The organism is Endozoicomonas sp. G2_2, from assembly GCF_017744135.1.
In the GTDB taxonomy this organism is placed as follows: Bacteria; Pseudomonadota; Gammaproteobacteria; order Nevskiales; family Salinisphaeraceae; genus Salinisphaera.
Genome location: NZ_JAGHQU010000017.1, coordinates 1 through 57671, shown reverse-complemented (window position 1 = coordinate 57671; position 57671 = coordinate 1). Strand labels below are relative to the sequence as shown.

Below are 57671 nucleotides of genomic sequence, written 5' to 3'. Positions count from 1 at the left end.
CTTGGTTGCCGCTTGCCATGCACAGTCCGGCCCTCTGGCGGTCTGTTGGCCCCATGCGGCGCTCGCCGACTTTGACGGCATCCTGCCGGCGATTTCCACCGAAACCGAGGTAGCGGTCGCGCCGGTGGCGCGACCCGAGGAAGGCGATGACCGGATAACGCCGATGGACCTGTTTCTGGAGGCTCATCGAGAACACATTCGCCAGCTCCTGTTCGAGCGGCCGATTCGGCTGTCCGAGGCGCGCACACAGGGGTGGCTGTCCGCACACGGTCAATCGATGGTGGACCAGCTCGTGGGCGTTTTCACCGCACCGCGGCGGCTGGTCGAGGACGAGGCCATTGAAATGCGCCTGGTGGCTGATGCGATGCGAATCCCGATCGATGGCCACCGTGCGCTAACCGGGGATGACTTGGAGTTACGGCTACGCGGTGAGGATCACGCCGCCGCTGGCCCACCGCCTGACGGAGACAACTATGCAGTGGTCTGAGGTTGGAGAGGTGCACGCTTATTTGCTGCGCCACCGCTATGTGGAGACCAAGCCCCGTCGGCGCCGCCACACCGGTGAGGATCACATCGCTAGCCTGCTGGCCGCAGCCGAGGACACCGATGTGATGCAGCAGTTTCGGGAGCTGCTTGCCGGTCAGGGGTTGGAGTTGCTGCGCTACGAAGGCGGCGAGATGCCGGGCATCGAGGTGGATAGTCAGCTGTGGATGCTGGCCCGCCAGGCCGACGCCCAACCACCCCAGTATTTCTCGCGTGATCGTGTACTCGAACGCATGCAGATCAAGCAGGGGGACACGCGCGCCAGCGCCGGCGTCTGGTTTCTGCACACTTGGCTGATGTACTTGGCGGTGACTTATACCTACATCAACCGCGGAATGACTGCTGCCAGCCGCTATCAAGACGCCAGATTTCCCGCTTCGCGCCTGGAGACTGCCCTGCGCGAGCACTGCGATGGGCTCCGTGGCTCTGCTGGCGAGACCGACGATGCCACGCAGGTACTCACCATCCTAACCAGTGCCGACGGAATGGACTTCAAGCGGCGCGTGGCTGCCTTCTGCGAGGTCATGGTCGAGGCCGGCTTGCTGACGATTGTGCCCAGCACGGCAGAAGAACCGGTGTACCAACAGACACTGCTGGGCGCCGTCGAAATCCAACGCAACTACGACCGTGGTCTGGCTCTGCTCGATCCCGGCGAGGACGCCCTGGCGCAGATCACCAATCTGGCCACCCGTCGCGGCAACGGCGAAGACGAGGACGATTAGCATGTTCGGAATTAACCGCTTCGAGGCGACCAACTACGTTAACGGCCGCGGCGACGATCCCAAGTTGCCGTGGATGCCCCGTTTCTGCGGCACCATCCTGCCGTTCTACGGCCTGTCCACCGCGCTTCGCCTGGATAACGGCGGCGGCAAAACTTCGTTGGCCAATGCCATCGTAGGGCTGATCTCGCGGGACCGGGCCCTCATGAGCCGCGTATATGCCTGCCTGCCTCCGCATACCGATAAAAGCGGCCATTGGGGGCATGTCCGAATTGAGCTAATTGATCTGACCGAAGACGCGCTGCAAGCGCGCCCGACCGGCCAGTCGACCTTTACTGCAGAGACGTGGGTGTTTGGACTTTGCGGGTTCCGGGGCCGAGGCCGAGACCGTAATTACTACTTCTATCGGGGCACCTTCGAGGACGCACCGACCATCGGCACGCTCGACGGTGTAACGGGCCTACTGCCCAACGGGGTGTTCCAGAAAAGCGTCCGGGGGGGCGATCGCGCCAGCTGGGGTGTGACTGAGTCGGACTGGCGCCGGCAGATGGATCTATTTATCGCCAGCGGCAATGCCAAGAAACTGGCTGAATACCAGAAGGCCGGCAGCGGTGATCAGGCCGCCCAGTTCTTCGACCTCAAGAAGCGCGATGCTGAGCGTTTCGACCAGACTTTCTTTTACGACGTGCTGGCCCCGGAGATCATGTCGGGAATCATGGGGGACGTGGCCGAAAAGGACGAGCACTACCTTGAGGACACGATCTTTAAGAGCCTGTATCGCTCGATTCAAAACGAGCGCGATATTGAGACGGCGAAAAAAGAATTCGACCGCTGCAAGAGGGTGCAGGAAAGCACCCATGCCGCGGATGCCGCCGCCGGTGAGGCCGAGGCGGCACAGAAGCGCTACGACGGCCAGTACCAGTCGATCGCCCTGACACTGGCCGCACTGCGTGAGCAGATCAGCAACGACCCGCTGCCAGGGCTGCCCACGGTGAGCTTTCCTGACGATGATCTGACTGGCCAGCTTGCCCGTCACACCGTGATTGGGGCGGGGAAAGGGGTGCTGGTGAGAGACGTGGGGTTGGCTGCGGCATCTGGGCTAAAGGTCAGGCGACTCAATGAGATCGCCAGTCGCAACCAGTTGAAAGGCACACGAATTACGCAAGTCATTGAGCCAACTTGCGATCTCAGGCCCGTCAGCGCAGATGACAAGGGCCACCGCAGCGTCTACTACTCGATCGACGACGCTCAGCGGCTCCTGCCGCTGGTGCCGAATCTGCGCCCGCACGTGCGTAATGACCTGAGCGAAGCCCTAGAAATCGCCTACGAGTGGATGACGCGGGCTACTTCCACTAACCCCGTGCGTGTGGAGCTCGACGAGATTGAGGAGACGATGAACGCCGCCGACGATCAGGTTCGGCGCCTTGGCGATGAAATAACCAGGCTGAGTGAGCGCATCAGCGAACTTGATAATGAGCACACGGAATTCGAGGAAGGCCGTCAGGCCTACCTGGATGTGCGTTCGAGCCCGTTCTTTGAGCCCGAGGAAGCCGAGCACGCCGATAAGTTGGTGTATCTCGTGGACGAGGAGCGTCAAGAAGCCCAGAAAGAAATGAACGCCTTCACCGCGCGCTCGGCACGCCTCGAGCCCCTGCTGCCGGATTGGGCCCAGTTCGTTGCTGAGTTTGGGTCTGAGGCTGACCCCGCGCTCGTGCATCAACAGCTTCAGGCCGAGCATGATTCGGCCGAGGAGCGATACCGAACGGCCAGGCGCCAGACCCAAGAAGCGCGAGACGGGTTGGACACCACCAAACAAGCGCGTGACGCGACCAAACGGGAGCAGGATGAAGCCGAGGCTCGGCACGAGCACCTGGTCGAGCAGCAGGCGGTGCATCAACGATTTGCCGAAGCCTTCCCTGAGACCCGGGCTTCCGGATTCGAGGAAGATCAGCGAAAAACACTGCAAGCCTGTTCCGACAAGCGCGCCGACCTCAAGCGCGAAATCGAACGCCTCCAGGACCTGGAGCACGCTCTGCTGGCTTTCCGGACTCAGCAGGGGCAGGACGCCGACCCGGCTGCCTGGTTGCAGCAAGCGGATGCTAGGCGTGAACAGGCCGGCATTGAGCGGCATGAGAAAAAGGCTGAGGGTAAGGAGTTAAAAGCTCAACTGGAGGCGCTGGAGGCCGATGAGCTGGCAGCCCCCGATGCCCGTTACCGGGCGGCCTTGCAGCATCTGTCGGAGACCGATATTCCGGCCGAACCGCTGCATGAGTTCATCGATGGCCTCTCCCTACCGGGGCCGCGTCGCGCTGAAGTGCTGACCCATTTCTCAGCGCTGCTGTTCGCGCCGGTGGGCTCGGATGCGGCGGGTGCGGAGCGCGCGGCTGCCTCGCTGGAAGCCGCAGAGATGCGCTTGCCCTGTTTCGTGGGCCGTGAGTTGGTGCAATACGCCCGCGAGGGTCGGCTCGATGTTCAGGATAACCGGGCCACCGGGCTGCTGGCCGGCCTACGCACGCTGGATGTGGAGTGTCTGCTGGATCCAGCCAAGATCGAAGAGCGCAAAGAGGACCTGAGAGCGCAGATTGCCGCCGCCGATCAAGCCATCGAGCGGCTCGAAGCGGAACGTCGACGGCTGGCGCCCGAGGGGAAGGCCGTGAGTAATGCCCGCGAAGCGCGCGACGCGCTGACAGCCAACGTGGAGACGCGTCTGCCCGAAGCGCGTACCGAGCACGGAGACAACGAGGCGACAGCAATCGCGATCAACGAACGGCTCACGGGCAACAGCTTGGCAATGATCCGTGGCGCCGCGGCCTTCGAGCAAGCCGGCGGGAATCAAGCGGTGGTTGATGCAAAGTTGGCGGTGGAGCGGGCCGCAAATGCCACCCGGCGTGCAAGGGAGCGCGTAGAAACCGCCGAGGGCCGCCTAAACATGGCCGAGACGTCCCAGTTGGAGGCTGATGAGGCGCGGGGCCAGGCCTACCCGCCTGAGCAACGCCGGCGCGTGGATCAGGCGCAGACGTTCGTGAAGCTGAAGGGCCCGGCCTGGCAGGTCACCCGCGAAGAACAGGGCCAGCGAATCGAGGCAACGTTGGATCGGGCGCAGAACCGGGTAAGTTTCCAGCAGACCCTCAAGCGCGCCGCCAAGTACGTAGACATTAGGCAACGACGGGCCGATGGCCAGACGCCGGAACAAGAAAGGGCGGATGCTCAGAGGGCGCGAGAACAGAAAACCCGCCTTCTCCGGGAGGCACAACAGCAACTCGAGCAGGCGCGCGGGGATCGCCCGCGCTACGTGAAGGCGCGGGACGCCGTGGACCACGCGCTGGCCGAACTGCTGCAACAGGACCGCCTGACCCGCTCGTTCAGCGCGGAGCTCAAGCCCGGGGCGATCGACGGGGGCCAGCTCGCCGAGCACGAGATCTGCATCGCGTCCGGCAACCTGCGACACGCGCTGCGCGTCATGGACCTCCACGACATCGAGGAGACCGCCGGCGAACTGGCCGTGAAGCTGAGAGAGCTCGACCTGGAGCACAAGCGACGCAGCCTGCGCGACCACCGTGCCGACCGTAACCGCCAGGTTGGCCGCATGCTGGAACTGATCAATAGCCTGAGAGCCGAAGATAGTGATCTGGGACCCTCGGAGCGCGAGCATTTGCGGCCTGTCGAAGGGCTCGACCAAGCCGATCGTGTTCACCGGTTGGCTGAGAGCTACCTCGGGCTGCGTGAGGCAGCGAAGGAGAAGCTGGAGGCGGTGAGCACCGCGGCCCAGGTCAGCATGGACGAGGCGATCAATCGCATGGGCAACCTGATCACCAGCGCGGGCCAACACCTCAGAATCCTCCAGCGCGTGGCCAAGGATACGCAGGACCCGGATGCTTTGCGGTTCGAGATCAAGGCCACGGCCCTTGATCGGGAGTCGGCTCAGGAGTTGGTGCGTGACATTCGGACCACTATTCACGGGCAGGTGTCGGTGTTGCAGGACGACATGAACCAGGCGCGACATCACTCCAGCGAGGATCAGCGGGCCGAGGATCAGATTCGCGCTCGTATCCGCGAGATGTGCTACCGGCGGCTGTTCAAGGATCCCAGCATCCGGTTCTCATCACCGGAGATCCGGGGCGATGGCAAGTTTCACGAGCTGACCCAGCATCTGAGCACCGGACAGAAGACTGCCATGACGCTGGCCTGGCTCATTCGCTTGACCGAGTTCTCTACCGAGAGGGATTCTCGCCGGCTGCCGACCGCCGCAGCTCGGCGGAAGGCGCGCGAAAATCAGCAAACCATCATGCTGATCGACGGCCTGTTCTCGGACCTGTCGAAGAAGAAGCTGATCGACGCCGGCATGGCTGAGATCCAGAACACTCGCGGCCGCCTTCAGGTGATCGGCTTCATTCACCCGCCGGAATACGTCAACAATTTTGACTACTTTCCGGTATTTCTGTTCGGCACTTCCCACTCCAGCACCGAGGGCGGCTGGACCAACATCGAGGAACAGCAGCTCCACGAAGGCGTGGTCATCGGCAAGCTGCGGCTGGAACAGACGCCCGGGCCGGGAGACGTACATTGAGCACCACGAAGGTCCGCGAGGCGCTGCGTAAGCTGCAACCGGCATCGGGGACCATGCGGCCAACCCCGCTGGTGGCCCGAGTGGCTCGGGTCAGTAAGTTGACCGAGCCTGAGGTGCGGGCTGGCCTGTTGGAGCTTAAAGAGCTTAATGAGCTGCACGGCTCGTTTAACTCTCAAGGCCAGCCCCTGACGCTCATCGAGCTTCGCCTCCAGGCGAAAACTGTGACGGCCGACGAAAGGGCATGGCAGGCCGCTATGGCCGACGAGAGCCTATCGGACATAGATCAGGAAGCGCTGGCGCCGTTGTACTCTAAGCTGGCCGATTGGTCGCCGCAGGACATGGGCCGGTTGATTAACGGGCTCCAGCGGTTGCGGGCTGAGCAGGACAGTCTGGAGGGCGTACCCCGCTTCGTAATCAGCGCCCGCTACCTACTCGGATCCTCGAAGCTCCTGGACACACTACCCAGCCTCGCTCTGCGCCGCTTCGGGCTGGCCGGTCATCTGTCCACCGGGCGTACCTGGCATCTCATGATGGCCGGCCCCCCGAAGCCTAAAACCGTGGTGCTGGTGGAGAACCCGGTGGCTTTCGAAGCGGCAGTTGCCGCGACCGCTGATCTGCCACTGGCCTGGATGGTGACTTACGGTTACGGCCTGTCGATGGCTGGCGAGGACTACGGCCGGGGACTGGCAGGTGCGGTGGAGGCCCGGGACTACGCTCGCCTGGTGCGCGCCGGGCAGCCGCCTACACCGGCAGCGGCGTTTGCATGCGAACGCCTGACCTTCTGGGGCGACCTCGACCCCGAAGGCTTTCGTATTTTTCAAAGGCTACAGCATCGTTTGCCCCATCTTCGGCTTTCAGCGCTGTACCAGCCGATGTTGGATCTGCTTGAGGCTACGGGTGGGCACCCGCTAGCTAAGGCAACCGGCAAGCAAGGTCAAAATCTTCACGATGAACATCCACTCGCCGTGCGATGTGGAGAGCGCGGAATTGATCAAGAGAGCATTTGCACTCCTGCGATCCTGCGGGAATTCGCATGTGAGGCTATAGCGTGACCGACTATCTTTCGTATTAATTAGCGCTTGGTTCTAGTCCAAGGATTTAACCCGCCGCAGAAGCGGCCACTTAAACTCTGGAACTTTGGATCAATATGCCACTAAAACAGGGGGATGATCGACGCCTAAAGTCTTACGTAAGATGTGCTTGGCTCACTGCGACCAGTGGACTTGCCCGGGTCCATTAGACACTTCTGGCCTATGATTTGAGCATAGGAGGAAGTGTAATGAGCAATCAAAGATATACCCCGGAATTCAAGGATGAAGCGGTTCGGCAAGTACTGGATCGCGGTTATCCGGTAGCTGATGTCGCCGAGCGCCTCGGCGTGTCGGCTCACAGCCTGTACAAATGGGTGAAGGCGGTTAAGCCGGATAACACCGAGCAGCAGGCCAACGAGCTGGTCGAGGCGAAAAGCGAGATCCTCAAGCTGCGCGCACGGCTGCGCCGCACCGAAGAGGAGCGCGATATCCTAAAAAAGGCTGCGCGGCAAGGTAGCGCGCGTTCTTCAGTGCACCCAGCGCATATGCCGGTAGCTTGGTTTTGATAAGAGATGTCCGACATCGCGCGAATTTATGTGTGGAAGATACGGTAGGCACAGCCCCGCCGAGCAATTTGCGCGCATCGTCAGCGGCAAGATCTCGGCCCGGCTTTCGGATAACGTCAGTTATAACCGACCGCCAGGGACGTTTCAGTTAATTACTCTGGTTGATCCCGAGACTGGAGTGATCAATCTAGGCCCCGCATGGTGGGGATTCATTCCCGGCTGGGCGGGCGACACGAAGCTCGCACCGATCAACGCGCGATCTGAAACAGCCTCTGAGAAAAAGCTCTTCGCCAAGTCCTTCGAGCACCAGCGGTGCGTTGTGGCCGCTGACTATTGGATTGAGTGGAAACGCGGCGGCGAACAAAAGCAGCCATATGCGATCCGACCCGCCGATGCCCAACCGTTTTTCTTCGCCGGCATCTGGTCGAAGGCCTCTCGCTTGCCGGCAGATCATTCAGCTTCGGGCGAGGTGACGTTCGCGATCCTCACAGGAGAGCCGAGCGAAGACATCGCGCATATCCATAACCGGCAGCCACAGGCGCTTACCGGCGCTGGTGCGCGCTCGTGGATCGATCCAGATATAGACGTGGACCAGGGGTACGAGATTCTCCGGGAACAGCGGTACTCGAGCTACGAATATTGGCCGATCGGCCAGCGCGTTGGCAGCCCCAAGAACGATGATCCGTCGATCCTCGACAAGGTAAATATCGGCTGACAAACTACCGAAACCGCTCTGTAACTATCTGATTAGATAGGGCGCGTATGTCCGAATTGTCCGCCATCATAAACCGCTATTATGCTTGAAGAACAAAGGAATAGGGCCGACATTAAAGCTAGATGGGGTGCAGAAGGTCGCAGGTTCAAATCCTGCTACCCCGACCAAATTCCTTCCTCGGTCGTTTCTCTAATACGAGGTCGTACGGCCCAAGGTACGTCGAATGTCACGACCTTTGCCCGGTCGGAAAGGATTCGCAGCGGCGTTCGCCTGCTGCTCCGGCGCGAGCGGACATTCGAGACACAAGCGATCGACCGTCTTCGGCTTGCCGGCCCGGCCATGGTCGCACTAGCCGGTCGTTTCGCGCCGTCCCCGAGCGGCCCTCTACATCTTGGATCACTGCTCGCGGCGCTCGGTAGCTATTTGCAGGCCCGCGCGCAGGGCGCGCAGTGGTATCTGCGAATCGACGATCTCGACACCCCGCGTGTACAGCCCGGCGCAGAGCGCGCCATTCTCGATGCGCTCGTCCATTTCGGGCTCGTCTGGGATGGTCCTGTCCTGCGCCAGAGCAGTCGCCGCGAAGCCTATCGGCGCGCGATCCGCTGGCTGAAGCGACACGGCCACGCATTCGACTGCGGTTGTACGCGGCGAGAAGCGCAGGATGGTACGCACGGTATTGAAGGGCCTGTATACCCCGGGACCTGTCGAGGTGGCTTGCCTGATGGCCGTGAGCCCCGGTCCGTACGGTTCATTGTCGACAGCCGGGTCCGAGCCGTGAACGATCACGTGCAGGGGGTATATACGCAGCGTCTCGATCGAGACATTGGCGATTTCGTCATACGTCGCGCGGACGGCATCACCGCGTACCAGCTGGCAACCATTCTCGACGATCACGAGCAGGGCGTATCGGAGGTAATCCGCGGCGCGGATCTGCTCTCGTCGACGCCGCGCCAGATCGCGTTATATGACGCGTTTGATTGGGCGCCGCCGGCATATGGGCATCTGCCTATCCTCGTCGATGCCGGGGGTGAAAAGCTCGGCAAGAGCACCGGCGCGCTCGCGCTCGAGAGTCATGCGCCCGGGGCACAGTTGTATCGGTGTCTCGTTCTGCTCGGTCAAGATCCGCCCCCCGCTTTCCAAACGGCATCGGTTGCTCGTGTTCTGGCCTGGGCGACGGACAACTGGTCGCTTGAGCGCGTACCGGCGACGGCGCAAATGACCCTATAGACGTCACCAGCGCTCCTTGTCCCAGCGCTTCGGATTGGCCCAATAGCGTGAGCTGAGCCAGTCGGGCGTTGTCTTGTAGTCATGAATGTCGTAGCGATAAACCGACCAGCCCCCGGCGAGCTGCGCACTTGTCCTGCATTGGCGAAATCCCATGGCGATAAAGTCGGAAATGCACCACGTCGTGTGATCGTCCGTATCGTCGGAGCGCGCGCGCACGCCCGCAACAATGGATTGCGCGAGCACGTTGCGCAGCCGTCCGAGAAGCCGTTTGCCGGCTTCGGGCGACAACCTCTCCAGCGTATGAATCACGACCGCGAGATCGAAGCGCACGTCGTTTGCGAGCGCTGAAGTCGCGCTGTCATCGGCGGAAAGCCGCACGACGTTGCACTCATCGGGAGCACACGCCGTGATTCGGGATGCGTCCGCATCCGTGGCGCCGATGAGCAGAAGCCGGCCCGGCTCGCGTTCTGCGACCACCGAGCCGAGCAATGTCTGTATCGATTCGGGCGTTTTCATGGTTCGCTCAGCCTAGTCTGTATTCGAGCGTTTACCGCGCACGTCTCGGCATAACCATAACTTGACGGGCCGTGATGCGGGCCTTGGTGTTTGAAACGCGCAAAAAAAAGCCCGGCCTCCGAAGAGGCCGGGCCCGACTTTAGAACAGTCAGTCTATCTGATTGTTACTGCTCGGTAACGTTCAGCTCGACGCGACGGTTCTGAGCGCGGCCGGCGGCCGTCTCGTTGGTCGCAACCGGGTTGGACTCGCCATGACCCTGCGTGCCGGTGATACGGCTCGAAGAGATGCCGTGCTGGATCAGGTACTGCTTGACCGAATCCACACGACGCTGCGAGAGACCCTGGTTGTACTGCTCGGTGCCGATGCTGTCGGTGTAGCCGTCCATGCGGAACTTGACTTCCGAGCTGGCCTGCAGCGCATCAACAACGTTGTTGAGGCGGTTCTCGGCCTGCATCGTGAGCTTGGCGGAATCGAACTCGAAGGTCACGCCCTTGAGGACGATCGGAGCCTTCTTCTCGATCGGGCAACCACGTGCGTCGACCTCGGTGCCGCGCGGGGTGCCGGGGCACTGGTCGTTGGCATCGATGACGCCGTCGCCGTCGCTATCCATCGGCTGTGCCGGAGCGGGGGCCGGAGCCGGCTCGGGAGCCGTCGGAGGCGCGCCCAGCGGGATCTGGAGACCCAGCGAGACGATGTGGTCGTCATAGCGCTGGTCTTCATAACCGGCGCCCAGCACGTCGGCGGTATCGACGGTGGTGTAACGATAGCGGTACTCGGCGCGAACGGCCAGACCGTAGTCGTTCAGCTGGTACATGTAACCCAGACCGGCATCCAGGAAGTCGGTATCGGCATCGTCGCCAACGCCGATCGGACCTTGACCATCACCTTCGACGTCGATAGTGCCGAAGCCCGGATCGGTCTTGCCAAAGGCCGCACCCAGGATACCGTAGACCGGCAGGGTGTCACGGGCCGGGAAGAACAGCGCGTCGAGGCCGAAACCGTACAGATCGGCGTCGCCACCGCTGTCGCTGCCTGCGGAGTTGCTGAGGCGCTGATCCGGGTTGAAATAGAACCCGAACAGCTCGAGGTTCAACCAGCTGTTGATCGGCTTACCGATCGCCAGCGTGCCGCCGATGCTGTCGTCGTTGTCCGTGTTCACTTCGCCGAAGCTACTCGTGGAGCTGCCCACAGCATCGTTATCGAAGAAGCCGTAGCTGATCATCGGCGCCACATAGAAGCGCTTGTCCTGCGGCGTATCGGTCTGCGCCATGGCGCCAGTCGCGAAGGCGAGCCCCAGCGCGCCAGCAACACCTGCGGTGAGTGGTTGCTTAAATTTCATAGTTCAAAACTCCCTTGAACGGGTTTAGGTTTGTTGTGCGGTCCCATTCACCAACCTGGCGAACAAGCGTTCCCAAACCGGTGACGTGCAACCGGATTATGGGGCCTATCACTGGATTTAGCAATTAATCGGGTGGCTTGTGCTGTAAATATTTAGCTGCAATGATCCGCGCCCGCAACGCACACCCAGACCTTTGGAAAGCCCATGGATACCAACGCTGTGAACACCCGAATGCAGGATCTGCGCGAGCGACTCGGCGACCTCAGGGGGTATCTTTGACTACGCTGAAAAGAAGGATCGGCTGGACGAGATAGACGCGGAACTGGCGCAGGGCGACATCTGGGCGAACGACCCCGACAAGGCGCAGGCGTTCGGCCAGGAAAAGGCCCGGCTTGAAGAGGTCGTGGGTCCGATGGACAAGTCGCTGGCCATACTTGACGAGAGCGCAGAGCTGGTCGAGTTGGCCGCGGCCGAGGACGACAGCGACGTGCTCGCCGACATCGAAGCGGAGCTGGGCACGGTGGAATCCCACCTGAAGCGTCTCGAATTCCGCCGCATGTTCTCGGGCGAGGCCGACGAAAGCAACGCGTTCGTCGATATCCAGTCGGGCTCGGGCGGTACCGAAGCCCAGGACTGGGCGGATATGTTGTTGCGCATGTATCTGCGCTGGTTCGAGCGGCGCGGTTTCGAGACTGAAGTCACCGAGCTGTCGCCGGGCGACGTGGCCGGTATCAAGAGCGCGACAATCGCGGTGACCGGCAGCTATGCCTACGGCTGGCTGCGGACCGAAACCGGCGTGCATCGGCTGGTGCGCAAGTCGCCTTTCGATTCAGGCGCGCGCCGGCACACCTCTTTTGCGGCCGTGTTCGTCGCGCCCGAGATCGACGACGATATATCCATCGATATCGACCCATCCGATCTGCGTGTGGATGTCTATCGCGCCAGCGGCGCGGGTGGTCAGCACGTCAACCGTACCGAGTCGGCGGTGCGAATTACGCACGAACCCACCGGCATCGTCGTGCAGTGTCAGAATGACCGGTCACAGCACAAGAACCGCGCGACGGCGATGAAGCAGCTTCAGTCCAAGCTTTACGAGCGCGAACTCGCCGCCCGTCGAGAGCAGGCAGAGGCCACGGAAGCCGGCAAGTCGGATATCGGCTGGGGCAGCCAGATCCGCTCATACGTGCTGGACCAGTCACGTATCAAGGATTTGCGCACCGGCGTGGAAGTCGGCAACACACAGGCCGTGCTCGACGGCGAACTCGACGTGTTCGTCGAGGAAAGTCTCAAGCAGGGGCTCTAGCCCGCAGGACTCGCGACAAGGACCCGTTTCAATGACCGATTCGATTTCGAACGATACCGACACTCATCGCCTGGTCGCACAGCGCAAGGAAAAGCTGCAGGCCTGGCGCGCCGGCGGTGACCCGTTCCCCAACGACTTTCGCCCGGATGCGCTTGCCGGGGACCTGCAGCAAGAACATGCGGAAGACGAGGCGGATGCGCTCGACGCGGCCGGGCATGAAGTGGCCGTCGCGGGGCGCCTGCTCGCCAAGCGTGTGATGGGCAAACTCAGCTTTGCCACGCTCCAGGATCGCAGCGGCCGGATACAGCTTTTCATGCAGCGCGATCTGCTTGGTGAAGAGGCCTACAAGGCATTCAAGCAGCTCGACATCGGCGATATCGTCGGCGTGCGCGGCAAGCTTTCGCGCACCAATAAAGGTGAGCTGTCGGTGCGGGCCAGCGAATGGCGCTTGCTCACGAAGTCGCTGCGGCCGTTGCCGGAAAAATGGCATGGCCTGTCAGACACGGAAGCGCGTTACCGGCAGCGCTACGTCGATCTGATCATGCATCCGGATTCGCGCGCCGTGTTTCAGGCGCGCAGCGCGATCGTGCGCGGCGTGCGCGACTTCTTTGAGAGCCGGGGGTTTCTCGAGGTCGAGACACCCATGCTCCAAGCCATTCCGGGCGGCGCAACGGCAAAGCCGTTCGTCACGCATTACAACGCGCTCGATCACGACTTCTATCTGCGGGTGGCGCCCGAGTTGTACCTCAAGCGGCTCGTGGTCGGCGGGCTGGAAAAAGTGTTCGAACTCAACCGCAATTTCCGCAACGAGGGTGTGTCCACGCGGCACAATCCCGAGTTCACGATGCTCGAGTTCTATGAGGCGTATGCGGACTACCACGTCCTCATGGACGAAATCGAAGCGCTGCTGCGCACGCTGTCCGCAATGGTCGCCGAGCGCCATCCCGACGCCTGCAATGAAGATGCTGTGTGCTTCGATGCACCGTTCGAGCGTCTTTCGATGCATGACGCCATACTCAAGTACAACACGAAGTTCGGCGTAGAGGATATTGATTCGAAAGATCGTTTGATTGCGGCTTGCGAAGCCGCCGGCGTGCGCGGAGAGGCATCCTGGGGCCACGGCAAGTGGCTCACGGCGCTGTTCGAGGAGACCGTGGAACATCAACTCGATCAACCGACGTTCGTGATCGACTATCCGGCCGAAGTGTCGCCGCTGGCACGCCGGCGCGATGACAACCCGGACGTGACCGAGCGTTTCGAGCTATTCGTGGCCGGCCGGGAGATCGCGAACGGATTTTCCGAGCTCAACGACGCCGAAGACCAGGCCGAACGGTTCCGCGCGCAGTCCGAGGCCAAGGCCGCCGGCGATGACGAAGCCATGTATTACGACGCCGATTATGTGAATGCCCTGGAATACGGGTTGCCGCCAACCGCCGGTGCGGGTATCGGCATCGACCGGCTCGTGATGTTGTTGACCGGCCGCTCGGCGATTCGCGACGTGCTGCTCTTTCCGCAGCTGCGCCCTCAGGGCGTGCCTAAAGCCTGACGAGGGCGTAACGGCTGCGGCGTCAGTCGGGCGTTGCGTAGGGCAGGGCCAGGAGTTCGAGATGCGCGCTCGCGGTGGTTAGGGCGTCGTTCACGGCGCGCACCTTAAGCACGGCGAGCGCGGTGCCCTCAGCGCGACTGTCGGTCGCGGGCGCCGAACGCAGGATCGTGCCCTGACGGTCGCCGGACTCGTCGGTCACGTCGTCGCCGACCGCAGGTTGGGTTCCGCGCCAGCGCAGGCGAAACATGCGGCGCGTCAAGGTGCCGCGATAGTGCAGCCGGGCGACGACCTCTTGGCCGGGGTAGCATCCCTTGTCGAAGTCGATCGCCATGAGCCAGTGCAGATTGAGCATCTGCGGTACGAACAGGCCGGCGGTCGCGCTTCGGATCGAGGGTAAGCCGCTGTCGATCTCGTGGCGCTCCCAGGCCTCGCTATCCGTCGCCATCCCGTCGGGAGGTGTTGCGTGGTCTGTGGCGGGCGAGATCACGAGCGCGCGCGCCCGGCCGTCGACATCTTCCGGCAAACCCAGCCACTGGTGTGCGCCACGATTTTCGCACCGATTGGCTGGCGGCGGGTTCTCTGCGCTTACTCCGACAATATGCAGTTCGTCGCTGCAGTCCGCGATATCGACCTTCGATCGAAGCACGAACATGCGCAGCCGCTTGAGCAGGGCGGGGATGATTTCGCGCGGCACGATCAGCAGATAGGCGCCATTGCGCTCGCAGATGCGACCGACCATCAACGTGCGGCCCTTGGCGTCGCACCAGCCGCTGAGAAAGTGGCGGTCCGGGCCGAGGCGCATCACGTCGTTTGTCAGCTGCGCGCGCAGAAATTCCGCGGCGTCCGCGCCGTCGACGGCGATGGCGCCGAGCGCCGCGCCGCTGTGCGATTCCGCATCGGTCATGGCTGCATCCAAGTCACTATTCGGGCGTATTCTAGCCTGTGCGTAAAGCGCCTGTTCGGCCCTGCGAGATGCGGCCGATTCAGCGATCGTTCACATTGCCAGAAACATGTCACCCGTTTAGAGTATTGCCATGTCAGACGAACGTTTGCCGGCCTCGGACGAGCCCCAGGCGCCCACGCCCGCCAGCTCGGCCGAGCAAGATCGCGCGCCCGGCGTTTCCGATTCCACGGCCTCGCCCGCGCCCCAGTCGGATGATCTCCCGCGTGAATACGGTGGCCGCAAAGGCCCTGATCCCGTGCGCTATGGCGACTGGGAGAAGAACGGGCGCTGCATCGACTTCTGACACCCCTAATAAGAATTGTTTTCCACCGCCATTCGGGGACCTTCATGAGTCAACAGGCCAACCGTCCGCTATCGCCGCATCTGCAAATCTATCGCTGGCAGATTTCCATGCTGACTTCGATCGCGCACCGTGCCTCGGGCATCGTGCTCTCGATCGGCAGCGTTTTCCTCGCGATCTGGCTTATCGCCGCGGGCAGCGGCCCGGATGCGTTCGCCAGCGTGAACGGCTTTGCGGCGTCCTGGTTCGGTCAACTGCTGATGTTCGGTTGGTCCTTCGCACTGTTCTATCACCTGTGCAACGGCATCCGTCATCTCGTCTGGGATGTCGGCATCGGCCTGGACCTCGAGACCGCGCGCCTGACCGGCTATGCCGCGATCGGCGTCGCCGCCGCGCTGACCCTGTTTGTGTGGATCTGGGCGTTCATTGCCTGAGCAGGGCCCGATCCCCATCGATTTCGTGTTCCGGGAGACTTTGAAATGAGCAGTATTCGTTCATCACTCGCGAGTGCGCGCGGGTTGGGCAGTTCCAAGACGGGGGTTACCCACTGGTGGGTCCAGCGCGTGAGCGCGGTCGCACTGGTGCCGCTGACCCTGTGGTTCGTCGCTTGCCTGGCCTCGCAGCTCGGCGCCGACTACTCGAGCGTCACCGACTGGCTGTCCTCGCCGATCCAGGCCTCGCTGCTGGCGATCTATCTCGCGGCGATCTTCTACCACTCGCAGCTCGGCCTGCAGGTCGTGGTGGAAGACTATATTCACCACGAAGGCATGAAAATGGCGCTGCTGATCACGTTTCAGCTCGTCAACATCCTGCTCGCCGTGGCATCCATCTTTTCCGTCATCATGATTCTAGTAGGAGCCGCCTGATGAGCGAGAGCTACGACATCATCGACCACCAGCACGACGTCGTGGTGGTGGGCGCCGGTGGTTCCGGTCTGCGCGCCACGCGCGGGCTGGCCGACGCAGGGCTTTCCACCGCCTGCATCACGAAAGTCTTCCCCACCCGCAGCCATACGGTGGCGGCACAGGGCGGTATCGCGTCCGCACTGGGCAACATGGGCGAGGATGACTGGCGCTGGCACGCCTACGACACCATCAAGGGCGGCGACTGGCTCGGCGATCAGGACGCGATCGAGTACCTGACCAAGGAAGCCATTCCGGCAATCATCGAGCTCGAGCACGACGGCGTGCCGTTCTCGCGCACGGAAGACGGGCGTATCTATCAGCGTCCGTTCGGCGGCATGACCACGCATTTCGGCGAAGGCACCGCGCAGCGCACCTGCGCTGCGGCGGATCGCACCGGGCATGCGCTGCTGCATACGCTCTACCAGCAGTCGCTCAAGGCGCGGGCCGAGTTCTTCATCGAATACTTCGCCATCGATCTGCTGATGACCGAGGACGGCGAATGCCGCGGCGTGCTGGCGTGGGATCTGCAGGGCGGCCAGCTGCATCGTTTTCGCGCCCAGCAGGTGATTCTGGCGACCGGTGGCTACGGTCGTGCCTACTTCTCCTGTACATCGGCGCATACGTGCACCGGCGACGGCATGGGCATGGCGCTGCGCGCCGGCCTGCCGCTGCAGGATCCGGAGTTCGTGCAATTCCACCCGACCGGCATCTACGGCGCAGGTTGCCTGATTACCGAAGGCGCGCGCGGTGAGGGCGGTTATCTCACCAACTCCGAAGGCGAGCGCTTCATGGAGCGCTACGCGCCGAACGCCAAGGATCTAGCGTCGCGCGACGTGGTCAGCCGTGCCGAAACGGTGGAGATCAACGAAGGCCGTGGCGTGGGCGAAAACAAGGACCATACGCTGCTGCACCTCGAGCATCTCGGCCCGGAAGTGCTGCATGAGCGCCTTCCGGGTATCACCGAAACCGCGATGATTTTTTCCGGCGTTGACGCCACCAAGGAGCCGATCCCGGTGCTGCCGACGGTGCACTACAACATGGGCGGTGTGCCGACCAACGCGTTTGGCGAAGTGGTCACGCTCAAGGACGGCGACCCGGATTCCGTGGTGCCGGGCCTGATGGCCGTCGGCGAAGCGGGCTGTGTGTCGGTTCACGGCGCCAACCGCCTGGGATCGAACTCGTTGCTGGATCTGGTCGTGTTCGGCCGCGCCGCCGCGCACCGCTGCACGGAAGTGGTCAAGAAGGGCGCGCCGCCGCGCGGCGATACTCAGGCCTCGGAAGAAAAGGCCCTGGGCCGCTTCGATCGCCTGCGGCACGCCAAGGGCGACACGCCGACTGCGGAGCTTCGCGCAAGCCTGCAGAATTCCATGCAGAAATATGCGGCGGTGTTCCGTAATACGGAAAGCCTGGATACCGGCGCCGAGCAGATCAGCAAGGAGGTCGAAGCGTTTGCCAACGTGGGCGTGACCGATCGCTCCATGACCTGGAACAGCGACCTGGTCGAGACCCTGGAACTCGAGAACCTGCTTGGCTGTGCGATCACGACGATGCACGCGGCGGCCAACCGCAAGGAGAGCCGGGGTGCGCACGCCCACGAAGAGTACACCGAGCGCGACGACGAGAACTGGATGAAGCACACGCTCATCTGGCATGACGGCGGCCCGGATACGCGCATCGACTATCGGCCCGTGCACATGCAGCCCATGTCGGACGACATGCAGCACATTCCGCCGAAAAAGCGTACCTACTGACAATATTATGGCCGCCGGCAGTGTGTGCCGGCGGCTCGTCTTTGAGTAATGGAGGCCTGTCATGGCTGAATTTCGACTGCCGAAAAACTCGCGGGTTGCCAAGGGCAAGAAGTTCGACGCGCCCCAGGGGGCGACGAATACCAAGACGTTCCGCATCTATCGCTGGGAACCGGAGTCCGGCGAGAACCCGCGCGTGGACAGTTTCACCATCGACCTCGACAAGTGCGGGCCGATGGTTCTCGATGCCGTCATCAAGATCAAGAACGAGATCGATCCGACCTTGACGTTCCGGCGCTCGTGCCGCGAAGGCATTTGTGGCTCCTGCGCGTTCAACATCGACGGCAAGAACACGCTGGCGTGCACGCAGCGCATTACCGACATCGAAGGCGACGTACGCATCTACCCGTTGCCACACATGCCGGTGGTAAAGGACCTGGTGCCGGACCTGACCCATTTCTACGCGCAGCTCGAATCCATCGAGCCGTGGATCAAGACCGACACCCCGGCCCCGACCCGTGAGCGTCTGCAGACGCCGGAAGATCGCGCCAAGCTCGATGGCCTGTACGAGTGCATTCTCTGCGCCTGCTGCTCCACCGCGTGCCCGAGCTACTGGTGGAACCCCGAGCGCTATCTCGGCCCGGCGGTGCTGTTGCAGGCCTATCGCTGGATCGTGGATTCGCGCGACGAGGCCACGGGCGATCGGCTCGACGATCTGGAAGACCCGTTCAAGCTGTATCGGTGCCATACGATCATGAACTGCACCAATACCTGCCCAAAGGGCTTGAACCCGGCAAAGGCCATCCAGGAAACCAAGAAGCTGCTGCTCGAACGCCGCGGCTAGGTTCGATCGCATACGGCCCGCCTCGACGCGGGCCGTTTTCATCGGGTCGCGCGCCCGGCTACAGGTAATCCATGAGCGAAAAATCTCGTATACGCTGGCTTTGCCGTCGCGGCATGAAAGAACTCGACGTATTGCTCGAACGCTTCATCGCGGGTGAATACGATGACCTTGACGAACGCGAACGCGCAGGCCTGCTCGAACTCGTCGAAATGGAAGACCCGGATCTCTACATGCTGGTCATGGGGCGGGCAGAGCCGTCCCATGCGCTTCAGGCCGATCTGCTCTCGCGGATCCGCCAGTTCCAACGGCCGCAGGGCGTGAGCCGCTAGGTCGTGACCAACCCGTTCGCGGATACGCTGCACCTGCGCGTGCGGCCATCGGCGACCCTGCAATATCTTGCGTTGCTGCTTCATGCCAGCGCGGCGGTAATCATCGCCACAATTGCGGTCTACCGGCCGCCGATAGCCTTGCTCCTGCCCGGTATCGCTATAGCAGGCACGTATGCATGGCGGCGCGCCGGCCTGCGCACGTCCGGGGCCATCGTTCGCCTGCGCTGCGGCGGCGATGGGGTGTGGCACTGGCAGACCGCATCCGGCAACTGGCATGAGGGCCAGGTCACGAGCGCCGTGTGTGTCGGCCATCATCTCGTCTGTCTTGGGTTACGTCCTGCACAGGCGCGTCTGCGCGTGTATTCATGCGCGCTTTTTCGCGATGCGCTAAGCGAAGACGGGCATCGCCATCTGCGTGCACGGCTGACGATTACGCAATCGCGCGAGCGCACGAGTCTGCGTGCGCGGCCCTAGACCAAGAGCGGTCTCGCGGGTGCTGCTCGCGGTAGCGCTGATCTTCTGTTCGGCGCCCGCGCTCATGGCAGCGCCGTATATCGAAGAGGACGCTTGCCCGCAGCAGGCGCTACAGGCCAGCGCCGCTGCCATGACCTGTGGATGGTTTTATCCCGGAGAAACGTTGGCCCAGGCGCCGGTTCGTCTGCGGTTCGTCGTTCTTCGTGCCAGGCCGGGGCGTATCGACCCGACCCCGGTGATCCATCTTCCCGGCGGGCCGGGAGACAGCGCGGGCCTGGGCCCGGAGGCGCTCGCGCGGTGGCGCAACTGGCAACAGCATGCGGGCTGGCCGCACGATATCGTCCTCTACGATCCGCGTGGTACCGGCCAGAGCCGGCCCCGGCCCGCCTGTGGGGACGGCGCGGTCATACCGCGGCGGCTACCCGAGGCACTCGCGACGGATGCGCCAGTAGCGACAGAATCGCGCGAGGCGATTCAGTGCCGGTGGCGCCTCGGCAGGGCGACGGCCGAAGCACTCGGGCCGCGCGCGCAGCTGCGCGATCTGTACGGACTCATGGCCGCGCTCGATATCGAGCAGGCTCATCTCTGGGCAATTTCCTACGGAACGAGAATCGCGCGCCTTTTCGAACAGCGACATCCACAGCGCGTGGCGTCGCTCATCCTCGATTCCATGGTGCCCTTTACTGAAAACGAAACGACCGCCCTGCCGCTACAACTCCAGGGGGCGGTCGATGAGCTGGTGCGCGTCTGCAGCGAGCGTGGCTGTGCGTCGACGAATCCGCGCCTCGCCGTGGCCACGCTGCTCGCGCGCTACTATACGACGCCGCCGATTATTACTCTGGGGCTCAGGCCGTCGGCGCAGCGTCGGTTCAGGATCACGCCTTACCGTCTGCTGGTGATGGTGCTTCTGTCGACATATGAACCCGGGCACGTCGTCGACACCGTCCAGCGGCTCGAGCGCGCGGTGCGTGGTGACCCGACCGCGCTTCGTCCCCTGGCGGAACGGCTCGACGCGCAGGCGAACGATGCCGAACGCAGCGAGGCCGTGTTCTGGAGCGTGCGGTGTGCGCTGCAGCCACGGCTCGATGAATCCGTATGGCAAGCCGCAATCGCCCAGGCGCCGGATGTCGCGCCTTATTTGGACGCCGCGCGGCGCACGGTGCCGTGCCGGCATTGGCAGGTGCCATCCCTGGCGCCGCCCGATAGGGACACAAAGCGATCGTCGCCCGTGTTAGTGGTGACAGGGCAAGCGGACAGGGCAACGCCTCCGGCCTGGAGCGATGCCTATATGGCGCGGCGCGCAAACGCCGTGAGAACCGATATTCCGGGCGCCGCCCATGTACCCACGCTATACGACCGCTGCGCCCAACGTGTCGTCGCCGCGTTCCTGCGCGCGCCCAATATCAACCCATCGCCCGAATGCCTGAGCGAAAGGGCGGGTCAGAGCGGACGATAGCTCACCCCGAATCCGCCGTTCGCGGTTCGCTTCGGCTCGGGCGAGAGCACCGTATGCATGGCGCGTGGCAGGGTGTGCGGGTAGTCGCGGATGAAATGAAGACCACGGCTTTCACGCCGATCCAGCGCGCTGCGAATGATCAACTCCGCCAGCTGGGCGAGGTTGCGCAGTTCCAGCAGGCCAGGGGTGACGCGGAAGCTACCGTAATAATCGTGAATTTCGCGTCGCAGCAGTTCGATGCGGTGCAGCGCGCGTTCCAGCCGCTTGGTGGTGCGGACGATGCCGACATAGTCCCACATGAAGCGTCGCAGCTCCTGCCAGTTGTGCGCGACGATCACTTCCTCGTCCGAATCCGTAACGCGGGATTCGTCCCAGCTCGGTAGCGCCAGTGGCTCGAGTGTTTCGTCGCGTGTAGCGATATCCGCCGCGGCCGCGCTGGCGTAGACGATGCATTCCAGCAACGAGTTGCTGGCCATGCGATTCGCGCCGTGAAGGCCGGTAAATGCGCATTCGCCCACCGCGTAGACACCGGCAATGTCCGTGCGGCCGGCGAGGTCCGTGATCACACCGCCGCAGGTGTAGTGTGCCGCGGGAACCACGGGCAGCGGGTCGCGGCTCATGTCGAGGCCGAGTTCCAGGCAGCGCTGATTGATGCCGGGAAAGTGTTTCTCGATGAAGGCCTTGTCGTGATGCGTGATATCCAGCCAGACATGCGGCTGGCCGGTACGTTTCATTTCCGCGTCGATCGCGCGGGCGACGACGTCACGCGGCGCGAGTTCGGCGCGGGCATCGTGGCGGGGCATGAAGCGGCTGCCGTCGGCCAGGCGCAGAACCGCACCTTCGCCGCGCAGCGCTTCGCTGATCAGGAACGACCGTGCCTGCGGATGGAACAGGCAGGTCGGGTGAAACTGCATGAATTCCATGTTCGCGACCCGCGCGCCGGCCCGCCAGGCCATCGCGATGCCATCGCCGCTCGCGGCATGCGGATTGCTGCTGTAGAGATAGACCAGATTCGCGCCGCCGGTCGCGAGCACCACGCGGTCGGCGGCGAAGGTGCGGACGACGTCGGCTTTGATATCCAGCACATACACGCCCCGACAACGTCCGCGCGGCTCGTCGTCGTCGGCCATCATGATCAGCTCGACCGCCATGTGGTGTTCGAACACCGTGATCTCGGGCGTCTTGCGGGTCAGGCCTTCCAGCGTGGTTTCCACTGCGCGGCCAGTGGCGTCCTCGGCGTGAATGATGCGGCGATGGCTGTGGCCGCCTTCACGGTTCAGGTGATACGCATAGCCGGCATCGCCCTCATTGCCGTCGGCACGGGTAAAGGGCACGCCTCGATCGATCAGCCACTCGATCGCCTCGCGCGAGTGCGACACGGTATGACGCACCGCGGCTTCGTCGCACAGGCCGGCACCGGCGGCGAGGGTATCGGCCACATGGGCTTCCACGCTGTCGTCGGCATCGAGCACGGCCGAGATGCCGCCCTGGGCGTAGAGCGTGCTGCCTTCGGCAAGCGCGCCCTTGGAAATAACCGCGATTCGCTGTCCGCTGTGCGCCAGCCGCAGGGCCAGGGTAAGACCGGCCGCGCCGCTGCCAACGACGACGACATCGAACCGCGGGTAAGGCTGTGAATCGGTGTCTGGCATGACGAAACGTGATTGCGTCGATAGACTGAGCGCCTCGACGCGAGGCGTCCCATTCGAATGTGTGGCAGGCAGATGACCGCTGGCAGCATAGCGCAAATTCATAGCGAACTTATTGTTGAATCCGCGGTCTACGTGTGTGACGGCGATTTGACGCGCCACAAACACGAGGTGAATTCGCGCATCGATTGCTCCTGCTTCACGGTTGCTCGGCGCTGCATCTAGATGACTGAAGACGTCAGTGACGAGCAACTGGTAGCACGTGCCCAGACCGGCGACGACCGCGCGTTCGACTTGCTCATACGCAAGTATCAACACAAGGTCGTAAAGCTGGTCGCACGCTACGTCAATCCGGCGGATGCGCCGGACGTGGCACAGGAAGCATTCATCAAGGCCTACCGGGCACTGGGTGGATTCAAGGGCAATAGCGCTTTCTATACATGGCTCTACCGAATATCGATCAACACGGCCAAGAACTTCCTGGTAGCGCGCTCGCGCCGGCCGGCAAGTCAGGACATCGACGTCGCGGACGCCGAGGCCTTTGGTCATGCCGACCGTTTTTCCGAGCAGGACACGCCCGAGGCGTTGCTGGAAAGCGAGGAAATCCGGGATGCGGTGGTCGCGGCCATCGGCGAACTGCCGGAGGACCTGCGCACCGCGATCATGCTCCGCGAACTGGATGGCATGAGCTACGAAGAGATCGCACAATCAATGGATTGCCCGGTAGGTACGGTACGATCGCGTATATTTCGTGCACGCGCGGCGATCGAGCAGAAACTGGTGTCCCTTTCGGACAAGTGAGGTCAGCATGAACGAGCAGTTTTCCGCATTCCTGGATGGCGAGGCGACACGCGACGAAGCCGACTCGGTGATCAGCGCGTTGCTGCGCGATAACCAGCTGCGCGACAGCTGGGGCCGCCAGCACTGGCTTCGCACCACGCTGCGGGCGCACAGCGGCGAGATCGCGGTGCCGCTCGATCAGGACTTCTCCTCGCGCGTGATGGCCGCCATTGCCGACGACAAGCCCGAGTCGATGGCCGCGCGCCGTGTCGTTCCCATGCGGGTGGCTGCACGCCGCCGCTGGCGCAGCATGGCCGGGCTCGCCGCAGTGGCTTCCGCGGCGGGCATCGTGTTGCTGGTCAGTAACCCGCTCCAGCGCGATGGCGCTGGCGGTACGGCCCCGGGGGCGACTGTCGCCTCCACGGCGAGCAGCGCCGCGTCGCCGGTGGCGGCCGCGTCGGCCGGCGGTGCCGGCGAAATGGTCGCCTCCAATGAATTGTCGAGCGATATGCTGCGCAAGGCCGGGCCGAGCAGCGCGGCGATTCAGCAAGGGCCCGCGGACCATTGGTCGGTGTCGGACCCGGACCTCCAGGATGAACTCAACGGCTATCTGGTCGAGCACAACGGGCTGGCACGGGGCTACGGCATGTCCGGAACCACACCCGGTTTTGTTCGCGTGGCCACTTATGGGCAGGAAACGACGCAGTGACACGAGCGCTTTCAGCGTTCCTATGGTTGTTCGTCTTCACCGCGCTTGCCGGCACTGCCCACGCCGCCGACGACGCACCGTCCAAGAGTTCGCTCAACGACCTGTTGGGTAATGCCTCGCAGGCCGTACGCAGCGAAAACTATCGCGGGATTCTGGTTTATCTGCGCGAAGGTCAGCTCGACACACTTCGGGTGATCCACCGCTACAGCGACGGGCTGGAGCAGGAACGACTCGTCTCGCTGACCGGCCAGCCGCGCGAAGTCATTCGTCGCGGCGGTGTGGTGACCTCCATTCTGCCGAACAGTGAAGTGGTGTTGATCTCCCGCCACAAGCGCGAAAGCCTGCTCGGCAGCGTCGCCCAGTTTTCGGCCGAGCGGATGCGCGAACACTACACCGTGAGCGACATGGGTCAGCGCCGGCTCGCGGACCGTATCGGGCGCCTCGTGCGAATCGAGCCGCGTGACGCGTTTCGCTACGGCTATCGCATGCTCATCGATGAGCAGACCCGCTTGCCGCTCAAGCTCGATCTCATGCGCGACAACGAGGTGCTCGAGCAGCTCATGTTCACGCAGATCGACTTTCCCGATGCCATTGCCGACAGCGAGTTCGAGCCGGGCTACGACATCGAAGGCTTTCGTGTGGTCAAGCACCAAGCGGTCCAGGTCGAAGACAAGCCGGTCTCCGAAGATGCGTGGAAACCCACGGATCTGCCGCCCGGGTTCGAACTGGCCGAGGACGGCGTGCGTCGCGTGACCGAGTCCGGTTTCGTGCGTCAGATGCTGTTCACCGACGGCGTGGCCACGGTCTCGGCGTTCATTGCGCCGGCCGGCCTGCGCAAACCCCTGGAAGGCGCGACCACCATGGGTGCGGTCAACGCCTTCGGTCATGTGGTCGAGGATACCCAGATCACCGTGGTGGGCGAGGTGCCGGCCGTAACCGTCGAGCAGATCGCCCGTAATCTCGTGCGTGAAACCAAGGCCGCGGAAACCGCGCACTGACCGCGCTCGGCCGAAAGCGGCGTACGGGGTTGCGGCGATGTCGGCCAGACGGCCCGGCCTTGAATATCAAAAAGACGTGTTTTGCCACGCCAGCGAAGAGCGAGTCGCCATGAATACCTGTTTCCGTCCCGCGCAATTCACCGTCCTGCTTTTCGCCATGCTGTTGCTGCTGGCCGGCTGCGGCGGCGACGAACCCGCGCCGGTTAGCAGCGCCGGGCAGCTACCCGATTTCACGGGGCTCGTGAAGCAGGCGTCACCCGCGGTCGTGAATATCAGCGCGGTGCCGGCGGAAGACGAGGAAAACGAGTCCAAGTCCGGCCCGGGTAGCGACAACCCGCTCGAAGGGTGGCTGCGGCGCTTCTTCGAGGACGGCCAGGGCCAGGCGCCGGGCGACGAGCGTTCACCGATGCCCATGCCGCGTGGGCCGGGTGGTTCGCCGCATCCATCGCTGGGTTCGGGCTTCATCATTTCGTCCGACGGCTACATTCTCACCAATCGTCACGTGGTGACGAATTCGGGTCAGATCGTGGTCAAACTCAACGACAGGCGTCAGCTGCTTGCCGAGTTCGTCGGTCAGGACAGCTACAGCGATCTCGCGGTGCTGAAGGTGGACGCCGAGGATCTGCCGACCGTCCGTATCGGCGATCCGGACAAGCTGCCGGTCGGCTCCTGGGTGGTCGCCATCGGTTCTCCGTTCGGGTTCGAGACGTCGGTGACCGCGGGCATCGTATCGGCGAAGCAGCGCAGTCTCGCCAGCGATCAGTACGTGCCGTTCCTGCAGACCGACGTTGCGATCAACCCGGGCAACTCTGGCGGGCCGCTGTTCAACCTCAAGGGCGAAGTGGTCGGCATCAACTCGCAGATTTACAGCCAGACGGGCGGTTATCAGGGGGTGTCGTTCGCGATTCCGATCGATATCGCCATGGATGTGGCGAACCAGCTGCGCGACAACGGCAGCGTGACCCGGGGCTGGCTCGGCGTGCAGATTCAGGACGTGGATCGCGAACTGGCGGAGTCGTTCAAGCTCAAGCGCCCGGAAGGCGCGCTGGTCGCGCGGGTCATGCCCGACAGCCCGGCGCAGGCGGCCGGCTTGCAGGCGGGCGATGTCATCCTGTCGTTCAACGATCATCCGGTCGACTCGGCCGCCGCGCTGCCGCCGCTGGTCGGCACGGTCGAGCCGGGCCGTAGCGCGACCGTGACCGTTCTGCGCGAGGGCGAACGCGAGCAGATCGATGTGGAGATCGAAAAGCTGCCCAAGGATCTGCTTGCCCGCGGCGGCGCCGGCGAGCAGCCGGCGGAAAAGACCCGCCAGCCCTACGGTCTGACGCTCGAATCGCTGAATACGGCGCAGCGCCGCGAACTCGAACTGGAGCAGGGCGGGGTGCGTGTGACCGAAGTCGGCGAGGGCGCAGGCGCGCAGGCCGGATTGCAGCCCGGCGATGTCGTGCTTGCCGTGGGCTCGAAGAACGTCGAGGATGCCGCGGCACTACGCGCCGCCCTCGAGGCCGCCAAGGGCCCGGTCGCGCTGCTGGTTTTGCGCGAGGGCAATCGTCTTTATCTGGCCATGCGCCCCGGCAGCGATTGACCGCGGCGTCGCCAGCGGCTGAAACGCCGGGCCGCGACGGCGTATACTCTGCAACGATCGCATCGCCCCGGTTCGGCCGGGGCGATTGTTTTATGTCGCCACCGCGCGCTGCAACGAAGTCCTGATGCAATCACGCATACGCAATTTCTCCATCATCGCGCATATCGACCACGGCAAGTCGACGCTCGCGGATCGCTTCATCCAGGCTTGCCGGGGCCTGACCGAACGCGAAATGGCCGAGCAGGTGCTCGACTCGATGGATCTCGAACGTGAGCGCGGCATCACAATCAAGGCGCAGGCGGTCACCCTCGATTACCAGGCTGCGGACGGCGAGACCTATCACCTGAATTTCATTGACACGCCAGGGCATGTCGACTTTTCCTATGAAGTCTCCCGGTCGCTGTTCGCCTGCGAAGGCGCGCTGTTGGTCGTCGATGCCTCCCAGGGTGTCGAGGCGCAGAGTGTCGCCAACACCTATACCGCCATCGAGCAGGATCTCGAAGTCCTGCCGGTATTGAACAAGATCGATCTGCCGGCGGCCGATCCGGACCGGGTCGCGCAGCAGATCGAGGACGTCATCGGTATCGACGCCACCGACCGGCTGCTGTGTTCGGCCAAGTCCGGCGACGGTATTACCGACGTGCTGGAAGCCATCATTCGCCGGATTCCGCCACCCGAGGGCGATCCGCAGGCGCCGCTGCAGGCGCTTATCGTGGATTCGTGGTTCGACAACTACCTGGGCGTGGTGTCGCTCGTGCGTATTCGCAACGGCCGGCTTGCCAAGGGCGATCGCATGAAGGTGATGTCCACCGCGCGCGAATATCAGGTCGATGATGTCGGCATCTTTACGCCCAAGAAGAAGCCGCTCGACGCGCTCGAGGTGGGCGAGGTCGGCTACGTGATCGCCGGCATCAAGGATATCGACGGCGCCCCCGTGGGCGACACGCTCACCCATGCCCACGCGCCCTGTGCCGAACGCGTGCCCGGCTTCAAGCAGGTCCAGCCACGCGTTTTCGCCGGCGTGTTCACCGTGGATTCCGATCAGTACGAGGATTTTCGCGACGCGCTATCCAAGCTGCGTCTGAACGATTCCTCGCTCAACTACGAGCCGGAAACCTCTGCCGCGCTCGGTTTCGGGTTCCGGATCGGCTTTCTCGGCATGCTGCACATGGAGATCGTGCAGGAACGTCTCGAGCGCGAGTACGGCCTGGACCTGATCACAACCGCGCCCACCGTGGTCTACGAAGTACTGACCACCTCCGGCGAGGTGCATGCGATCAGCAACCCGCAGTCGCTGCCCAGCGTGGGCGAGATCGAGGAAATCCGCGAGCCGATCATCCACGCCAGCATCCTGATGCCGCAGGAGTTCGTCGGCCCGGTTCTGCAGCTGTGCATGGAAAAGCGCGGCGTCCAGAAGGACATGCAGTACATGGGCAATTCCGTGTCCATGAACTTCGAGTTGCCGCTGTCGGAAGTGGTGCTGGATTTCTTCGATCGGCTGAAATCGGTCTCGCGCGGCTTCGCGTCCTTCGAGTACGACTTCGCGCGTTTCCAGGCCGCACAGCTGGTGCGCCTGGATGTGCTCATCAACGGCGACCCCGTCGATGCGCTCGCGCATATCGTGCACCGCGACAAGTCCTACGAGCGCGGCAAGGCGCTGGTGGAGAAGCTCAAGAAGATCGTGCCGCGCCAGATGTTCGACGTCGCCATCCAGGCGACCATCGGCACGCGCATCATCGCGCGCTCCACGGTGAAGGCGATGCGCAAGAACGTCACCGCGAAATGCTACGGCGGCGACGTCTCGCGCAAGCGCAAACTGTTGGAAAAACAGAAGGAAGGCAAGAAGCGCATGAAGCAGGTCGGCAGCGTGGAAATCCCCCAGGAAGCCTTTCTCGCGGTGCTGTCCACCGACGATTCCGATTAGCGCGCGGGAGTGCGTAGGCGATGAACAACGTCCACATGGATTTCGAGGCATGGCTGGCCATCGCCACGCTCGTTACGGGTCTCGTCTGGCTCGTCGATCGGCTGGTGCTGCGCCGCAGCCGTGGCGCGGACACGCAGCCCAACGCGGTGATCGAATTCGCGCGTTCGTTTTTCCCGGTTCTTATCGCCGTGCTGTTGCTGCGTGCCTTTGTGTTCGAGCCGTTCCGGATTCCGTCGAAATCGATGGTGCCGACGCTGCTGGTCGGTGATTTCGTGCTGGTCAACAAGTTCAGCTACGGCCTGCGCGCGCCGGTGTTTCATAGCAAGTTTCTCGATCTTGGTGAACCCGAGCGCGGCGACGTGGTCGTGTTTCGCTATCCGCCGGACCCGACCAAGGACTACATCAAGCGCGTGATCGGCATGCCGGGCGATCAGATCACTTACGCGGACGAGCATCTGTTCATCAATGGCGACCCGGTCGCACTCGAGGATCTGGGTGTCTACGACGGCCCGGACGCCGATACGTTCGCGACCATGCGCGAGTTCGTGGAATCGCTGCCCGACGGTGTCGAGCATCCGGTCCTGCAGGTCGAGGGCCGGCGTGGTCCCGACGTGAGCGTGACGGTGCCGCAGGACCATTACTTCGTTATGGGCGACAATCGCGACAATAGCGCGGATTCGCGGGTCTGGGGCTTTGTGCCCGAGAAGAATCTGGTCGGCAAGGCCTTCATGATCTGGATGAGCGTCGATTTCGGCGAGTTTGACGTGCGATTCGACCGGATCGGCAATATCCTGCACTAGTCACATGAGCACGAGTACGACCATGTCCGAAAGCCGAGGCAACCCGCGTTCCGTCATCGCCATGCGTTATCAGCGCGGCATGACCCTGTGGTCAATCATCTACGTGCTGTTCACGGCCGGGCTGCTCCTGCTGGTGGGCATCAAGAGCGTGCCGGTCTATCTCAACGCCTACGATATTCGCGAGACCATCGACTGGGCGAGCGAGCAGCCGGACCTCATGACCGCGCCGGCCGCGCAGATCCAGAGCGCCATCCAGCGCCGTTTCGATGCCGGCTACGTGGATAACGTCAAGGGGCGTGATGTGGCCGTCAGCCGGGTGGCCGGCGGCGGGCGCGAGCTGTCCATCGCCTACGAGGTGCGTCGGCCGCTGATGTTCGGTGTATCGCTGGTCTATGCTTTCGAAGAGAGCGCACCGCTGACGGGGACCGATGGCGGATAGTGCCGAAAACCGCAGTCACGCCCGCGCGACGCTGGAAGCGCGGCTCGGTTATGTCTTCGAGGATCGGTCGCTGCTCGATCGCGCACTCACCCATCGCAGCGCGGCGGCCGATCACAACGAGCGTCTCGAATTTCTCGGCGACGGGGTACTGAACTTCGTCGTGGCGGCAGCGCTGTTCGCGCAATGCCCGGAGGCGCCCGAGGGCGATCTCTCCCGGCTGCGCGCGGCACTCGTGCGTGAGCGCACGCTTGCGCAAATCGCCGACGAGATCGAACTCGGCCAGGCGATCGTGCTGGGCCCCGGAGAGCTGCGCAACGGCAGCCGCAGACGCGCTTCGATACTTGCCGACGGCGTCGAGGCGCTGCTGGGCGCGATATTTCAGGAGGGTGGCTTCGACGCGGCGCGTGGTGTGATCGCCCATCTCTACGCCGAGCGTCTGGCCAACCTGCCGAGCGCGGCGAGCCTCAAAGACGCCAAAACGCGACTGCAGGAATGGCTGCAGGCACGCGCACGCAATCGCCCCGAATACGAACTGGTGCGCGTGACCGGCGCGGACCACTGCCAGCATTTCGTGTCGCGTTGCGTACTCGCCGACACGGGCTTGGCCGTGGAAGGCGAGGGCGGCGGACGTCGCAAGGCCGAACAGGATGCCGCGCGGCGCATGCTCGAGATGCTCGACGACGACGCCACAGACACGGACACCGCAGTTATCAAGGACGCCCCGCAATGAGCGACGAACCGACAACCCGAAGCGGCATGGTTGCCCTCGTGGGCCGGCCGAATGTCGGCAAGTCCACGCTGGTGAATGCGCTCGTGGGCGAGAAGGTCAGCATTGTCACGCCGAAACCGCAGACCACGCGGCATCGGATCGTCGGCGTGCTGACACAGCCCGGCCTGCAGATCGCGCTCGTGGATACGCCGGGCCTGCATACGGGACAGCGCAGCGCGCTCAACCGCGTGCTCAACGAAACCGCGATATCCAGCCTGGCGGGTATCGATGTGGTGCTGTTCGTGGTCGAAGCCGGCCAGTGGCGCGCCGAAGATGCCGCTGCACTGGCGCGCCTCGCGTCGCTGCGCACGCCCGTGGGGCTCGTCATCAACAAGGTCGATCGCGTGCCGGACAAGACCGAGCTGCTGCCGTTCATCGAGCAGATGAACGCGCGCCGTGAGTTCGCTTTTGTCGCGCCGGTGTCTGCGCAGAAACAGAAGAATCTGGACGCCATCGTGGCCGAATGCGCGTCGCGCATGCCCGAAGGGCCGTATCTGTTCCCCGAAGACGAGTATACGGATCGGAATCTGCGTTTCATTGCCGCCGAAACGGTGCGCGAGAAGTTGACGATGCACATGCAGCAGGAGCTGCCGTACTCGGCGGCTGTCGAGATCGAGCGTTTCGAGCAGGGCGCGGAACAGATCGAGATCCATGCCTGTATCTGGGTGTCGCGCGAAAACCACAAGGCGATGGTGATCGGCAAGGGCGGGGCGATGCTCAAGAAGATTGGCCGCGCCGCGCGTCTGGATCTCGTCGACCGCCTGGAGCACCGCGTCGATCTTCGGCTGTGGGTGAAGGTGCGCGAGAACTGGATCGACAGCGAAGCCAGCGTGCGCGATCTCGGTCACTAGACCCGGGCTGAGCGCAGGACAGGGCTATGCGGGTCGAACTGTCGCCGACGATCATCCTGCATCGACGCGCCTGGCGCGATACGAGCTTTCTCATCGAGGCATTCTCGCGCGAGCATGGCCGTATCGGGCTCGTTGCCAAGGGCGCGCGGCGGCCGAAATCGCGCTGGCGCGGAGTGCTCGAACCGCTGGCAGCACTGCAGCTGTCCTGGTCGGGCCGGGGTGAACTCTACACGCTGACCGACGTGGACACGATCCGCGCCCACGCGCTGACGGGCAATGCGCTCATGGCCGGCTTCTACGCGTGCGAGCTGGTTCTGCGCCTCACTGCACGCGATGATCCCCACCCCGCGATCCACGACAGTCTTGCGGCATTGCTCGCCGCGCTGGCCGAGGGTGCGCCGGCCGTCGTGGCACTGCGCTTCTTCGAACGCGACCTGCTCGACGAGCTGGGTTACGGCGTGCCGCTGGACGCGACCAGCGACAGCGGCGAGACGGTACGCGCCGATGGCGACTATATCTACGACACGGAGCGCGGCCTGCGGCGCGGCCACAGCGTTCGCGAGGGCGATGCGCTTCAGGTATCCGGCGCCGCGCTCGTGGGCCTGCTCGAAGGGCGTTTTCCGAACCGCGCGGCGGTGCACGATGCACGCGCGCTCATGCAGGCTGCGATTGCGCCCCATCTGGGTGGTCGGCCCTTGAAATCGGTGGAAACGCTCAAAGCAATGCAGGCATTCAAGGCGTCGCACGCGACGCGTGCCGATACCGCTTCTTCCGGAGATCAACGATGACGAACGACAACAACACGGGCCACGCGCCGCTGCGTCTCGGGGTGAACGTGGACCACGTCGCCACGCTGCGCGAAGCCCGTGGCACGCGCTATCCCGACGTGGCAGAGGCCGCGCGTGCGGCGATGGCCGCAGGGGCAGACAGCATCACCGTGCACCTGCGCGAGGACCGTCGCCATATTCAGGACGCCGATGTCGAAACGCTGACGGGCGCCGGTGACGTGCCCGTCAATCTCGAGATGGCACTCACCCCCGAGATGCTGGACATCGCGGACCGCCTCAAGCCGCGCGATGCCTGCCTGGTGCCCGAACGCCGGGAAGAGCTGACCACTGAAGGCGGGCTCGATATCGTCGGCCAGATCGAGGCCGTGCGCGATGCGCTGACACGTCTCCACGGGGCGGGGATTCATGCCGCGCTGTTCATCGATCCCGATGCCCGCCAGATCGACGCGGCGGCCGAAGCCGGCGCGCGCGTGATCGAACTGCACACGGGGGCCTACGCGGACGCGGCAGACGACGCCGAACGCGAAACCCAGCGCAAGCGAATCGCGGATGCCGCGCTGCAGGCACGCGATCTGGGTATCGAGGTTCATGCCGGCCACGGGCTGACCACCGATAACGTCGGCGCCATCGCCGCCATCGAGCCCATCGTCGAGCTCAACATCGGCCACGCGCTGATCGCGGATGCAGTGTTTGTCGGTCTCGCCGAGGCGGTGCGCGAGATGCGTTCCGCGATGGACGCCGGGCGCCGCGCCCTGCGCTGAAAGGCCCGTGGTTTCGGCCCGGCGCATACCTGCTATACGGCATTAACCTGCCAAGGCCTGCACTGCTAGACTTCGCCAATGAACAGCAAGCACAACGCGTATCCCACCCTCGACCATTTTGTCGGCAACAGCGCGCTCACGCGCCTGCAACGTCTGCCGGACAGCTATTCGGTGCATGCCTCGAATACGCTGCTCGCCAAGCTCGAGGGCGACAATCCGGCCGGTTCAGTCAAGGATCGACCCGCCTACAGCATGATCCGGCGCGCCGCCGAGCGCGGCGAGATCAAGCCGGGCGATACGCTCATCGAAGCCACCTCGGGCAACACCGGTATCGCGCTGGCCATGGTGGCGGCCATGCAGGGCTATCGCATGGTGTTGATCATGCCCGAGAACATGAGCGAGGAGCGCCGCGCCTCGATGCGGGCCTACGGCGCCGAGATCATTTCGGTGTCCGAGGCCGAAGGCATGGAAGGCGCGCGCGATCTAGCCGCCGAGATGCACCGCGACGGCAAGGGCGTGGTGCTCGATCAGTTCGCCAATCCGGACAATCCGCGGGCCCATTACGAAACCACCGGCCCGGAAATCTGGAACGCGACGAACGGCGAGATCACCCATTTCGTGGCCACCATGGGTACGACGGGCACGATCATGGGCTGCTCGCGCTATCTCAAGGAAATGAATCCGGATATTCAGATCATCGGCGTACAGCCGGCGGGTGAATCCAAGATTCCGGGCATCCGTCGCTGGCCCGAGGAATATCTGCCGAAAATCTTCGAACCGGAGCGTGTCGACCGCGTGATCGACGTCGAACAGCACGACGCGGAGACGGCGATGAAGCGCCTCGCGCGAGAAGAAGGCATCTTCGCGGGCCCGTCGTCGGGCGGCAGCGTGTTCTCCGCGCTCACGCTCGGCCAGGAAGTCGAGAATGCGACCATCGCCATGATCATCTGCGATCGCGGCGATCGCTATCTGTCGACCGGGGTGTACGACAAGCCGTGAGCCGTTTTTCGATGCATTCAGCGCACGCGCGGCGGAACCGACGCGCATGAGTCGTCGCCAGCGCCGGCGCAAGCCGGCCGAACGAGGGGTAGTCGACATCGCCGACCTCGCGAGCAATGCGCGTGGCGTGGGGCATGTCGACGGCAAGGCGGTTTTCGTGGCCGATACGCTGCCCGGTGAGCGTGCCCTTTACCGGCCGACCAAGCGCAAGAAGAGTTACGAGGAAGCCAGCCTCGAGACGCTGTTTTCCGCTTCCGACAAGCGCGTGACCCCGCGCTGCGCGCATTTCGGTGTGTGTGGCGGCTGCGCGCTGCAGCATGCGGGCGAGCACGCCCAGCTCGAGTTCAAGCAGCAGCAGTTGCTGGACGCGCTCGAACGCGTCGGCAAGGTCACACCGGACACGGTTCTGGCGCCGCTGGTGGATGCGCGCTGGGGCTATCGCCGGCGCGCGCGCCTGGGCGTGAAGTATGTGCCCAAGAAGGGCGGTACGCTGGTGGGTTTTCGCGAACGCGGCGCGCCGTTCATCGCCTTGCTCGATCGCTGCGAGGTGCTGGTCGAATCGGTCGGCACGAGGCTCGCCGATCTCGCGGAACTCATCGACGGCCTGTCCATTCGCGAGCGGCTGCCGCAAATCGAGGTCGCGGCAGCCGACAACGCCGTCGCGCTCGTCTTTCGCGTGCTGGACGAACCCACGGCCGCCGATCGCGAACGCCTGCATGCTTTCGGCGCGCGTTTCGATTTCTCGATCTACCTGCAGCCGGGCAACGAAGACACGATTGCGCCGCTCGACGACGACGCGCCGGCGCTCTACTACGATCTGCCGGCCTGGAATGCGCGGCTGTATTTCAAGCCCAACGACTTCGTCCAGATCCATGCCGGCATCAATGCCCGGATGATCGATCAGGCGATCGAGCTGCTCGACGTGCAGGGCCACCACCGCGTGCTCGAGTTGTTCTCGGGGCTGGGCAATTTCTCGGTGCCGCTGGCACGCAAGGCGCAGCGAGTGGTGACGGTCGAGGGCGAGAACGGGCTCGTCGAGCGCGCGCGAGACAATGCGCGCCGCAACGGCGCCGACAACATCGAGGCGCATGTGGCCAACCTGTTCGAGCCGCCTGCCGACGCGCCGTGGATGCATGAAAAGGTCGATCGCGTGCTGATCGATCCGCCACGTTCCGGTGCAGCCGAGATGCTCGGCGCCATTGCCGCGACCGGGGCCGAGCGCATTGTCTACTGTTCCTGCCACCCGGCCACGCTCGCGCGCGACGCCGGCGAACTGGTGGGTCAGTACGGCTACCGATTGACCCACGCCGGCGTGATGGACATGTTCCCGCATACGGCACACGTCGAGTCGATGGCGGTATTCGTTAAGGAGGGGTGACGATGGCCACCGAGATCGAGCACAAGTTTCTTGTGACGGGCGACAGCTGGCGCGTGGATGCGCACGCCAGCCAGGATTTCGAACAAGGCTATCTCTGCGGCGACGGCCCCGCGTCGGTGCGGGTCCGGGTCGAGGGCAGCCGCGCAAACATGAACGTGAAAGCCGCCGTGGTCGGCAGTGTGCGCGCCGAATACGAGTATCCGATTCCGATCGAGGATGCACGCGAGATGCTGGCGAGCCTGTGCGTGGCGCCGCCGGTCATCAAGACGCGCTACTGGGTGGCGTACGGCGAGCATACCTGGGAAATCGACGAGTTCGCGGGCGACAATGCGCCGCTGGTGATCGCCGAAATCGAGCTGGACAGCGTTGATGAGCCGTTCCAGCGACCGCCCTGGCTGGGCGAGGACGTCACGGACGACGCGCGCTACTACAATCATGCGCTGGCCTTCACGCCCTACGCCGGCTGGAGCTGCTGATGGCGAACCCGCAACGCATCGAGATCGACCTCACCGCGCAGACGCTGACGCTGTTCGACGGCGACGATCACGAGGTCAAACAGTACCTGGTATCGACCGCGGCCAAGGGCGGCGGTGAGTTCGAGGGCAGCCACCAGACGCCGCGCGGCAAACACAGGATTCGCGCGAAGATCGGCGCGGGCGCGCCGCCGGGCACGGTCTTCAAGGGCCGGCGGCCCACCGGCGAAGTCTATTCCGTGGAGCTCGCGCAGGCCGCGCCGCGTCGCGACTGGATTCTGTCGCGCATCCTCTGGCTCTGTGGTGAAGAGGTCGGTCGCAACCGTTTGGGCGCAGTCGATACCATGCGCCGTTTCATCTATATCCACGGCGCGGCCGACACCGCGGTCATGGGCAAGCCGGGATCCATTGGCTGTGTGCGCATGACCAACAGCGACGTGATCGACCTGTTCGAGCGCGTGGATGTCGGAACCAAGGTAGAGATACATGAGTGAGCGCACGCCGCGCCCCGGGCCGTTGATTGTCGACATCGCGGGTACCACGCTGACCGACGAGGACGAGCGGATTCTCGCCCACCCTGCAGTGGGCGGTGCGATAATATTCACGCGCAACTATCGTGATCCGGTGCAGCTCGCCGAGCTGACGGCGGCCATGCGCACGGTACGCCCGAACCTGCTGATTACCGCGGATCAGGAAGGCGGGCGTGTGCAGCGCTTTCGTGACGGCTTCACCCGCGTGGTGCCCATGCGCGCCATCGGCGCGCTCGCCGCGCGTGACCGCGACGCGGGGCTGCACGCGGCACGCGAGATCGGCTGGCTGCTGGCTGTCGAGCTCGGTCGTGCTGGCGTGGACATGCCGCTCGCGCCGGTTGTCGACCTGGATTATGGCGCCTCCACCGTGATCGGCGACCGCGCGTTTGCCGCGCAGCCGTCGCAGGTGGGCATTCTGGCGCAGGCGTTTGGCGAGGGCTTGCACGCCGGCGGCAGTGCGGTGACGGCAAAGCATTTTCCCGGCCATGGTTATGTGGTGGCGGATTCGCACGCCGAATTGCCGGTCGATACACGCGATCGTGAGGGCCTGGCCGACGACATGGCGCCGTACGGCGCGCTCATCGAAACGGGGCTGGATTCGCTGATGATGGCGCACGTGCGTTATCCGGAAGTCGACGACCTGCCCGCCAGCCTGTCGCAGCGCTGGATCGCCGAGATTTTGCGCGGTGAATACGGGTTCGACGGCTGCGTGTTCTGCGACGACCTGAGCATGGGCGGCGCGGCCGTGATCGGCAGCTATCGCGAGCGTGCGCAGCTTGCCCAGGAGGCCGGCTGCGATTATCTGCCCGTGTGCAACGACCGCAACGGCGTGCTCGAAATCCTCGAAGACGTGCGCTATGGCGACGACGCGGCCTGCACGCGCCGCGAGGCGCTGCACGGGCGGTGCGGCCCGGCCGACGGCATCGACGCCACACACACGCTGGAAGACAACGCGCGCTGGCAGGCAGCTTGCGCACTCAACGCGCAGCTCGCGCAGGAATACGAGAACGGGTTGTAGACGATGACCGATTGGGGGTGGCTGCAGGAGCTGATCGCGGCGTACCAGGGGCTGCGCGACCAGTGGGGCCTGGCCGTGGATATCTTCTGTGTCGTGTTCGCGACCGGGTTGCTCGACCTGATAACGCGCGGCCTGCTGGCCTGGCTCGGGCGGCGGGTGCGCAAGAGCCAAAATATCTGGGACGACGCGCTCTACTACAGCGTCAACGGCCCGCTGCAAGGGGTGATCTGGGTCGTCGGCCTGTCGGTGGCCATTCGCCTGGCACGGCCCGACGAAGGCCTGGAATGGCTGAGCTACCTGCCCAAGGTGCGCGGCGTGATCCTCGTCGCGCTGTTTACGTGGTTTCTGTTTCGGCTGATCCGTTCCGCAGGGGCGAACATGCTCGCGCGCGCGGCCGGGCGCGACAATGCCATCGACCCGACGACCGCCGACGCCATCGGCAAGCTGCTGCGCATATCCGCGCTGATCACGGCCGGGCTGATGATCATGCAGGTGTTCGGCGTATCGCTGTCGGCACTGGTCGCGTTCTCCGGTGTGGGCGGCATCGCCCTGGGTTTTGCCGCCAAGGACGTGCTCGCCAACATCTTCGGCGGCTTGACGATCTATCTCAACCGGCCGTTTTCAGTCGGTGACTGGATACGCTCGCCCGACCGCGAGATCGAAGGGGTGGTCGAAGCCATCGGCTGGCGTGCGACGACGGTACGGCGTTTCGACATGCGCCCGTTGTATGTGCCCAACGCGGTGTTTTCCAACGTGTCGCTGGAGAACCCCTCGCGCATGACGCACCGGCGAATCATGGAAACGGTGGCGCTGCGCTACGACGACGCCGCGGCGATTCCGGACATCGTCGACGAGGTGCGGCGGATGCTCGACGCGGACGAGGCGATCGACAGCGATCAGGTGATCCTCACCTATCTCGACAGCCTCGGTGAAAGCGCGATTAACCTGCTGGTGTACTGCTATACCCACACCACCGACTGGGCGGAATACCTGGCGGTCAAGCAGAGCGTGCTCCAGCGCGTGCAGGACGTGGTGCGTGATCACGGCGCCGCGATCGCATTCCCCACGCGCACCATGCACGTGCCGGACGATCTGGTCGTCGCCCAGGCCAGGCGCGGGGGCGACGACGAACAGGAAGAGATTGACACCGAGAAGGTACAATCCGAGCGCAACAAGGCCATGGCGCGCGAACGCACGCGCGCGCAATCAACCCGGGGCCCGGATAGTCCCACCGAAGAAGGCGAAGCATGAGCGGTTTTGACCAAGCACGATACGACGAAGCCTGCGCGATCCGCGCCAGCGCGGACTGCCTCATCGACGAGGCCGGCCTGAGCGCCTGCTACGACCGCATGGCGCAGAAGATCACCGAGCAGCTGTCGGACAAGGCGCCGATCATCATGTGTGTCATGTTCGGTGGCCTGCATCCGACCGCCGAGATCACAAAGCGCCTCGACTTCGGTTTCGAACTCGACTACCTCCATGCCACCCGCTACCGCGGCGAGACCAGTGGCGGCGAACTGGTCTGGAAAGTCAGCCCCGGCCTGCGTCTGGATGGCCGTCACGTGTTGATCATCGACGACATTCTCGATGAAGGCCACACTCTGGAGGCAATCATCAACGCCATCGAAGCCCAGGGCGCGGAATCGGTCACCACGGCCATGCTGCTCAAGAAAGACCACGATCGTTGTGCGCCGGGCGTGCACGCCGACATCGTCGGCGCCGATATCGAGGACCGTTACGTGTTCGGTGCCGGCATGGACTATAAGGGCTATTTCCGCCAGCTGCCGGCCGTCTACGCGGTCGACGGCGACCAGCATCCCAAGCACGCCTAGCAGGTCGCGTATCGCATCGGCGCGCGCATGATCGCGCCGGTTGCCATTGCGCCTGTCGCCGATACGACTGACCAACGCTTGAAGTCCGCATGACTGAATCGACCCGCCGTGATCACGCGCCCATCGGCATCATCGGCGGCACCGCGCTCGCCGATCTGGCGGCGCTGGAAGCCGTCGAGACACATACCGATATCGAGACAGCCTGGGGCGCGCCCTCCGGGCCGCTGGTGCGCGGTCATCTGGCTGGTCGCGCCATCTGCTTCGTCATGCGTCACGGGCCGGGCCACAAGCTCGCCCCGCATCGCATCAACTATCGCGCCAACATCCAGGCGCTGGCCGATGCGGGCTGTCGCCAGGTGATCGCCATCGCGGCCGTCGGTGGCATCACCGACGCCATGCATGCCGGGCGTATCGTGATTCCGGATCAGATCATCGACTACAGCTGGGGCCGCGCGCACAGCTTCTACGACGACGAGAAGGGCGGGCTGCTCGACCATATCGACTTCACCGAGCCCTACGCCGCTACGCTGTCGAAAGCGCTTGTCGAGGCCGCAAGCGAACTCAACCTCGACCCCGCCGCGGGCGGCGTGCACGGTGTCACGCAGGGCCCGCGCCTGGAAACCGCCGCCGAGATCGATCGCATGGCCCGCGACGGTTGCGACATCATCGGCATGACCGGCATGCCCGAAGCCGCGCTCGCCCGCGAAGCGGGGCTGGACTATGCCTGCTGTGCGGTCGTGGTCAACAAGGCCGCCGGGCGTAGCGGCGGGGCGGCGATCCACGCCGAGATCGAGGCCACGCTCGCGCAGGGTATGGCCGATATCGAGCGTTTGCTGGTCGCTCTGACGCCCCGGCTCGCCTAGCGCACCTACCGTGTTCTCGCGCTGACGGCGCGGCCGGCTGCGCCGTCGTCGGTTTGAGCGCCGCCAATATGCGCGGCCATGCGGGCGACTAAGCCCGCGTGTCCCGTCAACAGATTAATGCAGCGCGCGACAGCGAGACGGTCGCTCCTATAGCGCCAGCAGCCCCTCGACAACTTCGACAAGGTCATCGCCGCGCACGTCCGGCGGCAGGAAGACATCGCCGGGTTCGCCTTCCAACCGCGAGCACCAGCCTGACGCCGCGCCGGCACGCTTGGCGCCATGGCAGTCCCATGCATGCACCGCGACCATCGCCATCCGGTCGAGCTGGCAATTCAGCGCCTCGGCGGTGTGATGGTAAACCGCAGGTGCGGGCTTCCACACGCCCACCGCGTCCGAAGTTATGACCTGATCGACGTGGCGCTCCAGGCCTGCACCGGCAAGAAACGTGCGGGTGTTGCTCGGATCGCCGACGGTCAGGCAGCCGATGGAGACCCCCGCGTCGGAAAGCCTGCTTAACGCCGGAAACGCATCGGCATACGCGGGTACGGTCGCAAACCCCTCGAGTACGTACGCCATGGCATCTTCCGACATTGACTGGCGTGTCTCGGTACGCAGCGCCTGCCGGGCGGTGGCGGTAAAGTCCGCGTTCTCGCCGGCAAGCGTCAGCGCCATCGCATCCCGCTGAAAGCGCATAAAGAACGGATCCAGGACTGTCCCAGGCTGACCGACTTCTTCGAGACGGCGACTGATCGGGTTGATATCGAGCAGTGTTTCAAGCACGTCGAAAGTTACCGCTTGGATGCGGTCGGTCATATACGCTCCGGGCTTTTGAAATGCATCAGCACTTCGCTAGTGCTAGTGTTAAACATACCGGTCGGTATGGTAAAAGGTCAAAGATTCCCGATGTGTCCGCGCACTACTTCGGCGAAGCCCGGCGCCCGTGAGCGCGTCCTGGCTGCTGCCTCTCGACTGTTCTATCAACACGGCATTCACGCCGTGGGGGTGAATGCAATCGCGTCAGAGGCCGGTGTCACCAAAGCGACGCTTTATGCTCATTTCAGCTCCAAGGACGGTCTGATCACTGAGCATCTGCGTGCGCGGGATCGGCGTTGGGAGACAGAGCTGGCGAATTCGCTTGGTACACAGCCTCACCCTGCAGGCCAGCTCGACGCGATCTTTGCGGCGTATCGCGCGTGGGCTGTCGCGGATGAATTTCGCGGTTGCGGTTTCGTCAACGCCGCTGCTGAGATCGCTGATGCCTCGCATCCTGCGCAGGCGATCGTGTACGCGCACAAGCAGGCTATGCGTTCACGCCTCGAGGCCCTTGCCGGGGCGGCGCAGTGCCCTGATCCTGCCGGCGTCGCCGAGCAGTGGTTCTTCCTGCTCGAAGGCGCGATGCTCACCGCGGCGCTACGCCGCCAGGCCGCGCCCCTGGACCATGCGCGTGAGATGGCCGAGCGGTTATTACCCGCCCACCGTGCGTGACTCGTACGGCGTGTCGGCGCATTCCCAGCCGTTATTATCCGGCTATCCGGCGGCAATACGCCTACAAGAACGGTATGGCGACCGGTTTGCACGGATCGGCTAGCGGATGGGCACGACCATCCGTATGACGGGGCCGATCGTGACTGGGCAGCTAGCGTTCGTTTACCGCCGCTTCTGTCTCGTTCAATGCCGGCGCGCCGAGTTTTTCCAGTAGGGTCTGGATGCGCTCGACCCGGGTTTCTACATCCGGCATGTCGTTGAAGAACACGAGCCGGGCGTCGCCTTCCAGGCGGTAGGATTTTGCGTCGGCCTGAACCAGCGCAATCAGACGGGCCGGGTCGATACGGCTGTTGCGTGCGAAATTGAGACGACCGACATCCGGCCCGGCTTCGATCTTGGCGATGGCCAGCGGGCTGGCCATGAGTTTGAGCCCGGTGGCGGCGAATAGCGTTTCGGTGGCCTCGGGGAGCAGCCCGAAGCGGTCGATGAGCTCGACCTTGAGCGCGCGCAGGGCGCCGTGGTCCTTGGCGGCACTGATGCGCTTGTACAGCACCAGGCGCATATGCACATCGGGGATGTATTCCTCGGGCAGCAGGGCGGTGGCACCCAGCTCGACCTCGGTAGCGGACATCAGCTCGTCCGCATCCGCTTCCGGCACCTCGCCGCGCTTGAACGCATTTACGGCGCGATCGAGCATCTGGCGATAGAGATCGAAGCCGATTTCCTGAATCTGACCGGACTGGCCTTCGCCGAGCAGCTCGCCCGCGCCGCGAATCTCCAGGTCGTGGGTGGCGAGCGCGAAACCGGCGCCGAGATCGCCGAGCGACGCGAGCGCGTCCAGGCGTTTTTCGGCATCCGGCGTCATCGACTCGCGCGGCGGCGTGAGCAGGTAGGCATAGGCGCGATGGTGAGAGCGCCCGACACGCCCGCGCAGCTGATGCAGCTGGGCGAGGCCGAACGTATCCGCCCGGTCGATGATGATGGTGTTCGCGCTCGGCACGTCGATGCCGGACTCCACGATCGTGGTGCAGAGCAGGATATCGAAGCGCCGGTGATAGAAATCGAGCATCGCGGCTTCGAGCTCGCGCTCGTGCATCTGCCCGTGGGCCACGCGAATCCGCGCCTCGGGCAGAATCGCGGCGAGATCGCGCGCCTTGCGCTCGATATCCTTGACCTTGTTGTGCAGGTAGTAGACCTGGCCGCCGCGGCGCATTTCGCGGCGTACGGCTTCCTGGATCAGCGCGGTGTCCTGGCGCGATACGAAGGTCTGAATCGCCAGGCGCGATTCCGGCGGCGTGGCGATGATCGACAGATCGCGCAGGCCGGACAGGCTCATGTTCAGCGTGCGCGGAATCGGCGTCGCGGTAAGCGTGAGCAGGTCGACCTGCGCGCGCAGGCTCTTGATGCGCTCCTTGTGGCGCACGCCGAAGCGGTGTTCCTCGTCGACGATCAGTACGCCGAGCTTTTTGAAGCGGATATCCTTCTGCAGCAGCCGATGGGTGCCGATGACGATATCCAGCTTGCCCGCGGTCATGTCCGCGAGCAGTTCGTCGCGTTGCTTGCCGGTGCGCAGACGTGAGAGTGCGGCGACCCGCACCGGCCAGTCCGCAAAGCGATCGGCGAAGTTCTGGTAGTGCTGCTGGGCGAGCAGGGTGGTCGGCACGAGCACGCAGACCTGATAGCCGGCCGAGATCGCCGCGAAGGCAGCGCGCAGGGCCACCTCGGTCTTGCCGAAGCCGACATCGCCACAGACCACACGGTCCATGGGCGTGTCGCGTTCGAGATCGCCCAGGACTTCGTCGATCGCGCGCTGCTGGTCGGGCGTTTCCTCGAACGGAAAGCCGGCAGCAAAGCGGGCATAGTCGTCGGCGTCCGGCACCATCGAAACGCCCTGGCGCGAAGCGCGCTTGGCCTGAATCTCGAGCAGCTCGGCGGCGACGTCGCGGGCGCGTTTGGCGGCTTTCTTGCGCGCCTTGGCCCAGCGGTCGTTGCCCAGCCGATGCAGCGGCGCGGTTTCCGCATCGGCGCCGGTGAAGCGATGCACCAGATGCAGGGAGGCGACCGGCACATAGAGCAGATCGCCGCCGGCATATTCGATGGTGACGAATTCGTTCTCGACGCCGCCGGCCGAGAGCTTCTGCAGGCCCTTGTAGCGGCCCACGCCGTTGTCCTGATGCACGACCGGCGCGCCGGGCGCGAGATCGGTCAGTTCGCGGATCGAGGTTTCCGGGTCGCGCTGGACGCGCCGGCGTTTCTTGGCCGGCGGGCGACTGCCGGTGAGCTGGCTTTCCGCGATGATCGCGATCGAATCGCCGTCCAGGATCGCGCCGGCTTCCAGTGGCGCGCTGGTGACCGCGATGTGCTTGTTGTAGTCGACGAAATCCGACCAGCCCTCGGCCCGCGCGGGCGACAGCCCCAGCGAGGTCAGCCAGTCGCGCAGGGCCTCGCGGCGGCCGGCGGAATCGCCGGTGATCAGGATGCGGCCGTCGAATTCGTCGAAGAAGGCACGCAGCGCACGCCCGGTGGCGACGATGTCGGCGCCCGTGAGCGCGGGTACGGGCGAGACGTCGAAGATTTCGCCGTCGTCGTCCGCGCCGTCCACCATGCGGGCAGCGGTGATGGCATCGAGACCGGTGCGCAGTCGCGCCGGGGTGACGAACGCCTCGTCGGGCGCGAGCAGCGGGCGCTCGGGGTCGACCGAGCGCTGCTCGTAGCGGGATTCGATGGACTGCCAGGCGCCATTCACGGCGGCATCGACATCGCCCAGTTCGATGACCGCGCTTTGCGCCGGCAGGTAGTCGAACAGCGAGGCGGTATCGTCGAAAAACAGATTGAGGTAGGACTCGATGCCGCCCGGCGGAATGCCGCGCGAGACATCGCGATAGATCATGCTCGCCCCCGGATCGCCTTCGAAACGCTGGCGATAGCGCGACCGAAACGCCTTGATGGCGTCCTCGTCGAGCGGGAACTCGCGCGCCGGCAGCAGGCGAATCTGGTCCAGCTTGTCGGTCGAGCGCTGGGTGTCGGGATCGAAGGCCCGGATGGTTTCGATCTCGTCGTCGAACAGATCGAGCCGGTAGGGCGTGTCTGTGCCCATCGGGTAGAGATCCATCACCGCGCCGCGAATCGCGTACTCGCCGTGCGTTCTCACTTCCGAAACCGCGGCATAGCCCGCCGCTTCCAGGCGCTCGCGAAGGGCGTGGAAATCCAGCGTATCGCCGGCCTTGAACACCATCGCACGCGCGTCGACGAAGGTGGTCGGCGGCAGCGGCTGGAGCAGCGTGTCGGCGGCGATGATGAGAATGCCGCGGCCCATGCCGGGCAGGGCATGCAGCAGCGCCAGCCGTTCGGAGACGATATCCGCATGTGGCGAGAACACGTCGTAGGGCAGCGTTTCCCAATCCGGGAAGTGGCGTACGGAGAGATCGGCCGCGGCGAAGAAGCGCAGTTCTTCCTCGAGCCGATAGGCGCGGTGTTCGTCGGCGACCACGGCAACCGTCAGCCCGGTGTGGTCGTGCGCCGCACGCGCGAGCGCGAGCGCGGCGGCACAGCCATGCAGGCCGTGCCAGCGGTCGTGGGCGCCCGGGCGCAGTGGCGGCGGGGCGAGCGCGCGCACGGTCGCGGTTTTTTCGGAGAGACTGGTCATCGCAAGGGCGCGGATTATTGCACAACCGCCGGACCGCAACGAGCCCAGCGCCTGAGGTGGAAAACGGCGTTCTAGTCGCGAAAACGGCGAGTGATGTCGCCGAAGGCGTCGATACGCCGGTCGCGAAGGAACGGCCAGATACGTCGCAACTGTTCGGTGCGTTGCAGCTCGACGTTGGCGACGAGCAGTTCTGGATTCTCGCCGGCTTCGGCCAGGGTTTCGCCCTGCGGGCCGAACACGAAGCTGTGGCCCCAGAAACGAATCTCGGTGCCGTTGTCGCCTTCGATGCCGACGCGGTTGGAGGTCACCACGGCGAGGCTGTTGGCGATCGCATGGCCGCGCTGCACGCCCTGCCAAGCGCCGAGTTGGCGGGTCTGTTCCGCGTTGTCGTCGGTCACGTCGTCCCAGCCGATCGCCGACGGATAGATCAGCAGTTCGGCGTCGGCCAGTGCCATCAGGCGGGCAGCTTCCGGATACCACTGGTCCCAGCAGACGAGCACGCCGAGCCGGCCGATCGAGGTGTCGATCGGGGTGAAGCCGAGATCGCCCGGGGTGAAGTAGTACTTTTCGTAGTACTCGGGATCGTCCGGAATATGCATCTTGCGATAGCGCCCGGCGAGCGTGCCGTCGCTGTCCAGCACTACGGCGGTGTTGTGATAGAGCCCGGCGGCACGGCGCTCGAACAGCGAGGCCACGACTACGACGCCGGCGTCCTCCGCGGCGCGGGCAAGGCGCTCTGTCGACGGGCCGGGGATCGGCTCGGCGAGATCGAACAGCGCCGGGTCTTCGCGTTGGCAGAAATAGGGCGTGTTGTGCAGTTCGGGCAGCAGCACCAGCTTCGCGCCGGCCGCACCGGCCTGCTCGATGTAGGTCACGGCCGTATCCAGGTTGGTGGCCGGATCGGGCGTACAGGCGTATTGCGCGATGGCGACGCGCAGGGGATCGGATCGGTTCATCTAGTTCGGCTCGGCCGGAATCTGCATGGCGGCACAATGTAGGCCGCCGTGCTGGCGAATCAAGGCGCGGCTGTCGACAGTGTGGATATCGCGGTCCGGGAACAGTTCGGCGATGATCTTGCGCGCGGCGTCGTCGGCCGGGTCGTCGAAAGCAGGCATGACGATACAGCCGTTGGCGATCAGAAAGTTCGCATAGCCGGCCGGCAGGCGGTGGCCGTCGTCCGGGTCGTGAATTGGCCGGGGCAGCGGCAGTTCGACGAGTCGATAAGCCTGGCCGTTTGCATCGCGCAGGGCGGCGAGTTCCTCGGCCATCGCCGCAAGCGGCGCGTAGTGATCGTCGTTTCGATCCCGACAGCCTTGATAGACGATCGTATCGGCGGCCACGAAGCGGGCGAGGGTGTCGATATGACCGTCGGTGTCGTCGCCGATCAGGTCGCCCTCGGTGAGCCAGTGCACGGTCTTGACGCCGAGTGCCTCTCTCAGCAGGGCGGCCGCGTGATCGCGATCGATATCGATATGATCATTGCGCCGGCCCTTGATCAGGCAGCGTTCGGTGGTCAGCAGCGCGCCGGCGCCGTTGGCCTCGATACTGCCCCCTTCGAGCGTGAGCTCGTGGCGTTCCAGTGTGCCGGCGCCGAGACAGCCGGTTGCGTGGATGGCGGCGGTGAAGGCGTCGTCTCGGCTGGCGGCGAACTGGCCGCCCCAGCCATCGAAGCGAAAATCCAGAAAGCGGCGTTCGCCGTCGTCGAATACCGTGATCGGCCCGGTATCGCGCGCCCAGATATCGTCGTTGGGCACGTCGACGACCGTCAGGCGGTCGAGTTCGGCGAGCGTCGCATGGGCCGCGATACCGTCCCGGCATTCGGCGTCGGTGGCCGCGAGTATTACCGGCTGGTAGGCGCAAAGCACGGCGGCAAGCTCGGCAATGGCATCGCGTGCCGCCGCCAGGCCGTCGCCCCAGTCGCCGCCGGCGCGCGGCCAGACGAGTAGGGTGGCCTGTTGCGACGCCCATTCGGGCGCCGGGGTTCGTTCTGCCATCTAGTTGCCGGTCTGAAGTTCTTCGGTATGCGCAATCGGCTCGGGGTGATCCGGGATTACGGCATGCAGTACGTGGTCGTACTCGAAGTAAAGCCGGTAGTCGGGATAGTCCCAGCGCGAGATCGGCGGCTGACCGACGGGCCCGCTCTGGCTGACGGGCTTGCCGTAGCGTGCCAGCACCCGGGATTTGGTCATCCCGCGTGGGGGCGTGTCCGGGCGGGCCGAGGGCGGCGAAGATGCCTGTCCCGCGGCATCGCTCGCGGCGGGCATCTCCAGCACCGTGCCCCGCGTAGTGGTTTGCGCCGTATGACTTTGCGATTGCGGCGCGCTGTGCTCGCCGCTGCCGTAGCCTTGCGCACTCGCAGCGAACGCGCCGGCGGCCGGAAAAATCAGCCCCGTGACCTGAACTAATAGAAACACAGACGTTCTCATGCGCATGACCGATTTCCCCCGGTGTGCTCGTCGGCAGCAGACCCCCTGCGCCGATGAACGCCATTATGCTTTAATGCGCGCCAATGTTTAGACCCCTAGAACTCTACGCCGGCCTGAAATACACACGGGCCAAGCGGCGCAACCATTTCATCTCCTTCATTTCCTCCATCTCGATGGGGGGAATCGCGCTGGCGGTGATGCTGCTCATCACGGTGCTGTCGGTCATGAACGGCTTCGAGGCGGAGCTGCGCGATCGTATTCTCGGCATGGCGTCCCATGTGGAAATTTCCAGCGGGCGCGGCGCGCTGCAGGGCTGGCAGGATCTGGAGACGCAGGTCGACCGACGCATCAAGGACGTCGAAGGTGCCGCGCCATATATCAGTGGCGAGGGCATGGTGCGCTCGGGGCGCAACATGGCCGGCACCATGATTCGTGGTGTGGTCCCCGCGCAGGAGCGCAACGTCTCGGACGTGGCCGATCACATGGTCGCCGGCGAGTTCGGCGCACTCGAGAAAGGCAAGTACCGCATTGTCATCGGTGCCGAACTCGCGACGCTGCTCGGCGTGGGCGTGGGCGACAAGATCGACCTGATGATTCCGGAGGCGAACATCACGCCGGCCGGCATCGTGCCGCGTTTCCGGCGGTTCACCGTGGGCGGCGTCTTCAAGGTGGGCATGTACGAGTACGACCGCGGCATGGTGATGGTGCACATGGGCGACGCGGCCACGCTCTACAACATGAAGGACGGCGTCAGCGGCCTGCGTCTGCACCTCAAGGACATGTTCGATGCACCGGACGTCAGCCGCCAGCTACAGGTGGTTCTCGACCCGGGCAAGCGGGTATCGGACTGGACCCGTCAGCATGCGAACTTCTTCCACGCGATCGCGACCGAGAAGACGGTGATGTTCATCATCCTGAGCCTGATCATCGCGGTGGCGGCGTTCAATATCGTGTCGATGCTGGTGATGGTGGTCACCGACAAGCAGGGCGATATCGCGATTCTGCGTACGCTGGGCATGTCGCCGAAGTCGGTAATGGCGATCTTCATGGTGCAGGGGTCGCTGATCGGCGTAATCGGCACGGTGGTCGGCGTGGCGCTGGGCATCCTGCTGTCGATCAACATCGAACATATCGTGCCCATGCTCGAAAGCCTGCTGAATACGGATCTGCTGTCGGCGGACGTGTACTACATCAGCCAGCTCAAGGCCGAGCTGCATGAAACCGACGTGGTGCGGATTGCACTGCTGTCGCTCGTGCTGTCTTTCCTTTCCACGCTTTACCCGGCCTGGCGCGCCGCCCGGGTGCAGCCGGCGGAGGCGTTGCGCTATGAGTGATCAAGCCACCAGCGTGCTGGGCTGCACGCAGCTGTCTAAGACATTCACCGAGGTGCGCGAGCCGGTCACGGTGCTCGACGATATCAACCTCGACGTGGCGCCGGGCGCCAAGATCGCGGTCATCGGAGCGTCCGGCTCGGGCAAGTCCACGTTGCTGCATCTGCTCGGCGGGCTGGATGTGCCCACCACCGGTGAAGTGCGGATCGGCGGGCGGGACATGACCACCCTCTCGAACGCTGCGCGCGGCAAGCTACGCAACGAAAAGCTGGGTTTCATCTACCAGTTTCACCATCTGCTGCCGGAGTTCACCACGGTCGAAAACGTGGCCATGCCGCTGCTGATCCGGCGCGGTTCGCCCGCGCCAGCGCTCGACGCGGCCCGCGATCTGCTGCGCAAGGTGGGCCTGGGGGATCGCCTCGAGCACAAGCCGACCGAACTGTCCGGTGGCGAGCGTCAACGGGCCGCCGTCGCACGCGCGCTCGTCACGCGTCCGGCCTGTATTCTCGCGGACGAGCCGACCGGCAACCTGGATCATCGCACCGCGTCGAGCGTGTTCGACATGATGCTCGAGCTCAACGAGTCGTTGAACACCAGTCTGGTCATGGTGACCCACGACCGGGAACTGGCCCAGCGCATGGACCAGGTCTGGACACTTGAGGACGGGCATCTCGCGCCGGCAGAGGACGCCGCCCTGGTCTGATCCGCGGCGCGGTTGCGTCGTCGAGTTTCGCGCCGCGGTGAGCACACCCGTAGGTCATCTACGCGCCACCTTCGCGGTGCGACAGGTGTGCGGCGTGCGCTTGCGGCAATCGTGGCCGATACAGTAACCGCATAACGATAAGGCACGCCGATGTCGCGTGCCGGAGCGGTCATGGTCGGCGATGGGGTTACAGGCAGTATTTCGGGACGGCCCCGAACGAACGTGGCGCCTCTGTTACGTGCGCTCGAGTCGGATCCGCGTGTACTCGCGGTAGCCGTGATCGCGAGCACGCTTGCGACCTATCTGCGACCCGAGCCGGTCTCTCTCGTCTGGCTGCTCGTGGGCCTTGTGTTTTGTCTGCGGCGCTGGCCGGGGCGAACGATCGTCGCAGCGTTGCTGCTCGCAAGCGCGTGGACGAGTATCGACATGGGCCAGCGTATCGATTCGCGCTGGCCCGTGGCGCGTAGCGGCGACACCGTTTCGCTGACGGGGCGAGTGGCAGGCCTGGTCTCGAACGACGCGTTTCGCAGCCGCTTTGTCCTTGCGCGTGACAGCCCGCCGTATCGGTCTCGAATCTCCTGGTACGACCCGGCGCACACGCTGCGCCCGGGCGATTGTGTGAGCGCGGCGATCAAACTCGATACGCCGCACGGTTCCGCCAACCCGGGCACATTCGACTACGAAGCCTGGCTCTGGCGCGAGCGCATCGATGCAACCGGCTATGTCAGGCAAATGGGCCGCTGCGATCGACCTGCGGTCGAGTCCATGGATCGCTGGCGGGCGGCCGCTCTCGATAGGCTGAACACGACGCTGGGCGACGCGCCGATGCGCGGGATCATCGCGGCGTTGGCGCTCGGTGCACGAGACGACATCACCGATGTTCAGTGGGATGTGCTGCGCGCGACCGGCACGAGTCATCTCGTGGCCATATCCGGACTGCATATCGGTTTGATCGCGGGTTGGCTGTTTTTCGCTGCGCGATGGCTGGCACTGCGGCTAACCCCGGGTGTATCGGCGCTCTTGGTCGCCGCGCCCATCGCCTTGTTCGGCGCGCTGGTCTATGCCCTGCTGGCAGGGTTTGCGTTACCCACGCAGCGCGCATTGATCATGGTCGCCGCGGGGCTGGCGGCGCTGCTGTCGATGCGGCGTATGGCGGCGTCGCGCGTGCTCGCCATGGCCGCGATCGCGGTGGTGGTGTGGTCGCCGGCCTCCGTGAACGCGCCCGGTTTCTGGCTTTCGTTTGGCGCGGTGGCCTGGCTCATCTATCTCGCGCGTTTGGCCGCGGCACGCCGGGTTATCGGTTTCGGCGTTCTGCAACTCGGACTGGTTGCAGGTCTCGCGCCGGTCACGGCCTGGTTTTTCGGTGAGGCGTCGCTCGTCGCGCCACTGGTCAACGCCGTTCTTGTGCCCCTGGCGGCGTTTGCGGTGCCGGTGATCCTGATCGCGGTGCTGGTAGCGTTGGTATGGCCGCCGTTGGGCGCGCCGCTGCTGGTCGCGGTCGCAGCCGGTTTGGCGCATGGCTGGCCCGTGCTCGCCGGCATTGCCGCTTGGCCGCCCGCGTCCGTCGCCATCGCCATGCCGGGCATGATTGCGTTGTTGCTCGCCGTCGTGGGCGTGGTGGTTGCGTTCTTGCCTCGGGGCTTGCCCGGGCGTTGGCTTGCGCCGATCTTCCTTTTGCCGGCACTGCTGGGGTGGCGGCCACTATTTCAAGAGATCCCGCCCGGCGCCTATCGAATGACGGTACTCGACGTCGGTCAGGGCTTGGCCGTGGCGCTGCGCACGCGCCACCACACGCTGCTCTATGACGCCGGCCCCGCGTATCGCACCGGTTTCGATGCCGGGGCCACGTTCGTTGTGCCTTATCTGCGCCACGTGGGCCGTTCCGAGATCGATCGCATGATCATCAGCCACGCCGATATCGACCATGCCGGCGGTGCCGCGGCGGTGGAGCGCGATCTGACGGTGAAGCAGCGTATCGGTGCCGGCGGCGCGCGCCCCTGCCGGGCAGGGCAGCGCTGGCAATGGGACGGCGTGAGATTTTTCGTCCTCTACCCGGCGGCACGCGATATCGGTCCCGAGACGCCGCGCAACATGCGCTCCTGCGTGGTTCTTGTCGATGGCCCCGGCGGGCGCACCTTGTTGACCGGCGATATCGAAGCCGCGACCGAAGCGCTGCTGGTCGAGCGCGCTCCCGTGCGGCTCGGCGCCGACGTACTCGTGGTGGCCCACCACGGCAGCGGCAGTTCGACGTCGAAAGATTTCCTCGACGCGGTATCGCCGGGCCATGCGCTGATTTCGGCCGGGTGGCAGAACCGCTGGGGGTTTCCGGCGCCGGAGGTGATAGAGCGCCTGGGTGATATCGGCGCCGAGGTTTCGAACACGGCCAGTGCCGGCGCCGTCGAGGTGCGCGTGCCGGCGGTGCCCGACGCGATAGAGATCCGGCGCTGGCGTCATGTGGTGCCGCGCGTCTGGCACGTGCCCTGAGCGCGCCGGGTGGCCGGCATCGGCGCGCGCGATTATCATGCCGTCTCGCCCGACAGCGCAAAGGAGAGGCATGGCGGAAATGCTGGCGGCCGGCGGATGGCTGATGCTGCCGATCGCGATCTGTTCGGTACTGGGACTCGCAATCGTGATCGAGCGCGCCTGGGCACTGCGCACGCTGCGCATTGCACCGCCGAATCTCGTCGCGCAGCGCGACCAGCTGGCACGATCGCCCGCACTCGATGCGCCCGATCGAGAAGCTCTGGAAGCGCACAGCCCGCTCGGACGTGTCTGGGCTGCGGTACTCGCCACGCGAACCGAGGCGGCAGATATTCGCCGTGAGCGTATCGAGGAGGCCGGGCGCCAGGCCGCCCACGACATGTCGCGCTACCTGAACACGCTGGGCACGATCGCCGCGATCACCCCGCTACTGGGTCTGCTCGGGACCGTGGCCGGCATGATTCGCATCTTCGCGACCATGACGGAATCGGGCCTTGGCGACGCCCAGGCGCTGGCCGGCGGTATCGGGCAGGCGCTGGTCACCACAGCGACCGGGCTTTGCGTGGCGATTCCCGCGCTCGTGGCCTATCGCTTTTTCAACGGTCTGGTAGAAAAACGCGGGCTGTTGCTCGAACAATGGGCGGTGCGGCTGATCGAACTGCAGCGTGCCGAGCGCACCACATGAAGTTCGTGCGACGAACGGTCGATCAGGAGCCGTCCGTCAACCTCACGCCGCTGATCGACATCGTCTTTCTGCTGTTGATCTTTTTCATGGTGTCGAGCCGTTTCATCGACGAGCGCGACCTGCCGTTGGAACTGCCGGCTGCCGTCACCGCTCAGCCCAGCACGGCTGCGGACGCGCTCGTGGTCGACGTCACCGGCGAGGGTGTCTACCGCGTGGACGGCAAACCGGCGGAAACGGATGCGCTGGTCGCATCGCTGCAGGCGCTGCGGGCACAATACCCGAATCGCGCCTTGCGGGTGCGCGCCGATGGCCGCGCGACCCATGCCGCGGTCGTGCATGCGCTGGATTCGGCATCGCAGGCCGGCTTTGCGCACGTCGAGATCGCGACAGGCAGCGGCAATTGATCCCCCAGAGCGGGCCATGCCCGTTATCGCGACACTGACTCTCCCTACGGAACAGGCTTCGGATTTTGGCGAAGAAGAAAATCGAGACCCACATGCCGATCGGCGAGATATATCCTCGCCTGTTGCGCTACACCTGGGTGCACAAGAAGTGGCTGGGTATCGCGATGTTGGGCATGGCCGGCTACGCGGCGGCCGATACGGGCCTCATCTATATTCTCAAGCCGCTGCTGGACGGCAGTATCGTCGACCGCGATCCCTGGATGATCCGCTGGATTCCGGTGTTCATGCTCGGCCTGTTTCTGCTGCGTGGCGCGTTCGGCTTCTGCTCGAGCTACGGCATGTCCTGGGTTGCCAATCGGGTGATCTACAACGTGCGCCGCGACATATTCGCGCAGTTTCTGCGGCTGCCAGCCAGTTTCTTCGATGCGAACTCGACCGGCAAGACGACGGCAAAGCTCACCTACTACACGGGCCAGATCTCGGGTGCCGCGACCAGCGCCATCACGATCATGATTCAGGACTCGCTGCGCATCGTGGGTTTCACCTTCCTGATGTTCTGGGTGAACTGGTCGCTCGCGCTGATCACGCTCGTCGTGGGTCCGATCATCGCGGTGATCGTCAGTCATGTCTCGAAGCGTTTCCGTCGCTACAGCATGAGCATTCAGCAGTCGATGAGTGACATCACGCACGTCAGCGAGGAAGTGCTTACCGGCCAGCGTGTGGTTAAGGTGTTCGGCGGGCAGGCGCACGAACGCCACAGTTTCGATCGCATCAACGAGCGCAATCGGCGCATGTCGATGCGCAAGGCCACGACGAGCGCGGCGAGCGTGCCCGTGATCCAGCTGATCGCGGCCTTCGCGGTCGCGTTCGTGGTGTCCGTGGCCGTGCGCGACACCGGCGGCGGGATCATGTCGCCGGGTGATCTGGCCACGTTCTTTGGCGCAATGATGGCTATGATGGGGCCGATCAAGCGCCTGACGAGCGTGAACGCGACCATCCAGGCAGGCATGGCGGCGGCAGGCGCGATATTCGAGCTGATCGACGAGCCCACCGAAAATGACCACGGCACGCGTGCGATCGAACGCGCGAAAGGCGATATCGTCGTGCGTGAGCTGTCGTTCCGGTATCCGCTTACCGAGCACGCGGTGCTGCGCGATATCAATTTCGAGATCAAGCCGGGGCAGACCGTTGCATTCGTGGGCCGCTCCGGCAGCGGCAAGTCGACGCTGCTGTCGCTGTTGCCGCGCTTCTACGATTACAGCGACGGCAGCATCCAGCTCGACGGTCACGAACTGATGGAATACAGGCTCGCGGACCTGCGCCAGCAGATCAGCCTCGTCGACCAGAACGTCGTGCTGTTCAACGATACGGTCGCCGGCAATATCGCCTACGGGGCGCTGGGCGGCGCGGATCGCGAGACGATCATGGACGCGGCGCGGCGGGCCTATGCCGACGAGTTCATCCAGTCGCTGCCCAACGGCTACGACACGCTCGTGGGGCAGAACGGGATCATGCTGTCCGGCGGCCAGCGTCAGCGCATCGCGATTGCGCGGGCGTTGTTGAAGGATTCGCCGATTCTCATCCTCGACGAGGCGACCTCGGCGCTCGACACCGAGTCCGAGAAAGCGATTCAGAAGGGGCTCGATGTACTCATGCAGGATCGCACCACGCTCGTGATCGCGCACCGGCTGTCCACGATTCAGGACGCCGACCGTATCGTGGTGCTGCATGACGGTGAGCTGGTCGAGCAGGGCACGCACGACGAGCTGATGCGCATCGGCGGGCATTATCGCAGCCTGCACGATATCCAGTTCGCGCGGCCGGACTAGGCCGCTTGCGGGCCCGTCTGCGCGTGCACGCCACAAACACCATGACCCGATGAGCGCGCTCGGCTCGTCGCTGCGCGCGGCGCTCGAGCGCAGCTGGTATAGCGCGGGCGGCGCCTGGTGGCCGTTGCGCCCGCTAGCCTGGCTTTTTCGCGCCGTCGTGGCCGTGCGCCGTAATGCCTACGGCCGCGGCTGGCTCGACGCCGTGGAAGTCGGTGCGCCGGTTCTCGTGGTCGGCAACATCACGGTGGGGGGCAGCGGCAAGACGCCGCTGACGCTCGCACTCATCGAGCGACTCAAGGGCCGCGGATTGCAGGTGGGCGTGGTCTCGCGCGGCTACGGCGGCAAGGCAGCGACTTATCCGCTCGAGGTGACGCCTGACGTGTCGCCCGCGCGCTGCGGCGATGAGCCGCTGATGATCGCGCGGGCGAGTGGCGTGCCGGTGGTGGTTGACCCGCGCCGGCCGCGCGGCGCGCGTCGGCTGGTCGAGCACAATGGCGTCGACATCGTGCTCGCCGACGACGGGCTGCAACACTACGCGCTGGCACGCGACGGCGAGATCGCGGTGACCGACGCACGGCGCGGCCTCGGCAACGGCTGGATGCTGCCGGCCGGACCGTTGCGCGAGCCGGCAAGCCGTCTCGACGAGGTGGACCTGTCGCTCACACACGGTGCCGACGGGGACTTCTGGCTCGTACCGGGCACGGTGCACGGGATCGTCTCCGGCACGCAGCGCGAGCTCGTCGACTTTCTCGAGACCCCGGTACACGCCGTGGCCGGTATCGGCGATCCCGCACGTTTTTTTGCCATGCTGCGCGAGGCCGGACTCGACGTGATCGAACATCCCATGCCCGACCATCACGAATACGCGGGCACGCACATACGCTTTGCCGAAGACTATCCCGTGCTCATGACCGACAAGGACGCCGTGAAGTGCGCCGCGCTGGCGGACGCGCGACACTGGCGCGTCGGCACAACGCTGGTGTTTTCAGACCGGGCCGCGCGGCGTGTGGATACTTTGCTTGATCGGCTGTGTCGTCATGCGCGAGGCGCAAAGGAGGCCGTATCTCAATGAGTTTCGTTGTCGTCATTCCTGCACGCCTGGCCAGTACGCGGCTGCCGGACAAGGTTCTGCGGCATATTGCGGGTGAGCCCATGATCGCCCACGTCTGTCGCGCAGCGCGGGCGAGCGGGGCAACCGACGTATGCGTGGCCACGGATGCCGAGACGATCGCGTCCGCGGCCGAACATGCCGGCGCGACGGCCTGCATGACGCGCGCCGATCACCAATGCGGCAGTGATCGAATCGCCGAGGTGGTCGAACAGCGCGGGTGGTCCGACGACGCGATCGTGGTCAACGTTCAGGCGGACGAACCGCTGATGCCGTCGCGTCTGATCGATCAGGTCGGCGCGGCTCTGGACAACGACCCGTCGGCGGGCATCGCTACCGCCTGCACGCCGATCCTGAGTGGCGAGGAGTTCGCAAACCCCAGCGTGGTCAAGGTCGTCGCCGGCGCGCGAGGCCGGGCAGTCTATTTCAGTCGCGCGCCGATCCCGTTTCATCGAGACAGCGACAATCGCGAGTTTTCGGGCGCGTTCCGACATCTCGGCATATACGCATACCGTGTCGGGGCGCTGAAGCGGTTTTCCGCGGCCGCGCCCGGCGTGCTGGAGCGCGCCGAATCGCTGGAGCAGCTTCGCGCCTTCGATCTCGATATACCGATTGCCCTGGTCGAGGCGGTCGCTACGCCGGGCCCGGGCGTGGACACGCCGGCCGATCTGGCACGGGTCGAGCAGTTGATGTCCAAAGCGGGTGCAGAACGATGACGGGCCACACACCAATCGCCGTTCTCTTCGTCTGTCTGGGCAATATCTGTCGTTCACCGAGTGCGCACGGCGTGTTTCGGGAAGCGGTGGCGCGGGCAGGCTGGGCGGATCGCGTCCATATCGAGTCCGCGGGTACGGGCGACTGGCATATCGGCAAGCCACCGGACCGTCGTGCGACGGCTGCCGCGGCAGCCCGGGGCATCGATCTCAGCGATCTGCGGGCACAGCAGGTACAAGCGACGGACTTCGAACGATTCGACTATGTGCTGGCCATGGATGCCGACAACCTGGCAGACCTCGAACAGATGGCGAACACCCGGGGCAAGGTGCGCGCGCGTATCGCCCTGTTCAGCACATTTAGCGCGCGATACCGCGGCGAAGCCGTACCCGACCCGTATTTCGGCGGCGAGCAGGGTTTCGAACGCGTGCTGGACATGATCGAGGACGCATCAGCGGGGCTCCTAGAGGAGATACGCACGCGCCTCGACTGAGGTCGCGCACGGCGCGTAGACAGAAAAAAAGGTTCTTCGCAGATAAGCGTGAAAGGCGGCGGTGACCGCATGGCTTAAGCTTGGATTGCTACCACGCATTCCAGGCAACCAAGAAAGGCCACCGCCATGCCCGAGGCTAATCTGCTTTCC

At 64.4% G+C, this 57671-nt stretch carries 54 protein-coding genes and 1 pseudogene (1 of these 55 running past the window's edge); 46 read left to right on the top strand and 9 right to left on the bottom strand.

Annotated elements, in window-relative coordinates; translation table 11 throughout:
• From J7355_RS16005 to gluQRS, 7 genes and pseudogenes are all read left to right on the top strand, one after another.
• A protein-coding gene (locus J7355_RS16005; RefSeq protein WP_209064494.1) for a hypothetical protein crosses the window boundary here: on the top strand, positions 1-487 show its end. It extends 797 nt beyond the left edge of the window; only the last 487 of its 1284 coding nucleotides appear in the window; its start codon lies off the left edge, out of view; its stop codon occupies positions 485-487.
• A complete protein-coding gene (locus tag J7355_RS16000) occupies positions 474-1265 on the top strand; it encodes a hypothetical protein (RefSeq protein WP_209064492.1) in 792 nt (263 codons plus the stop codon). Before J7355_RS16005 ends, J7355_RS16000 begins: the two co-directional genes overlap by 14 nt.
• A gap of 1 nt (position 1266) precedes the next feature.
• Entirely contained in the window at positions 1267-5829 is a 4563-nt protein-coding gene (locus J7355_RS15995) for a hypothetical protein (RefSeq protein ID WP_209064490.1), read from the top strand.
• On the top strand, positions 5826-6881 hold the full coding sequence (locus tag J7355_RS15990; protein WP_209064488.1) for a Wadjet anti-phage system protein JetD domain-containing protein: 1056 nt from the start codon (positions 5826-5828) through the stop codon (positions 6879-6881). The genes J7355_RS15995 and J7355_RS15990 overlap by 4 nt, the downstream gene beginning before the upstream one ends.
• A gap of 227 nt (positions 6882-7108) precedes the next feature.
• Positions 7109-7360 (top strand): annotated as a pseudogene (locus J7355_RS15985) (transposase); the annotation flags it as partial.
• 94 nt (positions 7361-7454) lie between these two features.
• Positions 7455-8141, top strand: coding sequence for an SOS response-associated peptidase (locus J7355_RS15980; protein ID WP_209064486.1), 687 nt, complete (start codon positions 7455-7457; stop codon positions 8139-8141).
• Between the two features lie 81 nt (positions 8142-8222).
• Positions 8223-9368 (top strand): tRNA glutamyl-Q(34) synthetase GluQRS, encoded by a 1146-nt coding sequence (gluQRS, locus tag J7355_RS15975; RefSeq protein ID WP_209064484.1) that lies wholly within the window; start codon positions 8223-8225, stop codon positions 9366-9368.
• A gap of 3 nt (positions 9369-9371) precedes the next feature.
• Here the strand turns inward: gluQRS and J7355_RS15970 are convergent, their stop codons facing one another.
• Positions 9372-9857, bottom strand: a complete 486-nt coding sequence (locus J7355_RS15970; RefSeq protein WP_209064482.1) for a DUF6231 family protein — start codon at positions 9855-9857, stop codon at positions 9372-9374.
• A gap of 191 nt (positions 9858-10048) precedes the next feature.
• Entirely contained in the window at positions 10049-11224 is a 1176-nt protein-coding gene (locus J7355_RS17790) for an OmpA family protein (RefSeq protein WP_247740039.1), read from the bottom strand.
• Positions 11225-11428: 204 nt separating this feature from the next.
• Between J7355_RS17790 and prfB the strand changes: the two genes are divergently transcribed.
• Positions 11429-12527 (top strand): peptide chain release factor 2 gene (gene prfB, locus J7355_RS15960; protein ID WP_209064480.1). Its coding sequence is split into 2 segments (ribosomal slippage): positions 11429-11500 and positions 11502-12527, totalling 1098 coding nucleotides; the frame shifts between segments, so codons are not numbered across the junction.
• Positions 12528-12558: 31 nt separating this feature from the next.
• Positions 12559-14073, top strand: coding sequence for a lysine--tRNA ligase (gene lysS / locus J7355_RS15955; protein WP_209064478.1), 1515 nt, complete (start codon positions 12559-12561; stop codon positions 14071-14073).
• Between the two features lie 22 nt (positions 14074-14095).
• Here the strand turns inward: lysS and J7355_RS15950 are convergent, their stop codons facing one another.
• A complete protein-coding gene (locus J7355_RS15950; protein ID WP_209064476.1) occupies positions 14096-14977 on the bottom strand; it encodes a folate-binding protein YgfZ in 882 nt (293 codons plus the stop codon).
• Positions 14978-15107: 130 nt separating this feature from the next.
• Here J7355_RS15950 and J7355_RS15945 point away from each other — a divergent pair, with 130 nt between their 5' ends.
• The 8 genes from J7355_RS15945 to J7355_RS15910 all read left to right on the top strand — a co-directional run bounded on the left by J7355_RS15945 (position 15108) and on the right by J7355_RS15910 (position 21073).
• The gene (locus J7355_RS15945) at positions 15108-15320 is read left to right on the top strand and encodes a DUF1674 domain-containing protein (protein WP_209064474.1); all 213 of its coding nucleotides are present in this window, start codon (positions 15108-15110) and stop codon (positions 15318-15320) included.
• A gap of 44 nt (positions 15321-15364) precedes the next feature.
• The gene (gene sdhC / locus J7355_RS15940; protein WP_209064472.1) at positions 15365-15751 is read left to right on the top strand and encodes a succinate dehydrogenase, cytochrome b556 subunit; all 387 of its coding nucleotides are present in this window, start codon (positions 15365-15367) and stop codon (positions 15749-15751) included.
• Between the two features lie 45 nt (positions 15752-15796).
• A complete protein-coding gene (gene sdhD / locus J7355_RS15935) occupies positions 15797-16183 on the top strand; it encodes a succinate dehydrogenase, hydrophobic membrane anchor protein (RefSeq protein WP_209064471.1) in 387 nt (128 codons plus the stop codon).
• Positions 16183-17973 (top strand): succinate dehydrogenase flavoprotein subunit, encoded by a 1791-nt coding sequence (gene sdhA / locus J7355_RS15930; protein WP_209064469.1) that lies wholly within the window; start codon positions 16183-16185, stop codon positions 17971-17973. The genes sdhD and sdhA overlap by 1 nt, the downstream gene beginning before the upstream one ends.
• A 61-nt stretch (positions 17974-18034) precedes the next feature.
• Positions 18035-18814 (top strand): succinate dehydrogenase iron-sulfur subunit, encoded by a 780-nt coding sequence (locus tag J7355_RS15925; RefSeq protein ID WP_209064467.1) that lies wholly within the window; start codon positions 18035-18037, stop codon positions 18812-18814.
• A gap of 71 nt (positions 18815-18885) precedes the next feature.
• Positions 18886-19143, top strand: a complete 258-nt coding sequence (locus J7355_RS15920) for a succinate dehydrogenase assembly factor 2 (protein WP_209064464.1) — start codon at positions 18886-18888, stop codon at positions 19141-19143.
• 3 nt (positions 19144-19146) lie between these two features.
• On the top strand, positions 19147-19617 hold the full coding sequence (locus tag J7355_RS15915; RefSeq protein ID WP_209064462.1) for a protein YgfX: 471 nt from the start codon (positions 19147-19149) through the stop codon (positions 19615-19617).
• 19 nt (positions 19618-19636) lie between these two features.
• On the top strand, positions 19637-21073 hold the full coding sequence (locus tag J7355_RS15910) for an alpha/beta fold hydrolase (protein WP_209064460.1): 1437 nt from the start codon (positions 19637-19639) through the stop codon (positions 21071-21073).
• Here J7355_RS15910 and nadB read toward each other — a convergent pair.
• Complete coding sequence (nadB, locus tag J7355_RS15905; protein ID WP_209064458.1) at positions 21058-22722, bottom strand: L-aspartate oxidase; 1665 nt, start codon at positions 22720-22722, stop codon at positions 21058-21060. The genes J7355_RS15910 and nadB overlap by 16 nt on opposite strands.
• Positions 22723-22944: 222 nt before the next feature.
• Between nadB and rpoE the strand changes: the two genes are divergently transcribed.
• From rpoE to J7355_RS15810, 19 genes are all read left to right on the top strand, one after another.
• On the top strand, positions 22945-23520 hold the full coding sequence (gene rpoE, locus J7355_RS15900; protein ID WP_209064456.1) for an RNA polymerase sigma factor RpoE: 576 nt from the start codon (positions 22945-22947) through the stop codon (positions 23518-23520).
• A gap of 7 nt (positions 23521-23527) precedes the next feature.
• Positions 23528-24208: a sigma-E factor negative regulatory protein gene (locus J7355_RS15895; RefSeq protein WP_209064454.1), complete on the top strand. Its 681-nt coding sequence runs from the start codon at positions 23528-23530 to the stop codon at positions 24206-24208.
• Positions 24205-25206 carry a MucB/RseB C-terminal domain-containing protein gene (locus tag J7355_RS15890; RefSeq protein WP_209064452.1) on the top strand — a complete coding sequence of 334 codons (1002 nt, stop codon included), beginning with the start codon at positions 24205-24207 and terminating at the stop codon, positions 25204-25206. Before J7355_RS15895 ends, J7355_RS15890 begins: the two co-directional genes overlap by 4 nt.
• Positions 25207-25315: 109 nt before the next feature.
• A complete protein-coding gene (locus tag J7355_RS15885) occupies positions 25316-26791 on the top strand; it encodes a Do family serine endopeptidase (protein ID WP_209064450.1) in 1476 nt (491 codons plus the stop codon).
• Positions 26792-26915: 124 nt separating this feature from the next.
• Complete coding sequence (gene lepA, locus J7355_RS15880) at positions 26916-28715, top strand: translation elongation factor 4 (RefSeq protein WP_209064448.1); 1800 nt, start codon at positions 26916-26918, stop codon at positions 28713-28715.
• Positions 28716-28750: 35 nt separating this feature from the next.
• On the top strand, positions 28751-29515 hold the full coding sequence (gene lepB, locus J7355_RS15875) for a signal peptidase I (RefSeq protein ID WP_209064527.1): 765 nt from the start codon (positions 28751-28753) through the stop codon (positions 29513-29515).
• Positions 29516-29537: 22 nt separating this feature from the next.
• The gene (locus J7355_RS15870) at positions 29538-29954 is read left to right on the top strand and encodes a DUF4845 domain-containing protein (protein WP_209064446.1); all 417 of its coding nucleotides are present in this window, start codon (positions 29538-29540) and stop codon (positions 29952-29954) included.
• Entirely contained in the window at positions 29944-30684 is a 741-nt protein-coding gene (gene rnc / locus J7355_RS15865; RefSeq protein ID WP_209064444.1) for a ribonuclease III, read from the top strand. Before J7355_RS15870 ends, rnc begins: the two co-directional genes overlap by 11 nt.
• Entirely contained in the window at positions 30681-31574 is an 894-nt protein-coding gene (era, locus tag J7355_RS15860) for a GTPase Era (RefSeq protein ID WP_209064442.1), read from the top strand. Before rnc ends, era begins: the two co-directional genes overlap by 4 nt.
• A gap of 26 nt (positions 31575-31600) precedes the next feature.
• On the top strand, positions 31601-32362 hold the full coding sequence (recO, locus tag J7355_RS15855; RefSeq protein WP_209064440.1) for a DNA repair protein RecO: 762 nt from the start codon (positions 31601-31603) through the stop codon (positions 32360-32362).
• Positions 32359-33123, top strand: a complete 765-nt coding sequence (locus J7355_RS15850) for a pyridoxine 5'-phosphate synthase (RefSeq protein ID WP_209064438.1) — start codon at positions 32359-32361, stop codon at positions 33121-33123. The genes recO and J7355_RS15850 overlap by 4 nt, the downstream gene beginning before the upstream one ends.
• A gap of 78 nt (positions 33124-33201) precedes the next feature.
• The gene (cysM, locus tag J7355_RS15845; RefSeq protein WP_209064436.1) at positions 33202-34122 is read left to right on the top strand and encodes a cysteine synthase CysM; all 921 of its coding nucleotides are present in this window, start codon (positions 33202-33204) and stop codon (positions 34120-34122) included.
• A 46-nt stretch (positions 34123-34168) separates the two neighbouring features.
• A complete protein-coding gene (rlmD, locus tag J7355_RS15840; RefSeq protein WP_209064434.1) occupies positions 34169-35500 on the top strand; it encodes a 23S rRNA (uracil(1939)-C(5))-methyltransferase RlmD in 1332 nt (443 codons plus the stop codon).
• A gap of 2 nt (positions 35501-35502) precedes the next feature.
• Positions 35503-35976 carry a CYTH domain-containing protein gene (locus J7355_RS15835; protein WP_209064432.1) on the top strand — a complete coding sequence of 158 codons (474 nt, stop codon included), beginning with the start codon at positions 35503-35505 and terminating at the stop codon, positions 35974-35976.
• Positions 35976-36467: a L,D-transpeptidase gene (locus J7355_RS15830; RefSeq protein ID WP_209064430.1), complete on the top strand. Its 492-nt coding sequence runs from the start codon at positions 35976-35978 to the stop codon at positions 36465-36467. The genes J7355_RS15835 and J7355_RS15830 overlap by 1 nt, the downstream gene beginning before the upstream one ends.
• Positions 36460-37521 (top strand): beta-N-acetylhexosaminidase, encoded by a 1062-nt coding sequence (nagZ, locus tag J7355_RS15825; protein ID WP_209064428.1) that lies wholly within the window; start codon positions 36460-36462, stop codon positions 37519-37521. The genes J7355_RS15830 and nagZ overlap by 8 nt, the downstream gene beginning before the upstream one ends.
• 3 nt (positions 37522-37524) lie before the next feature.
• The gene (locus tag J7355_RS15820; protein WP_209064426.1) at positions 37525-38772 is read left to right on the top strand and encodes a mechanosensitive ion channel family protein; all 1248 of its coding nucleotides are present in this window, start codon (positions 37525-37527) and stop codon (positions 38770-38772) included.
• Positions 38769-39353: a hypoxanthine-guanine phosphoribosyltransferase gene (locus J7355_RS15815; RefSeq protein ID WP_209064424.1), complete on the top strand. Its 585-nt coding sequence runs from the start codon at positions 38769-38771 to the stop codon at positions 39351-39353. The genes J7355_RS15820 and J7355_RS15815 overlap by 4 nt, the downstream gene beginning before the upstream one ends.
• An 89-nt stretch (positions 39354-39442) precedes the next feature.
• The gene (locus J7355_RS15810) at positions 39443-40216 is read left to right on the top strand and encodes an S-methyl-5'-thioinosine phosphorylase (RefSeq protein WP_209064422.1); all 774 of its coding nucleotides are present in this window, start codon (positions 39443-39445) and stop codon (positions 40214-40216) included.
• Positions 40217-40363: 147 nt separating this feature from the next.
• Here J7355_RS15810 and J7355_RS15805 read toward each other — a convergent pair whose 3' ends face one another.
• On the bottom strand, positions 40364-41029 hold the full coding sequence (locus J7355_RS15805) for an HAD-IA family hydrolase (RefSeq protein ID WP_209064420.1): 666 nt from the start codon (positions 41027-41029) through the stop codon (positions 40364-40366).
• A gap of 90 nt (positions 41030-41119) precedes the next feature.
• Between J7355_RS15805 and J7355_RS15800 the strand changes: the two genes are divergently transcribed.
• Positions 41120-41701: a TetR/AcrR family transcriptional regulator gene (locus J7355_RS15800; RefSeq protein ID WP_209064418.1), complete on the top strand. Its 582-nt coding sequence runs from the start codon at positions 41120-41122 to the stop codon at positions 41699-41701.
• A 151-nt stretch (positions 41702-41852) separates the two neighbouring features.
• Here the strand turns inward: J7355_RS15800 and mfd are convergent, their stop codons facing one another.
• The 4 genes from mfd to J7355_RS15780 all read right to left on the bottom strand — a co-directional run bounded on the left by mfd (position 41853) and on the right by J7355_RS15780 (position 47761).
• Complete coding sequence (gene mfd, locus J7355_RS15795; protein ID WP_209064416.1) at positions 41853-45347, bottom strand: transcription-repair coupling factor; 3495 nt, start codon at positions 45345-45347, stop codon at positions 41853-41855.
• A 71-nt stretch (positions 45348-45418) separates the two neighbouring features.
• A complete protein-coding gene (locus tag J7355_RS15790; protein WP_209064414.1) occupies positions 45419-46303 on the bottom strand; it encodes a carbon-nitrogen hydrolase in 885 nt (294 codons plus the stop codon).
• Positions 46304-47341, bottom strand: coding sequence for an agmatine deiminase family protein (locus J7355_RS15785; protein WP_209064413.1), 1038 nt, complete (start codon positions 47339-47341; stop codon positions 46304-46306).
• The gene (locus J7355_RS15780) at positions 47342-47761 is read right to left on the bottom strand and encodes a hypothetical protein (protein WP_209064411.1); all 420 of its coding nucleotides are present in this window, start codon (positions 47759-47761) and stop codon (positions 47342-47344) included.
• 95 nt (positions 47762-47856) lie between these two features.
• On the opposite strand from J7355_RS15780, the gene J7355_RS15775 reads away from it, so the two are divergent.
• The 9 genes from J7355_RS15775 (at position 47857) to J7355_RS15735 (ending at position 57521) form a co-directional block, all read left to right on the top strand.
• Positions 47857-49107, top strand: a complete 1251-nt coding sequence (locus tag J7355_RS15775) for a lipoprotein-releasing ABC transporter permease subunit (protein ID WP_209064409.1) — start codon at positions 47857-47859, stop codon at positions 49105-49107.
• Positions 49100-49807: a lipoprotein-releasing ABC transporter ATP-binding protein LolD gene (gene lolD, locus J7355_RS15770; protein WP_209064407.1), complete on the top strand. Its 708-nt coding sequence runs from the start codon at positions 49100-49102 to the stop codon at positions 49805-49807. Before J7355_RS15775 ends, lolD begins: the two co-directional genes overlap by 8 nt.
• A 222-nt stretch (positions 49808-50029) precedes the next feature.
• Positions 50030-52291 (top strand): DNA internalization-related competence protein ComEC/Rec2, encoded by a 2262-nt coding sequence (locus J7355_RS15765; RefSeq protein WP_209064405.1) that lies wholly within the window; start codon positions 50030-50032, stop codon positions 52289-52291.
• Between the two features lie 70 nt (positions 52292-52361).
• Complete coding sequence (locus tag J7355_RS15760; RefSeq protein WP_209064403.1) at positions 52362-52973, top strand: MotA/TolQ/ExbB proton channel family protein; 612 nt, start codon at positions 52362-52364, stop codon at positions 52971-52973.
• Positions 52970-53377, top strand: coding sequence for a biopolymer transporter ExbD (locus J7355_RS15755; RefSeq protein WP_209064401.1), 408 nt, complete (start codon positions 52970-52972; stop codon positions 53375-53377). The genes J7355_RS15760 and J7355_RS15755 overlap by 4 nt, the downstream gene beginning before the upstream one ends.
• Positions 53378-53442: 65 nt before the next feature.
• Positions 53443-55206, top strand: coding sequence for a lipid A export permease/ATP-binding protein MsbA (msbA, locus tag J7355_RS15750; RefSeq protein ID WP_209064399.1), 1764 nt, complete (start codon positions 53443-53445; stop codon positions 55204-55206).
• A gap of 49 nt (positions 55207-55255) precedes the next feature.
• The gene (lpxK, locus tag J7355_RS15745; protein ID WP_209064397.1) at positions 55256-56278 is read left to right on the top strand and encodes a tetraacyldisaccharide 4'-kinase; all 1023 of its coding nucleotides are present in this window, start codon (positions 55256-55258) and stop codon (positions 56276-56278) included.
• Positions 56275-57030 carry a 3-deoxy-manno-octulosonate cytidylyltransferase gene (kdsB, locus tag J7355_RS15740; protein WP_209064395.1) on the top strand — a complete coding sequence of 252 codons (756 nt, stop codon included), beginning with the start codon at positions 56275-56277 and terminating at the stop codon, positions 57028-57030. The genes lpxK and kdsB overlap by 4 nt, the downstream gene beginning before the upstream one ends.
• Positions 57027-57521, top strand: a complete 495-nt coding sequence (locus tag J7355_RS15735; protein ID WP_247740038.1) for a low molecular weight protein-tyrosine-phosphatase — start codon at positions 57027-57029, stop codon at positions 57519-57521. Before kdsB ends, J7355_RS15735 begins: the two co-directional genes overlap by 4 nt.
• Positions 57522-57671 lie beyond the last annotated feature (150 nt).

Excerpts from the sequence above, each read along its gene's own strand:
- J7355_RS16000 (WP_209064492.1), top strand. The coding sequence starts at position 474 with ATGCAGTGGTCTGAGGTTGGAGAGGTGCACGCTTATTTGCTGCGCCAC.
- J7355_RS15995 (WP_209064490.1), top strand. The coding sequence starts at position 1,267 with ATGTTCGGAATTAACCGCTTCGAGGCGACCAACTACGTTAACGGCCGC.
- J7355_RS15980 (WP_209064486.1), top strand. The coding sequence starts at position 7,455 with ATGTGTGGAAGATACGGTAGGCACAGCCCCGCCGAGCAATTTGCGCGC.
- gluQRS (WP_209064484.1), top strand. The coding sequence starts at position 8,223 with ATGCTTGAAGAACAAAGGAATAGGGCCGACATTAAAGCTAGATGGGGT.
- J7355_RS17790 (WP_247740039.1), bottom strand. The coding sequence starts at position 11,224 with ATGAAATTTAAGCAACCACTCACCGCAGGTGTTGCTGGCGCGCTGGGG.
- lysS (WP_209064478.1), top strand. The coding sequence starts at position 12,559 with ATGACCGATTCGATTTCGAACGATACCGACACTCATCGCCTGGTCGCA.
- J7355_RS15950 (WP_209064476.1), bottom strand. The coding sequence starts at position 14,977 with ATGACCGATGCGGAATCGCACAGCGGCGCGGCGCTCGGCGCCATCGCC.
- J7355_RS15945 (WP_209064474.1), top strand. The coding sequence starts at position 15,108 with ATGTCAGACGAACGTTTGCCGGCCTCGGACGAGCCCCAGGCGCCCACG.
- sdhC (WP_209064472.1), top strand. The coding sequence starts at position 15,365 with ATGAGTCAACAGGCCAACCGTCCGCTATCGCCGCATCTGCAAATCTAT.
- sdhD (WP_209064471.1), top strand. The coding sequence starts at position 15,797 with ATGAGCAGTATTCGTTCATCACTCGCGAGTGCGCGCGGGTTGGGCAGT.
- sdhA (WP_209064469.1), top strand. The coding sequence starts at position 16,183 with ATGAGCGAGAGCTACGACATCATCGACCACCAGCACGACGTCGTGGTG.
- J7355_RS15925 (WP_209064467.1), top strand. The coding sequence starts at position 18,035 with ATGGCTGAATTTCGACTGCCGAAAAACTCGCGGGTTGCCAAGGGCAAG.
- J7355_RS15920 (WP_209064464.1), top strand. The coding sequence starts at position 18,886 with ATGAGCGAAAAATCTCGTATACGCTGGCTTTGCCGTCGCGGCATGAAA.
- nadB (WP_209064458.1), bottom strand. The coding sequence starts at position 22,722 with ATGCCAGACACCGATTCACAGCCTTACCCGCGGTTCGATGTCGTCGTC.
- rpoE (WP_209064456.1), top strand. The coding sequence starts at position 22,945 with ATGACTGAAGACGTCAGTGACGAGCAACTGGTAGCACGTGCCCAGACC.
- J7355_RS15895 (WP_209064454.1), top strand. The coding sequence starts at position 23,528 with ATGAACGAGCAGTTTTCCGCATTCCTGGATGGCGAGGCGACACGCGAC.
- J7355_RS15885 (WP_209064450.1), top strand. The coding sequence starts at position 25,316 with ATGAATACCTGTTTCCGTCCCGCGCAATTCACCGTCCTGCTTTTCGCC.
- lepA (WP_209064448.1), top strand. The coding sequence starts at position 26,916 with ATGCAATCACGCATACGCAATTTCTCCATCATCGCGCATATCGACCAC.
- lepB (WP_209064527.1), top strand. The coding sequence starts at position 28,751 with ATGGATTTCGAGGCATGGCTGGCCATCGCCACGCTCGTTACGGGTCTC.
- J7355_RS15870 (WP_209064446.1), top strand. The coding sequence starts at position 29,538 with ATGTCCGAAAGCCGAGGCAACCCGCGTTCCGTCATCGCCATGCGTTAT.
- rnc (WP_209064444.1), top strand. The coding sequence starts at position 29,944 with ATGGCGGATAGTGCCGAAAACCGCAGTCACGCCCGCGCGACGCTGGAA.
- era (WP_209064442.1), top strand. The coding sequence starts at position 30,681 with ATGAGCGACGAACCGACAACCCGAAGCGGCATGGTTGCCCTCGTGGGC.
- recO (WP_209064440.1), top strand. The coding sequence starts at position 31,601 with ATGCGGGTCGAACTGTCGCCGACGATCATCCTGCATCGACGCGCCTGG.
- J7355_RS15850 (WP_209064438.1), top strand. The coding sequence starts at position 32,359 with ATGACGAACGACAACAACACGGGCCACGCGCCGCTGCGTCTCGGGGTG.
- cysM (WP_209064436.1), top strand. The coding sequence starts at position 33,202 with ATGAACAGCAAGCACAACGCGTATCCCACCCTCGACCATTTTGTCGGC.
- rlmD (WP_209064434.1), top strand. The coding sequence starts at position 34,169 with ATGAGTCGTCGCCAGCGCCGGCGCAAGCCGGCCGAACGAGGGGTAGTC.
- J7355_RS15835 (WP_209064432.1), top strand. The coding sequence starts at position 35,503 with ATGGCCACCGAGATCGAGCACAAGTTTCTTGTGACGGGCGACAGCTGG.
- J7355_RS15830 (WP_209064430.1), top strand. The coding sequence starts at position 35,976 with ATGGCGAACCCGCAACGCATCGAGATCGACCTCACCGCGCAGACGCTG.
- nagZ (WP_209064428.1), top strand. The coding sequence starts at position 36,460 with ATGAGTGAGCGCACGCCGCGCCCCGGGCCGTTGATTGTCGACATCGCG.
- J7355_RS15820 (WP_209064426.1), top strand. The coding sequence starts at position 37,525 with ATGACCGATTGGGGGTGGCTGCAGGAGCTGATCGCGGCGTACCAGGGG.
- J7355_RS15815 (WP_209064424.1), top strand. The coding sequence starts at position 38,769 with ATGAGCGGTTTTGACCAAGCACGATACGACGAAGCCTGCGCGATCCGC.
- J7355_RS15810 (WP_209064422.1), top strand. The coding sequence starts at position 39,443 with ATGACTGAATCGACCCGCCGTGATCACGCGCCCATCGGCATCATCGGC.
- J7355_RS15805 (WP_209064420.1), bottom strand. The coding sequence starts at position 41,029 with ATGACCGACCGCATCCAAGCGGTAACTTTCGACGTGCTTGAAACACTG.
- J7355_RS15800 (WP_209064418.1), top strand. The coding sequence starts at position 41,120 with ATGTGTCCGCGCACTACTTCGGCGAAGCCCGGCGCCCGTGAGCGCGTC.
- mfd (WP_209064416.1), bottom strand. The coding sequence starts at position 45,347 with ATGACCAGTCTCTCCGAAAAAACCGCGACCGTGCGCGCGCTCGCCCCG.
- J7355_RS15790 (WP_209064414.1), bottom strand. The coding sequence starts at position 46,303 with ATGAACCGATCCGATCCCCTGCGCGTCGCCATCGCGCAATACGCCTGT.
- J7355_RS15785 (WP_209064413.1), bottom strand. The coding sequence starts at position 47,341 with ATGGCAGAACGAACCCCGGCGCCCGAATGGGCGTCGCAACAGGCCACC.
- J7355_RS15775 (WP_209064409.1), top strand. The coding sequence starts at position 47,857 with ATGTTTAGACCCCTAGAACTCTACGCCGGCCTGAAATACACACGGGCC.
- lolD (WP_209064407.1), top strand. The coding sequence starts at position 49,100 with ATGAGTGATCAAGCCACCAGCGTGCTGGGCTGCACGCAGCTGTCTAAG.
- J7355_RS15760 (WP_209064403.1), top strand. The coding sequence starts at position 52,362 with ATGGCGGAAATGCTGGCGGCCGGCGGATGGCTGATGCTGCCGATCGCG.
- J7355_RS15755 (WP_209064401.1), top strand. The coding sequence starts at position 52,970 with ATGAAGTTCGTGCGACGAACGGTCGATCAGGAGCCGTCCGTCAACCTC.
- lpxK (WP_209064397.1), top strand. The coding sequence starts at position 55,256 with ATGAGCGCGCTCGGCTCGTCGCTGCGCGCGGCGCTCGAGCGCAGCTGG.
- kdsB (WP_209064395.1), top strand. The coding sequence starts at position 56,275 with ATGAGTTTCGTTGTCGTCATTCCTGCACGCCTGGCCAGTACGCGGCTG.
- J7355_RS15735 (WP_247740038.1), top strand. The coding sequence starts at position 57,027 with ATGACGGGCCACACACCAATCGCCGTTCTCTTCGTCTGTCTGGGCAAT.